The sequence below is a fragment of the Nocardioides sp. GY 10113 genome (genome assembly GCF_004919105.1).
Lineage (GTDB): Bacteria > Actinomycetota > Actinomycetes > Propionibacteriales > Nocardioidaceae > Nocardioides.
The window spans coordinates 225845-281764 of the sequence record NZ_STGK01000002.1; the positions used below are offsets into that span (position 1 = coordinate 225845).

General features: G+C 72.2%; 55 protein-coding genes (2 of these 55 only partly in view). 17 read left to right on the top strand and 38 right to left on the bottom strand.

The genetic code is table 11. The features are described 5' to 3' along the window. The 3 genes from E8D34_RS03370 to ptsP form a co-directional block, all read right to left on the bottom strand. Nucleotides 1–955 carry the 5' portion of a polyribonucleotide nucleotidyltransferase gene (locus E8D34_RS03370; RefSeq protein WP_206056535.1) on the bottom strand. Its footprint begins 1265 nt before the window's first position, so 955 of the gene's 2220 nt are visible here — the first part of the coding sequence; its start codon is at nt 953–955; its stop codon lies beyond the left edge, outside the window. Between the two features lie 228 nt (nt 956–1183). Further along, nucleotides 1184–1459 carry a 30S ribosomal protein S15 gene (rpsO, locus tag E8D34_RS03375; RefSeq protein ID WP_136593170.1) on the bottom strand — a complete coding sequence of 92 codons (276 nt, stop codon included), beginning with the start codon at nt 1457–1459 and terminating at the stop codon, nt 1184–1186. 191 nt (nt 1460–1650) lie between these two features. After that, nucleotides 1651–3345 carry a phosphoenolpyruvate--protein phosphotransferase gene (gene ptsP / locus E8D34_RS03380; protein WP_136593171.1) on the bottom strand — a complete coding sequence of 565 codons (1695 nt, stop codon included), beginning with the start codon at nt 3343–3345 and terminating at the stop codon, nt 1651–1653. Between the two features lie 86 nt (nt 3346–3431). Here ptsP and E8D34_RS03385 point away from each other — a divergent pair, with 86 nt between their 5' ends. From E8D34_RS03385 to E8D34_RS03400, 4 genes are read left to right on the top strand one after another with little or no spacing between them, the layout of a single operon-like run. Then, nucleotides 3432–4199: a DeoR/GlpR family DNA-binding transcription regulator gene (locus E8D34_RS03385; RefSeq protein ID WP_136593172.1), complete on the top strand. Its 768-nt coding sequence runs from the start codon at nt 3432–3434 to the stop codon at nt 4197–4199. Then, nucleotides 4196–5149, top strand: a complete 954-nt coding sequence (locus E8D34_RS03390; RefSeq protein WP_136593173.1) for a 1-phosphofructokinase family hexose kinase — start codon at nt 4196–4198, stop codon at nt 5147–5149. Before E8D34_RS03385 ends, E8D34_RS03390 begins: the two co-directional genes overlap by 4 nt. Then, nucleotides 5146–7236 (top strand): fructose-specific PTS transporter subunit EIIC, encoded by a 2091-nt coding sequence (locus E8D34_RS03395; protein ID WP_136593174.1) that lies wholly within the window; start codon nt 5146–5148, stop codon nt 7234–7236. Before E8D34_RS03390 ends, E8D34_RS03395 begins: the two co-directional genes overlap by 4 nt. A gap of 56 nt (nt 7237–7292) precedes the next feature. Continuing rightward, a complete protein-coding gene (locus tag E8D34_RS03400; RefSeq protein WP_136593175.1) occupies nt 7293–7535 on the top strand; it encodes an HPr family phosphocarrier protein in 243 nt (80 codons plus the stop codon). A gap of 94 nt (nt 7536–7629) precedes the next feature. On the opposite strand, the gene E8D34_RS03405 is transcribed toward E8D34_RS03400, so the two are convergent. The 9 genes from E8D34_RS03405 to rimP form a co-directional block, all read right to left on the bottom strand. After that, nucleotides 7630–7872: a DUF6458 family protein gene (locus E8D34_RS03405; RefSeq protein ID WP_136593176.1), complete on the bottom strand. Its 243-nt coding sequence runs from the start codon at nt 7870–7872 to the stop codon at nt 7630–7632. 93 nt (nt 7873–7965) lie between these two features. Next, on the bottom strand, nt 7966–8940 hold the full coding sequence (locus E8D34_RS03410; RefSeq protein WP_136593177.1) for a hypothetical protein: 975 nt from the start codon (nt 8938–8940) through the stop codon (nt 7966–7968). Between the two features lie 12 nt (nt 8941–8952). Further along, entirely contained in the window at nt 8953–9900 is a 948-nt protein-coding gene (locus E8D34_RS03415) for a bifunctional riboflavin kinase/FAD synthetase (protein ID WP_136593178.1), read from the bottom strand. 72 nt (nt 9901–9972) lie between these two features. Next, entirely contained in the window at nt 9973–10836 is an 864-nt protein-coding gene (truB, locus tag E8D34_RS03420) for a tRNA pseudouridine(55) synthase TruB (RefSeq protein ID WP_136593179.1), read from the bottom strand. Beyond that, a complete protein-coding gene (rbfA, locus tag E8D34_RS03425; protein ID WP_136593180.1) occupies nt 10833–11294 on the bottom strand; it encodes a 30S ribosome-binding factor RbfA in 462 nt (153 codons plus the stop codon). Before rbfA ends, truB begins: the two co-directional genes overlap by 4 nt. A gap of 184 nt (nt 11295–11478) precedes the next feature. Next, complete coding sequence (gene infB, locus E8D34_RS03430; protein ID WP_136593181.1) at nt 11479–14331, bottom strand: translation initiation factor IF-2; 2853 nt, start codon at nt 14329–14331, stop codon at nt 11479–11481. Between the two features lie 96 nt (nt 14332–14427). Next, nucleotides 14428–14775, bottom strand: a complete 348-nt coding sequence (locus E8D34_RS03435) for a YlxR family protein (RefSeq protein WP_136593383.1) — start codon at nt 14773–14775, stop codon at nt 14428–14430. 140 nt (nt 14776–14915) lie between these two features. Beyond that, entirely contained in the window at nt 14916–15896 is a 981-nt protein-coding gene (gene nusA / locus E8D34_RS03440; protein ID WP_136593182.1) for a transcription termination factor NusA, read from the bottom strand. After that, entirely contained in the window at nt 15896–16390 is a 495-nt protein-coding gene (rimP, locus tag E8D34_RS03445) for a ribosome maturation factor RimP (protein ID WP_136593183.1), read from the bottom strand. Before rimP ends, nusA begins: the two co-directional genes overlap by 1 nt. A gap of 151 nt (nt 16391–16541) precedes the next feature. On the opposite strand from rimP, the gene E8D34_RS03450 reads away from it, so the two are divergent. Next, the gene (locus tag E8D34_RS03450) at nt 16542–17099 is read left to right on the top strand and encodes a hypothetical protein (protein WP_136593184.1); all 558 of its coding nucleotides are present in this window, start codon (nt 16542–16544) and stop codon (nt 17097–17099) included. 52 nt (nt 17100–17151) lie between these two features. Next, entirely contained in the window at nt 17152–17574 is a 423-nt protein-coding gene (locus tag E8D34_RS03455) for a ferritin-like domain-containing protein (RefSeq protein WP_136593185.1), read from the top strand. A 280-nt stretch (nt 17575–17854) separates the two neighbouring features. On the opposite strand, the gene E8D34_RS03460 is transcribed toward E8D34_RS03455, so the two are convergent. From E8D34_RS03460 to E8D34_RS03505, 10 genes are all read right to left on the bottom strand, one after another. Next, the gene (locus E8D34_RS03460; protein ID WP_136593186.1) at nt 17855–18571 is read right to left on the bottom strand and encodes an HAD family hydrolase; all 717 of its coding nucleotides are present in this window, start codon (nt 18569–18571) and stop codon (nt 17855–17857) included. Beyond that, the gene (locus E8D34_RS03465) at nt 18568–20073 is read right to left on the bottom strand and encodes an acetyl-CoA hydrolase/transferase family protein (protein ID WP_136593187.1); all 1506 of its coding nucleotides are present in this window, start codon (nt 20071–20073) and stop codon (nt 18568–18570) included. Before E8D34_RS03465 ends, E8D34_RS03460 begins: the two co-directional genes overlap by 4 nt. 51 nt (nt 20074–20124) lie before the next feature. Then, on the bottom strand, nt 20125–21912 hold the full coding sequence (locus E8D34_RS03470; protein ID WP_240771069.1) for a proline--tRNA ligase: 1788 nt from the start codon (nt 21910–21912) through the stop codon (nt 20125–20127). A gap of 43 nt (nt 21913–21955) precedes the next feature. Next, nucleotides 21956–22801, bottom strand: a complete 846-nt coding sequence (locus E8D34_RS03475; protein WP_136593188.1) for a GNAT family N-acetyltransferase — start codon at nt 22799–22801, stop codon at nt 21956–21958. An 88-nt stretch (nt 22802–22889) separates the two neighbouring features. Further along, nucleotides 22890–24047: a flavodoxin-dependent (E)-4-hydroxy-3-methylbut-2-enyl-diphosphate synthase gene (ispG, locus tag E8D34_RS03480; RefSeq protein WP_136593189.1), complete on the bottom strand. Its 1158-nt coding sequence runs from the start codon at nt 24045–24047 to the stop codon at nt 22890–22892. 45 nt (nt 24048–24092) lie between these two features. Continuing rightward, nucleotides 24093–25463, bottom strand: coding sequence for a site-2 protease family protein (locus E8D34_RS03485; protein ID WP_136593190.1), 1371 nt, complete (start codon nt 25461–25463; stop codon nt 24093–24095). Between the two features lie 8 nt (nt 25464–25471). After that, on the bottom strand, nt 25472–26572 hold the full coding sequence (gene dxr / locus E8D34_RS03490) for a 1-deoxy-D-xylulose-5-phosphate reductoisomerase (RefSeq protein WP_136593191.1): 1101 nt from the start codon (nt 26570–26572) through the stop codon (nt 25472–25474). A 12-nt stretch (nt 26573–26584) separates the two neighbouring features. Next, the gene (locus tag E8D34_RS03495) at nt 26585–26998 is read right to left on the bottom strand and encodes an MmcQ/YjbR family DNA-binding protein (protein ID WP_136593192.1); all 414 of its coding nucleotides are present in this window, start codon (nt 26996–26998) and stop codon (nt 26585–26587) included. Between the two features lie 226 nt (nt 26999–27224). Continuing rightward, the gene (gene meaB / locus E8D34_RS03500) at nt 27225–28172 is read right to left on the bottom strand and encodes a methylmalonyl Co-A mutase-associated GTPase MeaB (RefSeq protein ID WP_136593193.1); all 948 of its coding nucleotides are present in this window, start codon (nt 28170–28172) and stop codon (nt 27225–27227) included. After that, complete coding sequence (locus E8D34_RS03505) at nt 28156–29355, bottom strand: acetyl-CoA C-acetyltransferase (RefSeq protein ID WP_136593194.1); 1200 nt, start codon at nt 29353–29355, stop codon at nt 28156–28158. The genes meaB and E8D34_RS03505 overlap by 17 nt, the downstream gene beginning before the upstream one ends. Before the next feature lie 166 nt (nt 29356–29521). On the opposite strand from E8D34_RS03505, the gene mce reads away from it, so the two are divergent. Beyond that, complete coding sequence (gene mce, locus E8D34_RS03510) at nt 29522–29971, top strand: methylmalonyl-CoA epimerase (protein WP_136593195.1); 450 nt, start codon at nt 29522–29524, stop codon at nt 29969–29971. A 58-nt stretch (nt 29972–30029) separates the two neighbouring features. On the opposite strand, the gene E8D34_RS03515 is transcribed toward mce, so the two are convergent. The 3 genes from E8D34_RS03515 to E8D34_RS03525 are packed head-to-tail and all read right to left on the bottom strand — an operon-like array spanning nt 30030 to nt 32340. After that, a complete protein-coding gene (locus E8D34_RS03515; RefSeq protein ID WP_206056536.1) occupies nt 30030–30878 on the bottom strand; it encodes a biotin-dependent carboxyltransferase family protein in 849 nt (282 codons plus the stop codon). Then, on the bottom strand, nt 30875–31624 hold the full coding sequence (locus E8D34_RS03520; RefSeq protein WP_136593196.1) for an allophanate hydrolase subunit 1: 750 nt from the start codon (nt 31622–31624) through the stop codon (nt 30875–30877). Before E8D34_RS03520 ends, E8D34_RS03515 begins: the two co-directional genes overlap by 4 nt. Next, nucleotides 31621–32340 carry a 5-oxoprolinase subunit PxpA gene (locus tag E8D34_RS03525; RefSeq protein WP_136593386.1) on the bottom strand — a complete coding sequence of 240 codons (720 nt, stop codon included), beginning with the start codon at nt 32338–32340 and terminating at the stop codon, nt 31621–31623. Before E8D34_RS03525 ends, E8D34_RS03520 begins: the two co-directional genes overlap by 4 nt. A 186-nt stretch (nt 32341–32526) precedes the next feature. On the opposite strand from E8D34_RS03525, the gene ccrA reads away from it, so the two are divergent. The 3 genes from ccrA (at nt 32527) to E8D34_RS03540 (ending at nt 36422) form a co-directional block, all read left to right on the top strand. After that, entirely contained in the window at nt 32527–33867 is a 1341-nt protein-coding gene (gene ccrA / locus E8D34_RS03530; protein ID WP_136593197.1) for a crotonyl-CoA carboxylase/reductase, read from the top strand. A gap of 153 nt (nt 33868–34020) precedes the next feature. Beyond that, the gene (locus E8D34_RS03535) at nt 34021–35268 is read left to right on the top strand and encodes a hypothetical protein (protein WP_136593198.1); all 1248 of its coding nucleotides are present in this window, start codon (nt 34021–34023) and stop codon (nt 35266–35268) included. Nucleotides 35269–35330: 62 nt separating this feature from the next. Further along, nucleotides 35331–36422 carry an AI-2E family transporter gene (locus tag E8D34_RS03540; protein WP_240771070.1) on the top strand — a complete coding sequence of 364 codons (1092 nt, stop codon included), beginning with the start codon at nt 35331–35333 and terminating at the stop codon, nt 36420–36422. A gap of 109 nt (nt 36423–36531) precedes the next feature. On the opposite strand, the gene E8D34_RS03545 is transcribed toward E8D34_RS03540, so the two are convergent. Next, entirely contained in the window at nt 36532–37524 is a 993-nt protein-coding gene (locus E8D34_RS03545; protein WP_206056537.1) for a DMT family transporter, read from the bottom strand. A 47-nt stretch (nt 37525–37571) separates the two neighbouring features. Here E8D34_RS03545 and E8D34_RS03550 point away from each other — a divergent pair, with 47 nt between their 5' ends. Continuing rightward, the gene (locus E8D34_RS03550; RefSeq protein ID WP_136593200.1) at nt 37572–38108 is read left to right on the top strand and encodes a CGNR zinc finger domain-containing protein; all 537 of its coding nucleotides are present in this window, start codon (nt 37572–37574) and stop codon (nt 38106–38108) included. Nucleotides 38109–38163: 55 nt separating this feature from the next. Here E8D34_RS03550 and E8D34_RS03555 read toward each other — a convergent pair whose 3' ends face one another. Continuing rightward, nucleotides 38164–38949 (bottom strand): alpha/beta fold hydrolase, encoded by a 786-nt coding sequence (locus E8D34_RS03555; RefSeq protein WP_240771071.1) that lies wholly within the window; start codon nt 38947–38949, stop codon nt 38164–38166. Between the two features lie 184 nt (nt 38950–39133). On the opposite strand from E8D34_RS03555, the gene E8D34_RS03560 reads away from it, so the two are divergent. Beyond that, nucleotides 39134–39661 carry a DUF4189 domain-containing protein gene (locus E8D34_RS03560; protein WP_136593202.1) on the top strand — a complete coding sequence of 176 codons (528 nt, stop codon included), beginning with the start codon at nt 39134–39136 and terminating at the stop codon, nt 39659–39661. Between the two features lie 105 nt (nt 39662–39766). Here the strand turns inward: E8D34_RS03560 and E8D34_RS03565 are convergent, their stop codons facing one another. Continuing rightward, complete coding sequence (locus E8D34_RS03565; RefSeq protein ID WP_136593203.1) at nt 39767–40930, bottom strand: 3-hydroxyacyl-CoA dehydrogenase family protein; 1164 nt, start codon at nt 40928–40930, stop codon at nt 39767–39769. Between the two features lie 122 nt (nt 40931–41052). On the opposite strand from E8D34_RS03565, the gene nucS reads away from it, so the two are divergent. Both nucS and E8D34_RS21020 read left to right on the top strand, forming a co-directional pair. Continuing rightward, nucleotides 41053–41742, top strand: a complete 690-nt coding sequence (nucS, locus tag E8D34_RS03570; RefSeq protein WP_136593204.1) for an endonuclease NucS — start codon at nt 41053–41055, stop codon at nt 41740–41742. Between the two features lie 23 nt (nt 41743–41765). After that, on the top strand, nt 41766–42344 hold the full coding sequence (locus E8D34_RS21020; RefSeq protein WP_206056538.1) for a DUF952 domain-containing protein: 579 nt from the start codon (nt 41766–41768) through the stop codon (nt 42342–42344). Between the two features lie 40 nt (nt 42345–42384). On the opposite strand, the gene E8D34_RS03580 is transcribed toward E8D34_RS21020, so the two are convergent. Both E8D34_RS03580 and E8D34_RS03585 read right to left on the bottom strand, forming a co-directional pair. Continuing rightward, nucleotides 42385–42909: a ferritin gene (locus tag E8D34_RS03580; protein WP_136593205.1), complete on the bottom strand. Its 525-nt coding sequence runs from the start codon at nt 42907–42909 to the stop codon at nt 42385–42387. A gap of 86 nt (nt 42910–42995) precedes the next feature. Then, on the bottom strand, nt 42996–43193 hold the full coding sequence (locus E8D34_RS03585) for a hypothetical protein (RefSeq protein WP_136593206.1): 198 nt from the start codon (nt 43191–43193) through the stop codon (nt 42996–42998). Nucleotides 43194–43293: 100 nt separating this feature from the next. On the opposite strand from E8D34_RS03585, the gene E8D34_RS03590 reads away from it, so the two are divergent. Beyond that, the gene (locus E8D34_RS03590) at nt 43294–43653 is read left to right on the top strand and encodes an ArsC/Spx/MgsR family protein (RefSeq protein WP_240771072.1); all 360 of its coding nucleotides are present in this window, start codon (nt 43294–43296) and stop codon (nt 43651–43653) included. A 23-nt stretch (nt 43654–43676) separates the two neighbouring features. Here E8D34_RS03590 and E8D34_RS03595 read toward each other — a convergent pair whose 3' ends face one another. Then, nucleotides 43677–45710 carry a protein meaA gene (locus E8D34_RS03595; protein ID WP_136593207.1) on the bottom strand — a complete coding sequence of 678 codons (2034 nt, stop codon included), beginning with the start codon at nt 45708–45710 and terminating at the stop codon, nt 43677–43679. A gap of 79 nt (nt 45711–45789) precedes the next feature. Continuing rightward, nucleotides 45790–46107, bottom strand: coding sequence for an STAS domain-containing protein (locus tag E8D34_RS03600; protein WP_240771073.1), 318 nt, complete (start codon nt 46105–46107; stop codon nt 45790–45792). A gap of 222 nt (nt 46108–46329) precedes the next feature. Here E8D34_RS03600 and E8D34_RS03605 point away from each other — a divergent pair, with 222 nt between their 5' ends. Both E8D34_RS03605 and E8D34_RS21485 read left to right on the top strand, forming a co-directional pair. After that, a complete protein-coding gene (locus E8D34_RS03605) occupies nt 46330–46923 on the top strand; it encodes a cob(I)yrinic acid a,c-diamide adenosyltransferase (protein ID WP_136593209.1) in 594 nt (197 codons plus the stop codon). Between the two features lie 109 nt (nt 46924–47032). Next, a complete protein-coding gene (locus tag E8D34_RS21485; RefSeq protein ID WP_136593210.1) occupies nt 47033–50233 on the top strand; it encodes a DEAD/DEAH box helicase in 3201 nt (1066 codons plus the stop codon). Between the two features lie 26 nt (nt 50234–50259). Here E8D34_RS21485 and E8D34_RS03615 read toward each other — a convergent pair whose 3' ends face one another. The 6 genes from E8D34_RS03615 to E8D34_RS03640 form a co-directional block, all read right to left on the bottom strand. Further along, nucleotides 50260–50703 carry a DUF2550 domain-containing protein gene (locus E8D34_RS03615; RefSeq protein ID WP_136593211.1) on the bottom strand — a complete coding sequence of 148 codons (444 nt, stop codon included), beginning with the start codon at nt 50701–50703 and terminating at the stop codon, nt 50260–50262. A gap of 3 nt (nt 50704–50706) precedes the next feature. Beyond that, nucleotides 50707–51117, bottom strand: a complete 411-nt coding sequence (locus E8D34_RS03620) for a F0F1 ATP synthase subunit epsilon (protein ID WP_136593212.1) — start codon at nt 51115–51117, stop codon at nt 50707–50709. A gap of 1 nt (nt 51118) precedes the next feature. Next, a complete protein-coding gene (gene atpD / locus E8D34_RS03625) occupies nt 51119–52573 on the bottom strand; it encodes a F0F1 ATP synthase subunit beta (RefSeq protein WP_136593213.1) in 1455 nt (484 codons plus the stop codon). 40 nt (nt 52574–52613) lie between these two features. Then, nucleotides 52614–53528, bottom strand: a complete 915-nt coding sequence (locus tag E8D34_RS03630) for a F0F1 ATP synthase subunit gamma (RefSeq protein WP_136593214.1) — start codon at nt 53526–53528, stop codon at nt 52614–52616. Nucleotides 53529–53530: 2 nt separating this feature from the next. Further along, complete coding sequence (atpA, locus tag E8D34_RS03635; RefSeq protein ID WP_136593215.1) at nt 53531–55168, bottom strand: F0F1 ATP synthase subunit alpha; 1638 nt, start codon at nt 55166–55168, stop codon at nt 53531–53533. Nucleotides 55169–55231: 63 nt separating this feature from the next. Next, nucleotides 55232–55920: the 3' portion of a F0F1 ATP synthase subunit delta gene (locus E8D34_RS03640; RefSeq protein WP_136593216.1), read on the bottom strand. It continues 115 nt past the right edge of the window; 689 of the gene's 804 nt are visible here — the last part of the coding sequence; its start codon lies off the right edge, out of view; it ends in the stop codon at nt 55232–55234.

Genomic DNA, 55920 nt, shown 5'->3' on the forward strand with positions numbered 1-55920 from the left:
CGATCTCCTTCTCGCGACCCTCGAACTGACCGGCCAGCTTCTCGAGCAGCTCGGCCTTGAGCTCGTCGGTCTTCGCCTCGCGCTCCTGCTTGTCGGCGATGGTCATCGCGGCGACCAGGTCCGCCTTGGCGGCGGCCTCGACGGCCTCGAAGACGTCGTCCTCGTAGTCGAGGAAGATCGGGAACTCCTGGACCGGCTTGGCGGCCACGTTGGCGAGCTCGACCTGGGCCTCGACCAGCTGCTTGATGAACGGCTTGGCCGCGTCCAGACCGCTGGCGACGACCGCCTCGGTCGGGGCCTGGGCGCCGGAGGTGACCAGGTTCCAGGACTGCTCGGTGGCCTCGGCCTCGACCATCATGATCGCGACGTCGCCGGTCTCGGTGACACGACCCGCGACCACCATGTCGAAGACGGCGTCCTCGAGCTGGCTGTGGGTCGGGAACGCGACCCACTGGCCACCGATCAGGGCGACGCGGGTGGCGCCGACCGGACCGCTGAACGGCAGGCCCGAGAGCTGGGTGGACAGCGACGCGGCGTTGATCGCGAGCACGTCGTAGGGGGTGTCGGGGTTGAGGGCCATCACGGTGATGACGACCTGGACCTCGTTGCGCAGACCCTTCTTGAAGGTCGGGCGCAGCGGGCGGTCGATCAGCCGGCAGGTGAGGATCGCGTCCTCGCCCGGGCGACCCTCGCTACGGAAGAAGGAGCCGGGGATCTTGCCCGCGGCGTACATCCGCTCCTCGACGTCGATCGTCAGGGGGAAGAAGTCGAAGTGGTCCTTCGGGTGCTTCCCGGCGGTGGTCGCCGAGAGCAGCATGGTGTCACCGTCGAGGTAGGCGCTCACCGAGCCGGCGGCCTGGCGGGCCAGCAGGCCCGTCTCGAACTTGACGGTGCGGGTGCCGAACTTGCCGTTGTCGATAACGGTCTCAACGGCGGAGATGACGGGTTCAGTCACAGATGACTCTTTCGTTCGCGGTGCGATCCGCGACGCCCGCGTCAGTTGGCCGATCTTCGATCGAGGCCCTCGCTGCAGTGCAGCGGGAGCCACTACCGAGGATCGAACCCGTGAGAGACGCGGATCGCTCCAGTGGTTGTGTATCCAGTTGTCGGCGCACCGTGGAGGTGCACCAAGGTCGAATGTAGCGAAGGGACCCACCGGAGTGGTGGATCCCTTCGCTCATGTTCATCGACGCAGGCCGAGGCGCTCCACGATGGAGCGGTAGCGCTCGATCTCGGTCTTCTTCAGGTAGTTCAGGAGCCGGCGGCGCTGACCGACGAGGAGCAGCAGGCCACGACGGCTGTGGTGGTCGTGCTTGTGCTGCTTGAGGTGCTCGGTCAGGTGGCTGATCCGGTGGCTCAGCAGCGCGATCTGCACCTCCGGCGAACCGGTGTCACCCTCGGTGGTGGCGTACTCGGCGATGATCTTCTTCTTGGTCTCAGCATCGGTACCGATGGCCATGTGAACTCCTCAGTTCGCTCGTTGCGCGGCGCGCCGGGGCCTGTTCACCCGGGCACTCTCGATCCGCGGCCGTTGGACGGCGTGTCGTCCGCTCGGACAACCCAGCAAGACTACCAACGCGCGCTCCCCGGCCCCCAATCGGCGAACGGGGCGCACCCGGGCTCCGTGGCGCCCGACGCCGCAGCGCGTCGTCAGTGCCCCAGCACCGCGCGCACCGCGTCCCGGCCCGCCATCGGGTCGGCGGCGGTCAGCGCCGCGTCCGCGGCGGCGCGGCAGGCGTCCAGGGTGACCTCGGCGAGCTGGGCGCCGACCGGTCGCACGGCCCGCGCGGCCATCGACAGCGACGTGACTCCCATCCCGATCAGGGCGGTGGCCAGCAGCGGGTCCGCCGCCGCCTCACCGCACACGCCGACCGGCTTGCCGGCAGCGACACCGGCGCGCGCGGTGATCGAGATCAGCTGGAGGACCGCGGGCTGCCAGGGGTCGGTCAGGTAGGCCAGGTCGGTGGCCATCCGGTCCGCCGCCATCGCGTACTGGGTCAGGTCGTTGGTGCCGATGGAGAGGAAGTCGACGACCTCGAGCATCCGATCGGCCAGGAGCGCGGCGCTGGGCACCTCGACCATGACCCCCGCCCGCAGCCCGCGCTCGCGGACCAGCGCCGCGAAGCCGGCGGCCTCGTCGACCGTGGCCACCATCGGCGCCATCACCCAGGTCTCCACGCCGGTCCGCTCCGCGGCCAGCGCGATCGCGTCGAGCTGGCGGTCCATCAGGCCCGGGTTGTCGATCGAGAGCCGCAGCCCACGCACACCGAGCGCGGGGTTCTCCTCGTCCTCGTGGGCGGCGAACGCGATCGGCTTGTCCGAGCCCGCGTCGAGCGTGCGCACCACGACGTACCGTCCGCCCGCATAGGGAGCCAGCACCGAAGCGTAGATGTCGGCCTGCTCCTCCACCGACGGCTCCTCGGCGCGGTCCAGGAAGCAGAGCTCGGTGCGGAACAGCCCGACCCCCTCCACCGGCTCCTCGGCCGCGCCCTCGGCGGAGGCGCCGTCGGCCACGTTGGCCAGCAGCTTCACCGGTACGCCGTCGGCGGTGGCCGCCGGCCCCGTCCACGCGGCGAGCGCCGCCCGGCGCCGCCGGCTCGACTCGACCCGGCGCGCGGCGTCGTCGGGGTCGACGCCCCGCTCGACCGTCCCCGCCTCGCCGTCGACGAGGACCACGACGCCCTCCTCGACGGCGACCGCGCCGCCGACGCCGACGACGCACGGGATCCCCAGCTGGCGCGCGATGATCGCGGTGTGGCTGGTGGCCCCGCCGCGCTCGGTGACCAGGGCGAGCACCCGGGACGGGTCGAGGCTGGAGGTGTCGCTCGGGGCGAGGTCGGAGGCGACGACCACCGAGGGCTCATCCGGCGCGGGGACGCCGGGCTGCGGCTCGCCGACCAGGTGCGCGATCAGGCGTCGCTCGATGTCGCGCAGGTCCGTGACGCGCTCGGCCATCAGGCCGCCCATGCTGCTGAAGATGCTGGCGAACTGGTCGACCGCGGCGCGGACCGCCTCGACCGGGCCGCGCCCCTCGCCCACGCTCTTGGCGACAGCGGAGCGCAGGCCCTTGTCGCGCGCCAGGCCCGCGCTGGCGGTGAGCACGGCAGCCGCACCCCCGGAGACCGCGCCCGCCCGGGCCACGAAGGCCTCGGCCACCGCCTCCGCGGCCTCGTCGTAGGCGGCGACCGCCGCGTCGGCGTCGGCGAACCCGCCGTCGCCGAACCGCTCGATCGCGTCGGCCGAGATCTCGTCGCGCACGTGGACGACCGGCCCGGCAACGACGCCGGGGACGACCGGCGTCCCCCTCAGCACGCCGACGGAGGTGGCGGAATCGAATGTGGTCATGGTCACATGTTATTCCACGTGATCCTTGACACTCAACATGTTCGGCACTAAAACAACATAGACACAGATCCGGCCGAGAGGACACGATGTACGCCGAGGAGCGGCAGCAGGCGATGGCCCAGCTGATCACCACGCGGGGTCGCCTCTCGGTGGCCCAGCTGGCCACCGAGTACGCGGTCACCACCGAGACCGTGCGGCGCGACCTGTCCACGCTGGACCGGATGGGCCTGGTGCGCCGCGTCCACGGTGGTGCCGTGCCGGCCAGCTCGCTCACCGTCATCGAGTCCGGGATCGGAGAGCGCGAGGGCGCCAACTCGAGCGCCAAGGACGCCATCGCCGCCGCAGCGATCAACCTCCTCCCTCCCCCGGACTCGGTGGTCGTGCTGGACGCCGGCACGACGACCGCCCGGCTGGCCGCGGCGCTCCCCCGGGATCACCGGCTGGTGGTCGTGACCCACGCGGTGCCGGTCGCGACCCGCCTCGCCGGGCTGCCCCAGATCGAGCTGCACCTCCTGCCCGGACGCGTGCGGCCGACGACGCACGCCGCCGTCGGCAGCGACACCGTCGCCGCGCTCGCCGACCTGCGTGCCGACGTCGCGTTCGTCGCCACGAACGGACTCACGGTCGACCACGGCCTGACCACGCCGGACCGGGACGAGGCGGCCGCCAAGCGCGCGATCGTCGCGTGCGCCCGTCGTACCGTGGTCCTCGCCGACGCCAGCAAGATCGGGCTGGAGACCTCGGTCCGGTTCGCCACCCTCGACGACGTCGACACCCTGGTCACCGACGGCTCCGTCGACGCCTCCGACCTCGCCGCGCTGGAACGCACGGGCCTGGACGTGGTGGTCGCGTGATCCTCACCCTCACCCCCAACCCCAGCATCGACCGCACGGTGTCGCTGGACGCCCCGCTCTGCCGCGGACAGGTGCAGCGGGTCACCGCGGTCACCGCCCAGGCGGGCGGCAAGGGGGTCAACATCTCGCGCGCCGCGGCGGTCGCCGGCATCCCCAGCGTCGCCGTGGTGCCGGCCGAGCCCGACGACCCGTTCGTGCTCGAGCTGCGCGCCGCCGGCATCCAGTGCCACCCGGTGGAACCGGCAGGCGACGTACGGGTCAACCTGACGATCACCGAGCCCGACGGCACCACCACCAAGCTCAACTCCCCCGGCGCCGAGGTCGACGCCGAGCACCTCGAGGTGATGGCCGCGGCCGTCCTCGAGCGCGCCGCCGAGGCCTCCTGGGCCGTGCTCGCCGGCTCGCTGCCGGCCGGCGCGCCGGCCGGCTTCTACGCCGACCTGGTGGCCAGGCTCCGGGGCCACGGCGCGCGGGTCGCGGTCGATACCAGCGAGGCGCCGCTCAAGGCGCTGGTCGACGCGATGCCGGCCGCGGCGCCTGACCTGATGAAGCCGAACGGCGAGGAGCTCGCCTCCGTCCTCGGCGGCGATCCCGAGGTGCTCGAGTCCGACCCGGTCGCCGCCGCGGCAGCGGCACGGGAGCTGCTGGCGCGCGGCGTCGGCGCCGTCCTGGCCACCCTCGGCGGGAACGGCGCTGTGCTGGTCACCCCCGAGGGGGCGTGGCATGCCAGCCCGCCGCCGACCACGGTCGTGAGCACCGTCGGCGCCGGCGACTGCAGCCTCTTCGGCTACCTGCTCGGAGACGTCTCCGGGCTCCCCGCACCCGACCGACTCGCCCTCGCGGTGGCCTACGGCAGCGCCGCAGCCAGCCTGCCGGGCACCACCATCCCCGCTTCCGACCAGCTGCAGACAGATCTGGTCGGCGTTACCGCCCTCGGAGGGAACACATGAGCGACCTGATCACCACCGATCTCGTCCGGCTGCAGGCCAGCTGGGGAGCGGACAAGCGCGACGCCATCGCAGGCATGGTCGGCGTCCTCGGCGACGCCGGCCGCGCCACCGACGCCGACCAGCTGCTGGCCGACGTCTACGCACGCGAGGACACCTCGGCCACCGGCCTGCCGGGCGGGATCGCGATCCCGCACTGCCGCACCACCGGGGTCGAGGAGCCGACCCTGGCGTTCGCCCGGCTCGACCCGCCGGTGGACTTCGGCGCCAAGGACGGGCCCGCCGACCTCGCCTTCCTGATCGCCGCGCCCGCCGGCGGCGACGCCACGCACCTGCAGCTGCTCACCCAGCTCGCCCGATCGCTGGTGAAGCCGGAATTCACCCAGGCGCTGCGCGGGGCCACCGACGCCGACGAGGTGGTCGCGCTGGTCAACGAGGCACTCGGGGTGACCCCCGCGACCGCCCCGGCCGCGACCGCGACCGCGGCGGCGGGCACGGCGGCGCCCGCCGCCGCGGCGGCACCGACCGAGCCGGCCCAGCCGGCTGGCTCCACCGACCACCCCTCGCTCGTCGCGGTGACGGCCTGCCCGACCGGGATCGCGCACACGTACATGGCGGCGGAGGCCCTGGAGGCCGCCGCCGAGCGGGCGGGCGTCGAGATCGCGGTGGAGACGCAGGGCTCCGCCGGAGCGACGCCGCTGGCGCACGACACCATCGCCCGCGCCGGCGCGGTGATCTTCGCCGTCGACGTCGGCGTACGCGACCGCGGGCGGTTCGCCGGCAAGCCGATGGTCACCTCGGGCGTGAAGCGGCCGATCGACGACGCGGACGCGATGATCGTCGAGGCGCTGCGCTACGCCGCCGACCCGGCCACCGCGCCCAGGGTGGAGGGCGAGGCCGCGGACGCCGAGGGCACCGGCGGCGAGGAGTCGTGGGGCGCCCGGACGCGCCGGGTCCTGATGACCGGTGTCTCCTACATGATCCCGTTCGTCGCCGCTGGCGGCCTGCTGATCGCGATCAGCTTCCTGCTCGGCGGCTACGAGATCGCCAACCACGCCGGCGCCGTCCTCGCCGACTCGACCCTCTTCAACCCGCCCGACCTCGCGGCGTACGCCGACCCCGGCCTCGACCACGTCCTGTTCGGATCCGCGGAGATGGCGTACCTCGGCGCGGCGCTCTTCGTGCTCGGCAAGGTCGCCTTCGCCTTCTTCGTGCCCGCCCTGGCCGGCTACATCGCCTATGCGATCGCCGACCGCCCCGGCATCGCGCCCGGCTTCGTGATGGGCGGCCTGGTCACCGACATCTCCGGCTTCGGGGTGCCGCAGAGCGGCTTCCTCGGCGCGATCGTCGGCGGCGTCCTGGCCGGCCTGATCGCGCACTGGATCGCCGGCTGGAAGATGCCGACCTGGGCCCGCGGCCTGATGCCCGTGCTCATCATCCCGCTGCTGACGACCGTCATCGCCGGGCTGGTCATGATCGTGCTGCTCGGGCAGCCGATCGCGTGGCTGATGGAGCAGCTCACCGACGGCCTGAACTCGATGAGCGGGGAGAGCGCGGTCGTGCTCGGGGTGATCCTCGGCCTGATGATGGCCTTCGACATGGGCGGCCCGCTCAACAAGGTCGCCTACAGCTTCGCCGCCGCCGGCGTCGGTGGCGCAGCCCTGGCCAGCGACGCCCCCGAGCTGAAGATCATGGCCGCGGTGATGCTGGCCGGCATGGTGCCGCCGATCGCGCTGGCACTGGCCACCGTCCTGCGCCCCGGACTCTTCTCGATCCCCGAGCGCGAGAACGGCAAGGCCGGCTGGGCGCTCGGCGCCTCGTTCATCACCGAGGGCGCGATCCCGTTCGCCGCCGCCGACCCGCTGCGGGTGATCCCCGGGATCATGCTCGGCAGCGCGGTCACCGGCGGGCTCTCGATGGCCATGGACGTCGGCGTGCGGGCCCCGCACGGCGGCATCTTCGTGCTCTTCGCCGTCGACAACGTCCTCGGCTACCTGATCGCGCTGGCCGTCGGCACCGTCGTCGGCGCGGTCGCCGTGATCGGCCTCAAGAGCCTCGGCCAGAGCGACGCCGACGTGGCCACCGTCTGACCCGACCGACCGCCCCGCGACCGACAACAGCAGCATCCGCCACCCGAAGGAGCACCATGCCCACCAAGTCCGTCGTCGTCGGCTCCGCCGTCGGCCTGCACGCCCGCCCCGCCGCGATCATCGCCGAGAAGGCCGGCGAGCTCGGTGTCGACGTGACCATCAACGGCGTCGACGCGAGCTCGTCGCTGATGATCATGACGCTCGGCGCCGGCAACGGCGACACCGTCGAGGTGGCCAGCGACGACTCGGCCGCCCTGGAGGCGATCGCGGCGCTGGTGGAGCAGGACCTCGACGCCTGAGCCGGTCGGGCTGAGCCGGTAGGCACGACGACGCCCACGCCCGCGAGGGCGTGGGCGTCGTCGGTACGACGTCGGCCTGCTGGCCGGCGCGGCGTCAGCCGACGGGTCGGTCGTCCCGGCGCTCGGTGACGGTGTGGCTGCCGTCCGCATGCGTGGTGACCGCCTCCGAGCGGCGGCCACGGGCGACGGTCGCCGCGGTCAGCACCAGGACCAGCACGCCGGCTCCTGTCAGGATCCAGCCGATCATCGTCAGGTCAATGGCCTCGATCGAGTCCTGCACCGCCAGCGCGAGGATCAGCCCCGCCGCGGTCAGCAGCACTCCCAGTCCGTATCCCATCGTCTTCTCCTCCTGGACCCTGCCGGGCCATCGGGTGTGTCGGTCCCCGTCGGTCGGACGGGCTACCTCCACCCTTGCCACGAGGAGCGGGGCTCAAACATCGACGGAGCGCGCACGCAGTGCCAGGTAGACCGCGCGGACCCCGACAGCACGCTCCAGCTCGCGGGTCACACCGCCGAAGAACTGGGTCCGGTACGCCTCGTCGGTGACCGTCGAGACCGTCAGGTAGAGCCCGGAGAACGCGGCCAGGAACACCGAGACCTGGACCAGCGCGCGCCCGGCGTTGAACGTCTCCGACGCCTGCCAGGCGGTGAGCACCGCGTCGGTCATCACGATGCTGCCGAAGACCATCAGGAACGCGAAGACGGCCACGGACAGCAGCAGCACCTGCACGGCGTTGACCACAAGCAGCACCAGGATCAGGTTCCACCGCTCGTACCCGGTCACCTCGGCGTACGCCGCCGGGTCGGCCTCGTCGTCGGCCAGCAGCTCCTCGCACGGCCCCTCCAGCGGCGTCCCCGCGCACGCCCGGCGTAGCAGCCCGGCATCGACCGCGTCGTCGGCCCGGTCCACCTCCTCCGGCAGCCGCACCAGCAGGAAGGCGACGGCGAGCGCGGCGAACAGCACCACGACCAGCCACAGCGAGGCGACCGTGAGGTTGGCCGCCACCTGCCACACCTCGGTGTTGATGAAGAGGAACGTGATCGCCATCAGCAGCAACGGCAGCGCCCGTGTGGTCAGCGGCAGCACAGCGCGCAGGCTGCTCACCGTCCGACCCAGGCCCCAGGTCAGGATCTGCCGGGCGTGGAGGGCGGTCAGGGCGTACCAGAGCGCCACGCCGAGCCCGACGGCGACCAGCGTGGCCGGTGCCGCACTCAGCTCACCGACGGCGCCGGCCAGGCCGACGCCGGCGGCGACGGCGAGCAGCCCGACGACCAGCGCGAGCGGCAGCGTGCGGCGCAGCCGCAGCGCGCGCCGGACGTCGGCGCGGCGCTCGGGCACGAAGTAGGGCAGGCCGTGCGCGGCGAACCAGTCGTCGGCCGCGGCCAGCCGGTCAGCGGCGACCATGACGGCTCGGCCTCAGCCGCCGACGAGGTCGCGGGCGCGCACCACGTCGTCGGCCATCGCCGCCAGGAGCTCCTCGACCGAGTCGAAGCGGACCATCCCGCGGATCCGCTCCACGAAGGCCACCTCGACCTCACGGCCGTACAGCTCCAGGTCGGTGCGGTCCAGCACGTAGGACTCGACCCGGCGGGCGCGCTCCCCCGCGAAGGTCGGGTTGGTGCCGACGCTGATCGCGGCCGGGTGGGTCGCACCGGCGTCGGGGCCGTCGAGGACGGTCAGCCGGCCGGCGTACACCCCGTCCGCCGGCGCCGCCGCGCCGGCCGCGACCGGCACGTTGGCCGTGGGGTAGCCCAGCTCGCGGCCGCGCTGGTCGCCGCGGACGACCACCCCGCGGGTGGCGAACGGGCGGCCGAGCGCCTCGGCCGCACCCGCCACGTCGCCGGCCGCGACGCACATGCGCACGTAGGTCGAGGACCACACCTGGGGCCCGCCGTCGAGGCTGACCTCCTCCAGCACGAAGTCGTTCTCGACACCGGCGGCGCGGAGCAGGTTGCAGTCGCCGGCCGCGCGGTTGCCGAACCGGAAGTTGGCACCGACCACGACCGCCCGCGCGTGCAGCGCACCGACCAGGATCCGGTCGATGAACTCCTGCGGGGTCCAGGCCGCGATCTCTCGCGAGAACGGGATCACCAGCGCGTCGTCGACCCCGGCGCGCTCCAGCATCGACAGCCGCTGGTCGACGGTGCTCAGCATCGCCGGCGCGTGCTCGGGACGCAGCACCGCGATCGGGTGCGGGTCGAAGGTCACCGCCACGACGCGGTCGACCCCCACGGCGTCGGCCACCTCGCGGGCCCGGCGGACCACGTGCTGGTGGCCGAGGTGCATCCCGTCGAAGTTGCCGATGGTGACGGTGGTCCGTCCCAGATCGACGGGGACCTCACTCAGCTCACGCCACTCACGCACGGCGCTCACTCTCCCACATCGGGACGCCGGAGCCCCGGCACCCGGCGCCGCGCGGACAGGCACCGGCGGGACTCACCCGACGAAGACCGCGACCGGGCGGGCCTGTGCGCCCTTCGGCTCGTAGAGCGCCAGGAACTCGCCGTCGTCGAAGACCGCCGTCAGGCCGTCCAGCGCGAGGTCCAGGCGGCGGCCGTAGCGGACCTCCTGGGCCTGCTCGGCGGTGAGGTCGACGGAGGAGAAGCTGGCCCGCGCCGCGTCGTCCAGGGAGATCATCGCGAACTCCTCGTCGAGCTGCTCCAGGGTGCGCGCCCGGTCGAGCCCGAAGCCGCCGACGGCGGTACGCCGCAGCGCGGTGAGGTGGCCGCCGACCCCGAGCGCGGCTCCGGCGTCGCGAGCGATGGCGCGGATGTAGGTGCCGCTCGAGCAGCGGACCGTGACGTCGACCTCGGGCGCCGCGCCCAGGGCGATCCGGCCGATCTCGATGGAGTCGACCCGCACCCGCCGGGCGGGGATCTCGACGTCCTCGCCGGCCCGCACCCGCTGGTAGGCGCGCTGGCCGTCGATCTTGATCGCGGACACGGCGGTCGGCACCTGGTCGATCTCGCCGACCTGAGCGGCCAGCGCCGCGCGGATCGCCTCCTCGGTGACCTGGGAGGCGTCGGTGGTGGCCAGCAAGTCGCCCTCGGCGTCGTCGGTGTGCGTGGCGACGCCGAGCCGGATCGTGGCCTCGTAGACCTTGTCGGTCAGCATCAGGTGCCCGAGCAGCCGGGTGGCCCGGTTGACCCCGAGCACCAGGACGCCGGTCGCCATCGGATCCAGCGTGCCGGCGTGGCCCACCTTGCGGGTGCCGGCCAGCCGCCGCACCCGGGAGACGACGCCGTGGCTGGTGATGCCGCCCGGCTTGTCGACGACGACCAGGCCGGAGGCGGTGCTCACGCCTCGGCGCCCTCGTCGTCGTCCTCGGGGTGCCCCTCGTCCTCGCGGGGCTTCTTGTAGGGGTCCGCCTCGCCGGCGGGCGCCTTGCCCTCGCGGACCGCGGCGACCTCGGCATCGGCCGCCCTCGCCTTGGCCAGCACCTCGTCGAGGTGCCGGGCGGTCTCGGGGACGCCGTCCCAGGCGAAGGTCAGCGACGGTACGTGCCGCATCCCGAGCTGCTTGCCGACCTCGGAGCGCAGCAGGCCCTTGGCCGACTCCAGCGCCGTCGCGGTCGACTCCTGGTCGGCGTCCTCGCCGAGGACGGTGTAGTAGATCGTCGCCTGCTGGTTGTCGCCGGTGACCCGTACCTCGGTGATGGTCACGAAGCCGAGCCGCGGATCCTTGATCCGGCGCTCGAGCATCTCGGCCACGATGACCTGGATCCGGTCGGCGATCTTGCGCGAGCGGGGGTTGCTCATGGGTTCTGTCCTATCAGTACGCCGCGCGGGCGGTGTCGCGCATCGGCGCGCGACGTGGTGGAGCGGGGGTGGAGCGGGGGTGGAGCGGGGGTGGCGCAGGGCGCCGGGGTGGTGCGGGTAAAGACCAGTCGGCAGGAGCCCACAGGGTGACCTGCGGACTCCTGCCGACCGAAGAGGTGGACCGTCAGGCCCGCGGGATCTCCTTCATCTCGAAGGCCTCGACGATGTCGCCCTCCTTGATGTCCTGGAAGTTCCGCAGCACCAGACCGCACTCGAAGCCCTCGCGGACCTCGGAGGCGTCGTCCTTCTCGCGCTTGAGCGAGGCCAGGTCGAGGTTGTCCGCGATGACGGCGCCGTCGCGGAGGACTCGGACCTTGGCGTTGCGACGGATGAGACCGCTGGTGACCATGCAGCCGGCGATGTTGCCGATCTTGCTGGAGCGGAAGATCGCCCGGATCTCGGCCTGGCCGAGCTGGACCTCTTCGTACTCCGGCTTGAGCATGCCCTTGAGCGCGGCCTCGATCTCCTCGATGGCCTGGTAGATGACCGAGTAGTACCGGATCTCCACGCCTTCCTTGTCGGCCATCTGGCCCGCCTTGCCCTGCGGGCGGACGTTGAAGCCGATGATGATCGCGTCGGAGGCGGCGGCCAGGTCGACGTTGGTCTCGGTGATCGCACCGACGCCGCGGTCGATGACCCGGAGGCTGACCTCCTCGCCCACGTCGATCTGCGCCAGCGCGTCCTCGAGCGCCTCGACCGAACCGGAGACGTCGCCCTTGAGGATGAGGTTGAGCTCCTGGCTCTCGCCCTTCTCCATGGAGGCCATGAAGTCCTCGAGGGTGCGGCGCACCCGGCGCTTCGCCTGCATGGCGGCCCGCTCGCGGGCCTCGCGCTTCTCGGCGATCTGGCGGGCCATCCGGTCGTCCTCGACGACGATGAAGTTCTGGCCCGCACCCGGCACCGCCGAGAGACCCAGGACCATCGCCGGACGCGCCGGGTCGGCCTCGGCGAGCTCGTTGCCGTGCTCGTCGAGCATCGCCCGGACGCGACCGTGAGCCGGACCGGCCACGATCGAGTCGCCGACCCGCAGGGTGCCGCGCTGGACCAGGATCGTGGCGACCGGACCGCGACCGCGGTCCAGGTGCGCCTCGACCACGAGGCCCTGGGCGTCCTGCACCGGGTTGGCACGGAGGTCCAGCGACGCGTCGGCGGTCAGCACGACGGCCTCGAGCAGCTTGTCGAGGTTGAGCTCGGACTTGGCCGAGACGTCGACGAACATCGAGTCGCCGCCGTACTCCTCGGGCACCAGGCCGTACTCGGTCAGCTGGCCACGGACCTTGGTCGGGTCCGCCTCCGGCTTGTCGATCTTGTTGACCGCGACCACGATCGGCACGCCGGCGGCGCGGGCGTGGTTGAGCGCCTCGACCGTCTGCGGCATCACGCCGTCGTCGGCCGCCACCACGAGGATCGCGATGTCGGTCGCCTGGGCACCACGGGCACGCATGGCGGTGAACGCCTCGTGACCCGGGGTGTCGATGAAGGTGATCCGACGCTCGGAGCCGTCGACCTCGGTCGCGACCTGGTAGGCACCGATGTGCTGGGTGATGCCACCGGCCTCGCCGGCGACGACGTTGGCGTTGCGCAGCGCGTCGAGCAGCTTGGTCTTACCGTGGTCGACGTGACCCATCACGGTCACGACCGGCGGGCGGACCACGAGGTCGGACTCGTCGCCCTCGTCGGTGCCGAACTCGATGTCGAAGGACTCGAGCAGCTCGCGGTCCTCGTCCTCCGGGGAGACGACCTCGACCTTGTAGTTGAGCTCCTCACCGAGCAGCTCGAGGGTCTCGTCGCCCACGGACTGGGTCGCGGTCACCATCTCGCCGAGGTGGAACAGCATCTGCACCAGCGAGGCGGCGTCGACGCCGATCTTCTCGGCGAAGTCGGTCAGCGTGGAGCCACGGGCGAGACGGACGGTCTCGCCGTTGCCCTTGCGGACCCGCATGCCGCCGATCGTCGGGGCCTCCATGGCCTCGAACTCCTGGCGACGCGCCCGCTTCGACTTGCGACCGCGGCGCGCGGGACCACCCGGGCGACCGAAGGCACCCTGGGTCTGACCACGCTGGCCCGGACGGCCACCGCCGCCGGGGCGGCCGGCGAAGCCACCGGGACGACCCGGGGCACCGGCACCGGCACCAGCGCCGCCGCCGGCACCGCCGCGACCCGGGGCACCGCCCCGACCCGGGGCGCCACCGCGGCCCGGACCACCGGGGCGACCGCCGCCGGCGGGACGACCGCCGGGGCCGGTGCCGAAGGCGGCCGGGGACTTCGGCATCATCGCCGGGTTGGGGCGCGGCATGCCGGGGCGACCGCCACCGGAGCCACCCGGGCGCGGCGGACGGTTGTCGCCACCGGTCTCGCCGCCGGGGGCCGGAGCCGGACGACGGCCCATGCCCTGCGAGGACGCGAACGGGTTGTTGCCCGGGCGCGGCGTGCCGCCGGGCTTGCCGACCGGACGCGGCGCCGGGGCCTTGGGGGCACCGGGCTTGGGAGCACCGGGCTTGGGGGCACCGGGCTTCGGCGCGCTGCCACCGGGGCCCGGACGGGACTGCGGCTTGGGCGCGCGGGCTGCCGGCTTCTCCGACGCCGCGGGGGCCTCGGGAGCCGGGGCGGGTGCCTCGGGGGTCTTCGGACGGGCCGGGCCGGGCTTGGGGGCGCCGGGGCCGGGCTTGGGGGCCGCCTTCGCGGGAGCGTCCGCGCTCGGCGCCTCGGCGGCGGGAGCCGCAGGCGCGGCGGGCGCAGCCGGGGTGGCCGGCTTGGGGGCGGGCTTGGCCGCGGGCGCGGCCGGAGCCGGCGCGGCAGCGCCACCGCCGGACTTCAGCTTCTCGCCGTACTCCTTGCGGAAGCGCATCTCGGCAGGAAGCTCAACGGTGGAGCTCGCCGACTTGACGAACTCCCCCATCTCCTTGAACTTCTCGAGAACAAACTTGCTCTCGACGCCGAACTCCTTGGCGAGTTCGTGGACTCGGGTCTTGGCCACGTTTCTCCTTCTGGCCCAAGACCCGATCGGGGAATCTCAGACCGTTGGTGGATGGTGCAGAACGAACTGGCTCATCGCGAGGTACTCATCGAGTGCTCATGAGCTGTTGCTCCAGTCTCTGTCGGTCGAATTCATTGCCACTGAGTCGAGGTAGTCGCTCACCGGTGCGCTGGAGATCCCGGCCCCGCCCTGCGTCATCCGCAGGGCGCGGGCGAAAGCCTTCCGCCGCACCGCGAGCTCGTAGCACGCGGTCGTGGGGTGCAGGTGCGCCCCGCGGCCGAGTGCGGTGCCGTCGAGATCGGGCCTGACGACCATCGGGCCGTCGGTGTCCGAGCCGGCGGTCACCCGCAACAACTCGCTTCGGGTGGCACGCTTGCGGCATCCGACGCAGGTTCGGACGGGCCCCTCGAGGGGGGTTCCGTCATCACCAGCGCGAGATTCCATTCGGCGAGCCACCAAGAGACAAGTCTAGCGCCTCGCGGCGAGGACACCGAACCGGCACCGCGGGTCCGCCGCCCCTCCGCCCGGACGCGACACGCCCGGGCGTCCCGGTGCGTGCGACGCGCCCGCGGCCCGCGCCCGGATCAGGCCTCGGCGGCCTGCTCCTCGTCGGAGTGGATGTCGATCCGCCAGCCGGTCAGCCGGGCCGCCAGGCGGGCGTTCTGACCCTCCTTGCCGATCGCCAGCGAGAGCTGGAAGTCCGGCACGACCACCCGCGCGGACTTCGCGGCGGCGTCCACCACGGAGACCGAGCGGACCTGTGCCGGCGAGAGCGCATTGGCCACGAAGGTGGCGGCATCCTCGGAGAAGTCGACGATGTCGATCTTCTCCCCGTGCAGCTCGGCCATCACGTTGCGCACCCGCTGCCCCATCGGGCCGATGCAGGCACCCTTGGCGTTCAGGCCGGGGACGGTGGAGCGGACCGCGATCTTGGTGCGGTGCCCGGCCTCGCGGGCGATCGCCGAGATCTCCACGGAGCCATCGGCGATCTCGGGCACCTCGAGCGCGAACAGCTTCTTGACCAGGTTGGGGTGGGTCCGCGACAGGGTGATCTGCGGGCCGCGCATCCCCTTGCGGACGGAGACCACCAGGGTCTTGATCCGGGTTCCGTGGCGGTACTCCTCGCCGGGGACCCGCTCGCTGACCGGAAGCAGCGCCTCGAGCTTGCCGAGGTCGACCATCACGTCGTCGCGGTTGCGCCCCTGCTGGATGACCCCGGAGATCACGTCGCCCTCCTTGCCGGAGAACTCGCCGAACTTGATCTCGTCCTCGGCGTCGCGCAGGCGCTGCAGCATGATCTGCTTGGCCGTCGTCGCGGCGATCCGCCCGAAGCCGTCCGGGGTGTCGTCGTACTCGCCGACGCGGTTGCCCTCGTCGTCCAGCTCCGCGGCCATCACCCGGACGTGGCCGGTCTTGCGGTCGAGGTCCACGCGGGCGGCCTCGTGCGCGCCCGGCGTCTTGTGGTAGGCCGTGAGCAGCGCCTGCTCGATGGCCTCCACCAGGACGTCGAACTTGATCTCCTTCTCGCGCTCCAGCATCCGCAGGATGCTCAGGTCGATGTCCATCAGTGGTCGTCCTTCCGGTTGAACTCGATCTGCACGAGCGCCTTGGTGATCTCGGTCTGGCTCAGCGCGACCCGCTCGCCCTCGACGTCGAGCGTGACGCCGCCCTCGTCGCTGTCCAGCACCCGGCCGGTCATCACACGCCCGTCGCCCAGCGTCGCCTTGACCAGCCGGCCGGCGTTGCGCCGCCAGTGCCGGGGCAGGGTCAGCGGACGGTCGACGCCGCGGGAGGTCACCTCGAGCGTGTAGGGCTGCTCCCCCATCACGTCGGTCTCCTCGATCGCCGCGTCGATCAGCTTGGTCGCCGTGGCCACGTCGTCGAGGGTCACCCCGCCGTCCTTGTCGACGGCGACCCGCAGCACCCGGCGCTTGCCGGCAGGCGTGATCTCCACGGCCTCCACGTCGATGCCGAGCTCAGCCAGGCGGCCGCCCTCACCACCGATCAGGGACTCGATCCTCGCCGCGTCGCGATCCGCAGACGATCTGCTCGAACTCATCGGAGTCTCCGTGTCCTGTTGTGGCTTGCTGGTTGTGGGGCTCGGCGGCCGAGGCGCGCGCGGGCATCGCTCGCGTCCCGCCGGGACCTGAGCCGAAAGGCCCACGATACCTGTTCCGGGCCATTTCCCCCGTTCCGGATAAGGTCGCCCGGTGCCTCCTCCCTCCGCCCGACGTGACGTGCTCCACGACGAGCCCCACGACGCGCTCCACGCGGGGGCCCGCGGCACGAATCCCCCGACCCTGGGACGTCGCCGGCTCCTGGGCTCCGGCCTGGCCGGGCTGGGCGCCCTCCTGTTCGCAGCGACGGGCTGCGACGCCGCCGAGACCCCGTTGCCGAACGGAGCCACCACGCCGACCGCTCCGGCCGTCGACGCCGACAGCGAGCTGGTGGCGACGATCGGCCAGGCGATCGCGGACGCCGGCGCGGTCGCCGGAGCCGTGGCGCGTTCCGCGCCGGCCGTACGTCGCGACGCCCGCGCCCTCGCGGCGCTGCACGCCGCGCACCTCGACGAGCTCGGCTGGTCGGGCGACGCCGCCCCCGTCGACCCAACTGCCCGCCCCCGTCCGGAGCGCGTCGCGCTGGTCGAGACCGAGACCGCGCTCCAGGACGACCTGGTGGCGGCCTCCATGGCCGCGAGCAGCGGCGCCCTCGCCCAGGCCCTCGCCTCGATGGCGACCGCGGTCGCCCAGCGGTTGGCGGTGCTGTGAACCGCCCCACCCACCTGCTCGCCTCCCTCCACCCCGAACGGGGATCCCGGTGATGACCGGCCAGGCGGCACTGGACGCACTGCAGCGCACGCTGGCCGCGGAGCACGCCGCCGTCTTCGTGTACGGCGCCCTGGGCGCGCGCACCTCGGAGTCGCGCTCGCCGGTCGCCTACGCCCGGCTCACCGACGCCTACCTGGTGCACCAGCAGCGGCGCGACGACGTGCTCGAGCTGGTCCGGGACGCCGGGGCCGCCCCGGTCGCGGCCGAGCCCGGCTATCGGCTGGGAGAGCTCGCCGATGCCACGGAGCTCGATGCCCGGGCGCTCGACCTGGAGCGCTCCTGCGCGGCGACCTATGCCTACCTGGTGGCGAACAGCACCGGATCGGTGCGGCGGTTCGCGATCGAGGCCCTGCTGGATGCGGGCGTCCGCGGGCTCGCGTTCGGCGGGCGCCCCGAGACGCTGCCCGGTCTCTGACCCGCGTCAGGCACCGGTAGACCCAGATGGCCCGCGACTGCGGGGCGTCGAGGAACTCCCGAGATGTTCCCCGAGGCTCGAGTCACGGGCCATCAGTGGACCGGGGACAGCGGTCTCTTGCCCGAACAACGAGGTGGGGCCCAGCGTCCGGACAGGCACGATCTTGCAGCACCGGCCGGCGCCCGTCCCCTGCCCGAGATCCTCATAAAAGTGCACTGCAAGAACCTGCAATCGGGCGCGGAGGGCAGAGCCGCCCGGCGTCACGGAAATGTGACCTCGATCACTGCCAACGTTGGACAATACCCGGTATCTCGTCCAAATGGTGCGCAACGGCGTCCGGAGCGCCCTCCGTGTGCCCGCGCTGGTCCTCGGGGATCGTGCTGTGCGGCACGTGGATCGCCCTCATCCCCACCTGCTGCGCTCCCCAGACGTCGTCGTAGAGCCGGTCGCCGACGTACACGCAGCGGGTCGGGTCGACCCCTCCGACGGCCGCGCAGGCTGCCTCGAACGCTCGCGGCGACGGCTTCGTCCACGCGATCTCGCTGGTGTAGACGTCTCCGTCCAGCAGGTGCGCCACGCCGTCGCGCTCGAAGAAGCCGACGTGCCACTCCCGCGGCCAGATCGTGTTGGAGAGCACGCCGACCTTCAGCCCCTCCGCGCGCAGCCACTCGAAGAGCGGGCGCACCGCCGGGTCGGTCTCGGTGTGCGGCTCCCAGAACTCGTAGTACGCCGCCAGCAGGTCCCGGTCGTGCTCCAGGCCGGCCTCGTCGAAGAGGTCCCCGATCGTCGCGCTGCGCTGGTGATCCCGACTGCGCGCCCAGATCGCGGCGCCCGCCCGGTGCAGCCGGGCGGCGTTGGCGTGGTGGTCGTCCTCGGCGCCCGGCGAGCGCACGACGGCCTGGGCGAGCGCCAGCGACTCCGCGTGGAAGTCCACGTCGTGCCACCGGGTCAGGGTGCCACCCCAGTCGAAGATGACGGCGTCCAGCCTCCCGGTCACATGTGCCCTTCTCGCAGGTACCGCGCGTGCCAACCGAGCGCCTCGTCCAGCAGGTGCGGCGTGTGCCGGGCGTGCGGACGGGCCGCCCGCGCCCGGGCCACGTAGTCGCGCAGCGCCTCCTTGTAGTCGGGGTGCGCGCAGCGGTCGATGATCCGCTCGGCCCGCGCGCTCGGCGAGAGGCCGCGGAGGTCCGCGATGCCCTGCTCGGTGACCAGCACGTGCACGTCGTGCTCGGTGTGGTCGACGTGGCTGACCATCGGGACGATCGAGGAGATCGCTCCCCCCTTGGCACACGAGGGCGACACGAAGAAGTTCAGGTAGGCGTTGCGGGCGAAGTCTCCGCTGCCGCCGATCCCGTTCATGATCGAGGAGCCCATCACGTGGGTGGAGTTCACGTTGCCGTAGATGTCGGCCTCGATCATCCCGTTGATCGCGATCACGCCGAGGCGCCGGATCAGCTCCGGGTGGTTGGAGATCTCCTCGCTGCGCAGCAGGATCTTGCCCTTGTAGGAGCCGAGGTTCTCCAGGAACCGCTGCTGGCCGTCCGGGGAGAGCCCGAACGAGGTGGCCGACACCGAGCGCAGGCGGCCGGCGTCGAGCAGGTCGAGCAGGCCGTCCTGGATGACCTCGGTGTAGGAGGTCAGGTGCTCGAACTCGGCGTGCAGCAGGCCCTCCATCACGGCGTTGGCGACGTTGCCCACGCCGGACTGCAGCGGCAGCAGACGGGCCGGCATCCGACCTGCGCTCACCTCGTTGCGCAGGAAGTCGACCAGCTCGGCCGCCATCGACCGGGACAGGTCGTCCGGCGGCGAGAGCGGGGTGTTGCGGTCGGGCGCGTCGGTCTCCACCACCGCGATCACCTTGGCCGGGTCCACGCGCAGGTAGGGATCGCCGATCCGCTGCAGCGGGTGCGTCAGCTGGATCGGGCTCCGGTGCGGCGGCAGCGCCGTGCCGTAGTACACGTCGTGGAAGCCCTCGAGGTCGCGCGGCAACCACCGGTTGACCTCGAGGATCACCCGGTCGGCGACCTCCAGCCAGGTCTTGTTGTTGCCGACCGACGTGCCGGGCACCAGGAGCCCGTTGGGCAGGATCGCCGCGACCTCGACGATCGCCACGTCCAGCTTGCCGTAGAAGCCGAACCACGCCTGCTGGGCGGTGTGGGAGAGGTGGGCGTCGAGGTAGTCGACCGTGCCGTCGTTGATCAGCCGGCGCAGGTCGGGGTCGGAGTTGTAGGGCAGCCGCCGGTCCACGCCGTCGACGCGGGCCAGCTGACCGTCCACCTCCGGCCCGGTCGAGGCGCCCGACCAGAGCCCCACCCGGAACGGCTCGCCGCGCTCGTGGGCCGCGCTGATCCGATCCGCGAGCGCGACCGGCACCGCCTTCGGGAAGCCGGCGCCGGTGAACCCGCTGATCCCCAGCGCGTCCCCGGGACGGATCAGCGAGGCGGCCTCCTCCGCGGACATGACCTGCTCACGGAGTATCGGACAGTCGATGCGCGCCATAGCTGCTCCCTCTCTCCCCGCGGCCATCGCCGCGCCGTGCCGCCTCCGGGCTCAGCCCCGGACCAGGTCCTGGAGGTGCTGAGCCGCCTCGTCGAGCGCGACCTCGGTGCGGTCGCCCGTAGCCCGATCCTTCACCTCGATGACGCCGTCGGCTACCCCGCGTCCGAAGGTGACGATGGTCGGCACACCGATCAGCTCGGCGTCCTTGAACTTCACGCCGGGGCTCACCTTCGGCCGGTCGTCGAAGAGCACCTCGATGCCGGCGGCCGACATCTGCGCGACGAAGGCCTCGGCGGCCTCGAAGACCGCCGGGTCCTTGCCGGTCGCCACGACGTGCAGGTCGTACGGCGCCACGTGCCGCGGCCAGCACAGGCCGATCTCGTCCAGGGTGTCCTCCGCGATCGCGGCGACCGCGCGGGTCACGCCGATCCCGTAGGAGCCCATCGTGACCGTGACCAGCTTGCCGTTCTCGTCGAGCACCTTGAGGTCCAGCGCCTCGGCGTACTTGCGTCCGAGCTGGAAGACGTGGCCCATCTCGATGCCGCGGGCCGACTCCAGGGTGCCGTCGTCGCCGCGCTCGGCGCAGCGGGGGCAGGCGTCGCCGTCGCGCACCTGGGCGGCCTCGATGGTGCCGTCGGGGGTGAAGTCGCGGCCGGCGACCAGGTCGAGCACGTGGCTGCCGGGGGCGTTCGCGCCGGTCACCCAGGCGGTGCCGGTGACCACGCGGGGGTCGACCAGGAAGCGGATCCCGGTCTTGCCCTCCTCGCCGAGGACCTCCGGGCCGATGTAGCCCTTGACCAGCGCGGGGTGCTTCGCGAGGTCGTCGTCGTCCATGGGCTCCACGGCGATCGGCTCGAGCTGGCCCTCCAGGCGCTTCACGTCGACCTCGCGGTCGCCGGGCAGGCCGATCGCCAGCGGCTCACGGGTGCCGTCGGGGTGCACCAGCACCACCATCACGGTCTTGAGCGTGTCGCCGGCGACCCAGGGGCGGTCCTCGCGCGGGTACGCCGCGTTGAGGTGGTCCACCAGCGAGGCGATCGTCGGGGTGTCCGGGGTCGCCTCGGCGTGCGCGGCGGGCACGGCGTCGTAGGCGAGGGCGGGCGGCGGGGTGACCTCGACCGCCTCCACGTTGGCCGCGTAGTCGCAGTGCGTGCAGCGCACGTAGGTGTCCTCACCCACGTCGGCCTTGGCCAGGAACTCCTCCGACGCCGAGCCGCCCATCGCGCCCGAGGTCGCCTTCACCACCACGTAGTCGAAGCCGAGCCGGTCGAAGATCTTGACGTACGCCGCGCGGTGCGCCTGGTAGCTCGCCTCCAGCCCGGCGTCGTCGACGTCGAAGGAGTAGGAGTCCTTCATCACGAACTCGCGCCCGCGCAGCAGGCCGGCCCGCGGCCGCGCCTCGTCGCGGTACTTGTTCTGGATCTGGTAGATCGACAGCGGCAGGTCCTTGTAGGAGCCGTAGAGGTCCTTGACCAGGAGCGTGAACATCTCCTCGTGCGTCGGACCGAGCAGGTAGTCGGCGTCCTTGCGGTCCTTGAGCCGGAAGATGCCGTCGCCGTACTCCGTCCAGCGGCCCGTGGCCTCGTAGGGCTCGCGCGGCAGCAGCGCCGGGAACGTGACCTCCTGGGCGCCGATCCCGTCCATCTCCTCGCGGATGATGCCCTCGATCTTGCGCAGCACCTTCAACCCCAGCGGCAGCCAGGTGTAGATGCCCGGCGCCGCGCGGCGGATGTAGCCGGCACGGACGAGCAGCTTGTGGCTGGGCACCTCCGCGTCCGCCGGGTCCTCCCTCAGGGTGCGGACGAACAAGGTCGACATCCGGGCCACGCGTGCGCTCATGACGGCAAGGTTAGGGCGTCGCGGTCGCCGCCTGAATTCACGGTCAGAACATCACGGTGGCGAACTGGTCGGTCTCCACGAAGCCGACGCGCTCGTAGGCCGCCCGGGCGCTCACGTTCCAGTCGTTGACGTAGAGCGAGACCACCGGCGCGATCCGGGCCCGCACGTAGCGCACGACCGCGGCCATCCCGGCGCTGGCCAGGCCCTCGCCACGGCGGTGAGGCGGCACCCAGACGCCCTGGATCTGCGCGGCCGAGGTGGTCGAGCAGGCCACCTCCGCCTTGAACACCAGCTCCCCGTCGTCGTACCGCGCGAAGGACATCCCCCGCGAGACCAGCTGCGCCACCCGCGCCCGGTAGAGGTCCGCGGCGCCGCCCGCCTCCGGCGAGACGCCCACCTCCTCGGTGTACATCGCCACGCAGGCGGGGTAGAGCTGGTCCAGGTCGGTGCGGACCGAGAGGCGCACCGCCGGGTCGGGCTCCACCTCGGGGTCGCGCGCGATCTCCATGTGGCGCTGGTCCCAGCGGATCTCCCGCGGATGCTCCCAGTGCGGAGCCAGCCGCTCCCACAGCGGCCGGACGGCCTCCTGCGGCCCCACGATCGTGGAGACGGTACGTCGGCGGGTCAGCGCGCGGTCGGCGAACGCCACCGCGGCCTCGGGATCGGCGCCGACCGGCACCAGGTTCGCCGCCACATGGCAGGCGGCGACCAGCTCACCGCCGTCGAAGCGACCCCAGACCTCACCGCCCAGCCAGCGCGGCTCGAGGTTGGTCGTCCGCGCCCGGTGCAGGGCGAAGACGTTGACCACCGGGTCTCGCTCGGCGAGCTCGACGAAGGCACCCAGGTCCGCGCTGGTCAGCGTGCGGACGCCGTGTCGGGTGATGAGCACAAGGCGAGCCTACGGTCTCCGGGCCCGATCGCGCCGCAACGCCGTCCGATGGACTCCTCCCGGGGCCTCGGCGACCCCGGATCCAGGGTCAGGAGACGGTGACCTCGGCGCCCGCGCCCTCGACCGGCTCCATCGACTCGGCGATCTTCATCGCCTCCTCGATCAGCGTCTCCACGATCGCCGACTCCGGCACGGTCTTGATCACCTCGCCCTTGACGAAGATCTGGCCCTTGCCGTTGCCCGAGGCGACGCCGAGGTCGGCCTCACGCGCCTCGCCGGGGCCGTTGACGACGCAGCCCATGACGGCCACCCGCAGCGGCACCTCCAGGCCGTCCAGGCCCGCGGTGACCTTCTCCGCCAGGCTGTAGACGTCGACCTGGGCGCGGCCGCAGCTCGGGCAGGAGACGATCTCGAGACGGCGGGGACGCAGGTTGAGCGACTCCAGGATCTGCAGGCCGACCTTGACCTCCTCCACCGGAGGGGCGGAGAGCGAGACCCGGATGGTGTCGCCGATGCCCTTGCTGAGCAGGGCGCCGAACGCCACCGAGGACTTGATGGTGCCCTGGAAGGCGGGGCCGGCCTCGGTCACGCCGAGGTGCAGCGGCCAGTCGCCGGCCTCGGCGAGCAGCTCGTAGGCGCGCACCATGACCACCGGGTCGTTGTGCTTCACCGAGATCTTGAAGTCGTGGAAGCCGTGTTCCTCGAAGAGGCTGGCCTCCCAGACCGCGGACTCGACCAGCGCCTCCGGCGTGGCCTTGCCGTACTTCTCCATCAGCCGCTTGTCGAGCGACCCGGCGTTGACGCCGATCCGGATGGAGGTGCCGTGGTCCTTGGCGGCCTGGGCGATCTCCTTGACCTGGTCGTCGAACTTCTTGATGTTGCCGGGGTTCACCCGGACCGCGGCGCAACCGGCCTCGATCGCGGCGAAGACGTACTTCGGCTGGAAGTGGATGTCGGCGATCACCGGGATCTGGCTGTGCTGCGCGATCTCCGAGAGGGCCGCGGCGTCGTCGGCGCTCGGGCACGCGACCCGGACGATGTCGCAGCCGGCCGCGGTCAGCTCGGCGATCTGCTGCAGCGTGGCGTTGACGTCGGAGGTGAGCGTCGTGGTCATCGACTGCACCGAGATCGGGTGGTCGCTGCCGACCCCCACCTTGCCGACCTGGATCTGCCGCGTCTTCCGACGCGGTGCCAGCACCGGTGCAGGCGCGGCGGGCATCCCGAGGCTGATGGGGGTGGAGGTCATGAGCCCCAGGGTAGTCGGGCCCGGTCGGCCATCACGACTTCAGGGTCACGACTCCAGGTGCACCGGGACGACCAGGTCGCCGACGATCAGCACCAGGCCGAGCACCAGGATCATCGAGGCCACGACGTACGCGACCGGCAGCAGCTTCGCGGCGTCGACGTAGCCCGGGTCGGGGCGGCGGCGCAGCCGGGCGAACCCGCGTCGGGTGCCCTCCCAGGCGGCGCTGGCGATGTGGCCGCCGTCCAGCGGCAGCAGCGGCACGAAGTTGAACATGCCGATGAAGAAGTTGAAGCCGCCGATCAGCAGCAGCAGCGACACGATCTTCGACTCCAGGTCGATCTGGGTGTGCGCCGCGGTCTCGCCGGCCAGGCGGCCGCCGCCGACGATGCTCACCGGGCCGGTCGGGTCGCGCTCCTCGAGTCCGACGATGGCCTGCGCGACGTCCCACACCTTGGCCGGCAGGGTGGCCAGCGACTTCACGACCTCGACGGTCATGGTGCCCATCTGGTCGATGGTGTAGATCGGGCCGCCGGTGGTCGGGCTGGCCACCGGACGCACGCCGAGGAACCCGACGGGCTCCGGCTCGGTGTCGCCGACCTCCAGGAAGCGCGGGGTGACCGTGGTCGCGGTCTGCAGGGTGACCTGCTCGCCGTCGCGATCGACCACCACGGTGGCCTGCTTGTCGCCGTTCGCCCGGATCAGGGTCTGGAGCTGCTTCCAGTCGGTGACCGCGACGCCGTTGAAGGAGACGAACTCGTCACCCACCTCGATCCCGGCCTCGCGGGCCGGCGTCGGGGAGTCGCGCAGCTCCGCGGCGGTGCAGGGGCGACCGTCCTCGTCCGGAGGCACGAGGCAGGCCTGGACCTCGGCCACCGTGGTCTCCACCGTCGGGTCGCTGGGGTTGCCGAAGGTGGCGAAGACACCGGCGAAGATCAGGAACGCGATGGCGATGTTGACCGACGGCCCGCCGGCCATCACCACGATCTTCTTCCACGCCGGCATCTTGTAGAAGAGCCGGTCGGCGTCCTCGGGCTGGATCAGCTCCCACTCCGCCGCTCGGGCGTCGGAGATGAGCTGGGTGAACATCCCGGTGTTGGACTTGCGGACCTTCACCTGCGTGGACACGTTGCCCGCTGCGTCGCGGACCTCCTCGACCTCGTCGGCCAGCTCCTCGGCGCCGGGCGGCAGCATCCCGATGATCTTCACGTAGCCGCCGAGCGGGATCGCCTTGACGCCGTACTCGGTCTCACCGACCTGCTTGGACCACACCGTCGGGCCGAATCCGATGAAGTACTGGGTGACCTTGCCGCCGAACCTCTTGGCCGGGATCAGGTGCCCGAGCTCGTGCAGCCCGATCGACGCCAGAATGGCGAACACGAAGATCAGGACGCCGAGGAGGTAGAGCAGGGCGGTCATCTGTTCCTTCAGGTCGTGCGAGCGGTCGGCTCGATGTGGCGTGCGGCCTCCTCGCGCGCCCACGCGTCGGCCGCGAGGACGTCGTCGATGGTGAGGCCGTCCTCCGAGGGTACGTCGTGCGCGGCGACGACGCTCGCCACCACGTCGACGATGCCGGTGAACGGCAGGGCGCCGCGCCGGAACGCGTCCACGGCGACCTCGTTCGCGGCGTTGTAGACCGCCGGCGCCGTGGCGCCGCGCGCGCCCGCCTCGCGGGCCAGGGCGACCGCCGGGAACGCCTCGTCGTCGAGGGGGAAGAACTCCCAGGTCTCGGCACGGGTCCAGTCCACGGCTGGCGCCGCGTCGGGCACCCGGTCCGGCCAGGCCAGGCCGAGCGCGATCGGGATGAGCATGGTCGGCGGGCTGGCCTGGACCAGCGTGGAGCCGTCGACGAACTCCACCATCGAGTGCACCACGCTGGTCGGGTGCACGACGACCTCGATCCGGTCGTACGGGATGCCGAAGAGCAGGTGCGCCTCGATCACCTCCAGGCCCTTGTTGACCAGGGTCGCGGAGTTGATGGTGATCACCGGTCCCATGTCCCAGGTCGGGTGCGCCATCGCCTGCTCGGGCGTGACCGCCTCGAGGTCGGCGCGGGTGCGACCGCGGAACGGGCCGCCGCTCGCGGTCAGCACCAGGCGGCGTACCTCCTCAGGGGCGCCGCCGCGCAGGCACTGCGCCAGCGCGGAGTGCTCGGAGTCGACCGGCACGATCTGGCCCGGCTTCGCGCGCTCCAGCACGAGCGGACCGCCCATCACCAGCGACTCCTTGTTCGCCAGCGCGAGCGTCCGGCCGGCGTCGAGCGCGGCCAGCGTGGGGCGCAGTCCGACCGCGCCGGTGATGCCGTTGAGGACCACGTCGCAGGGGCGGGCCGCGGCCTCGACGCTGGCCTCCTCCCCCAGACCGTGGAAGGCGGGCCGGAACTCGGCCACCTGCTGCTCGAAGAGCCCGGGGTTGCTGCCGCCGGCGGTCAGACCGACCACGCGGAACCGGTCTGGGTTGGCACGCACCAGGTCCAGCGCCTGGGTGCCGATCGAGCCGGTGGAGCCCAGGATGACGACGTCTCTCACGGCGCCATCCTCTCAGCCGCCCGCGGGCCGACCGCCACCGGCGATGAAGTCGGCGGCGAGCCGCTTCGGGGCCCGGTCCAGCCACGCCTCCACGATCATCTCCTCGAGCTCGTCCAGCTCGATCGCGGCCAACCGCACCAGCACCGCCGGGTAGCCGTCCAGGTGCGGGATCGTGAAGTAGACGTCGGGCCGCCCCTCGACCAGCGCCTGCTTCTCGCCGACGTCCGGCACCCGGATCCCGGCGATCTCCCCCTCGGGGACCTCCCGGCCGAGGGCGTCCAGGTCGGCGCGGTCCTTCGTGCCCAGCGGGCGCTCCCAGACGAAGCCCTTCTCCCTGACCCGGAACATCTGGTTGCCCCACGAGGTCTTCTCGTCGGTCTCCGGCAGGGCCAGCGCCAGCCGCCGTACGTCCTCGAGGGTCGCCATGCGAGCGAGCCTACGGCGGGCCGGCGCGGGTCGGGCGGGTCGGCGCGGGTCGTGTGCCTGAGACAGCGCGATACCGCTGCGTGGGGCACACGACTCGAACCAGAGCCGGCTCGGCGTGGGTCGTGTGCCTGAGACCCCCGTATTCCGACGCCTCAGGCACACGAGGCATTCCGGGCTCTCAGGCACACGACCCGCGCCGCCGACACAGGGAACGTCCGCGGCGGCCTCAGAGCAGGGTGTCGGCCGCGCCGTACGGGTCCAGACGCCCCGCGGCCACGTCGGCGGCCAGCGCATCGAGGCGATGGCCCTCACCGAGGTCGCCCCAACGCGCACGCATCGCGGTCAGCGCGATCGCCTCGACCTCGTCGCGCGCCCGGCGGGTACGACGCCGCGCGAGCGTGCCGTCCTCGGCAGACCGAGCGTGGTGCTCGTCGAGCGCGTCGACCACCGCGGCCACGCCGTCGCCCTGGGTGGCCACCAGGCTCAGCACCGGCGGGCGCCAGGCACCGGGCAGCCGCTCGGCGTGGGAGAGCATCGAGCGCAGGTCGCGCCGTACCTTGTCGGCGCCGTCGCGGTCGGCCTTGTTGACCACGTAGACGTCGCCGATCTCCAGCAGGCCGGCCTTCGCGGCCTGGATGCCGTCGCCCATGCCGGGGGCCAGCAGCACTGCGGTGGAGTCGGCCAGGCGGGCGATCTCCACCTCGCTCTGGCCGACGCCCACGGTCTCGACCAGGATCACGTCGAACCCGGCGGCATCGAGCACCCGCAGTGCCTGCGGGGTGGCGACGGTGAGTCCGCCGAGGTGGCCTCGCGCGGCCGTCGACCGGATGAACACGCCCGGGTCGGTGGCGTGCTCGGACATCCGGATCCGGTCCCCCAGCAGCGCCCCGCCGGAGAACGGAGAGGACGGGTCGACGGCGAGCACGCCGACACGGCGGCCGCGCCGACGGTACTCGCCGATCAGCGCGCTGGTCGTGGTCGACTTGCCCACGCCCGGCGCGCCGGTCAGGCCGACCACCTGGGCGCCGCCGACATGCGGCGCCAGCGCGGCCATCGCCTCCCGCAGCAGCGGGGAGGCGTCCTCGACCAGCGAGATGAGACGACCGATCGCCCGAGCCTGCCCCTGGCAGGCCCGGGCGACCAGGTCGTCTATCGCGTCAGTTCGACGGGACACGCACGATCAGGGCGTCGCCCTGGCCACCGCCGCCGCAGAGCGCGGCAGCACCGGTGCCGCCACCGCGGCGCTTGAGCTCGAGCGCGAGGTGCAGCACGACCCGGGCGCCGGACATGCCGACCGGGTGGCCGAGCGCGATCGCGCCGCCGTTGACGTTGATCTTCTCCTCGGGGATGCCCAGCGCGCGGGCGGACTCGATGCCGACCGCGGCGAACGCCTCGTTGAACTCGACCAGGTCGAGGTCGGCGGGCGTGATGCCCTCCTTGGCGCAGGCCTTCGCGGTGGCGTTGGCCGGCTGCAGCTGAAGGCTGCTGTCCGGGCCGGCGACCATGCCGTGGGCGCCGATCTCGGCCAGCCACTCCAGCCCCAGCTCCTCGGCCTTCGCCTTGCTCATCACGACCACGGCGCAGGCGCCGTCGGAGATCTGGGAGGCCGAGCCGGCGGTGATGGTGCCGGACTTGGAGAACGCCGGGGGGAGCTTGCCCAGCGACTCGGCGGTGGTGTCGCCGCGCACGCCCTCGTCGATGGAGACCACGATCGGCTCGCCCCGGCGCTGCGGGATGGTGACCGGCACGACCTCCTCGTCGAAGATGCCGTTCTTCCAGGCCGCGGCCGCCTTCTGGTGCGAGGCGGCGGCGAACTCGTCCTGCTCCTCGCGGCTGAGCTGGGTGCCCTCGGCGTTGATCTGCTCGGTCAGGCCGCCCATCGCCTGCTGGGTCGCCTGGTCGTAGAGCGCGTCGTAGGCCATCGAGTCGACGAGCTTCACGTCGCCGAACTTGAAGCCCTCGCGGGACTTCGGCAGGAGGTGCGGGGCGTTGGTCATCGACTCCATACCGCCGGCGACGATGATCTCGGCCTCGCCGGCGCGGATCATCTGGTCGGCGGTGGCGATCGAGTTGAGACCCGAGAGGCACACCTTGTTGATGGTGATCGAGGGCAGGCTCAGCGGCAGGCCCGCGGCGATGCCAGCGGTCCGGGCCGGGTTCTGGCCGGCGCCGGCGAGGATGACCTGGCCCATGATCAGGTAGTCGACCTGGTCGCCGCTGACCCCAGCCTTCTCCAGCGCACCCTTGATCGCTACGCCGCCGAGCTCCGCGGCCGACAGGGACTTCAGACCGCCGAGCAGGCGGCCGATCGGGGTACGCGCGCCGGCGACGATGACGCTCGGGTTGGACTGGGACATGGTGCCTCCGTGAGTTCGTGGACATCTGCGGGGCCGCGTGGGTGGCCCACGCGGGCGGCCCGTCCTCCTCGGCAGACTACTCGCGGGTAGCCAGACCGGTGGAGGGCGTCCACGCCCTAACCGCGTGAGGCGCTCATCACACTCCCCTACCTGCAGAATAGTGCGCATGAGTCTGACCCAGGATCTGCCCGAGCAGCTGTTCACCGCCATCGACCACGTCGGCATCGCCGTGCCCGACCTGGACGCGGCGATCGCGTTCTACCGCGACACCTTCGGCATGGTCGCCGTGCACGAGGAGACCAACGAGGAGCAGGGTGTCCGCGAGGCGATGGTCGCCGTCGGCGACTCCGGCTCGTGCATCCAGCTGCTGGCGCCGCTGAACGAGTCCTCCACGATCGCGAAGTTCCTCGACAAGTCCGGCCCCGGCGTGCAGCAGATGGCCTACCGGGTCACCGACCTCGACCACGTCTCCTCGGTCCTGCGCGAGCGCGGCGTGCGACTGCTCTACCCCGAGCCCAAGCGGGGCACCGCCAACAGCCGGATCAACTTCGTGCACCCCAAGGACGCCGGTGGCGTGCTGGTGGAGCTCGTCGAGCCCTCGGCCGACCCGCACTGACCCGACCGCCGAACAGGTAGAAAGCCCCGGCGCTGACGACCCACTCGCGTCGTGGGTGTCACGCCCAGCGGAAGCGGACCTCGTCGCCGGGGCGGGCCTGGGCCAGCCGGTCGGTGTCGGCGTCGACGACCACCCCGATCACCGGGTAGCCCCCGGTGACCGGGTGGTCGGGCCCGAAGACCACCGGCCGCCCGTCGGGCGGGATCTGGATGGCGCCCCGCAGCGCACCCTCGCTGGGCAGCTCGCCGCGACCGGCCGCCTCGAACGCGGGACCGGCCAGGCGCACGCCGACGCGGTCGCTCTCTGGCGCCACCCGCCACGCGGAGCGCACCAGCGCATCGGCGTCGCGCACCCAGTCCGCCCGCGGCCCCGGCACCACCCGCAGCACCGGCACTGCGTCGTACGACGCCGGCGGGACGGCGTCGACCAGCATCGTGCCGCCCGGTGCCGGTCCCACGGCGAGCCGGTCCCCGGCCGCGAGCGGCGCGGGTCCCAGCGCGGACAGGGTGTCCCGCGACGCCGAGCCCAGCACGGGCGCGACCCGGAACCCGCCGCGCACCGCCAGGTAGCTGCGCAGCCCCGACCCGGGCGTCCCCAGTCGCAGCCGCTGGCCGGGGCGGAGCGCGAGCACCGCCCCGGTCGGCTCCCGCCGGCCGTCGCGGTCGACCTCCACCGGCGCGCCCGTCACGCTCACCCAGCAGGTGCCCGTGGCCTCGACCTCCAGCCCGCCGAGCACCACCTCCAGCGCCGCGGCCCCGGCGTCGTTGCCGAGCAGCCGGTTCGCCAGCCCGTACGACGACCGGTCGGCCGCGCCGCTGCGCCCGACGCCGACGCCGGCCAGGCCGACCCGGCCGGCGTCGGTGACCAGGCAGGGCCCACCGACCGCGCGCACCACCAGCGCACTCACCGGCCCGCCTCCGACCTGACCGAACGACCGCCCGAACGACCGCCCGAACGACCGCCCGAACGACCGCCCGAACGACCCACGTCGACGAAGCGCACCACGGCCCCGGGGACCAGCAGCGCGGGCGGCTCCCGGTCGACGTCCCACAGCGCCAGGTCAGTGCGACCGATCAGCTGCCAGCCACCGGGCGACGAGCGCGGGTACACGCCGCTGAACTCGCCGGCCAGCCCCACCGAGCCGGCCGGCACCGCGGTGCGCGGCGTCCCCCGACGCGGCACGCGGAGCCGGGCGTCCCCGCCGACGAGGTAGGCGAACCCGGGCGCGAAGCCGCCGAAGGCCACCCGCCAGGCGGTGCCGGTGTGTGCGGCGACCACCGCGTCCGGGTCGAGACCGGTCAGCCCCGCCACCTCGGCGAGGTCCGCGCCGTCGTACACCACCGGGATCTCGACCTCGGTCCGCGCCGCCGCGACCGCTGCCCCACCAGGAGGCGGCGCGTCGGGGCCGGGCGCCCGATCCGCGCCCGCGACCACCTCCGACACCAGGGCCCGCAGCCGCTCGAGGTCGACGCCGGGCCGGGCGACGAGCAGCACCGTCCGGGCACCCGGCACCACGTCCTCGACGAGCTCGTCGAGGACGCCCGGTCCCCCGCCCGCCGAGCGCAGGGCATCGATGCAGGCGAGCACGGCAGCCGTGTCGGCGACCTCGAGCAGCAGCGCCCGGTCGCCGTAGGGAAGGACGCGCGCGCTCATGCGAACGGCGCCACCGTCAGCCCGGCCTCGGCCAGCGCCGCGCGGACCGCGGCCGCCAGCGCCGGCGCGCCCGGGGAGTCGCCGTGGATGCACAGGGAGCCGACCTCGCCGGCCTCGACCAGCGCCAGCGCCTGCTCGGCGACCTCCTCGGGTCGGGTCAGCACGGCACCGGGCTCCGATCGCGGCACCAGCCGGCCGTCGGGGCCGTACGCGCGGTCGGCGAAGCCCTCGGCGACCACCGGGAGCCCGGCCGCGACGGCGCGCTCGAGGAGGACCGACCCGGGGAAGCCGAGGATCGGGACCCGCCCGAAGTCGAGGACGGCCGCCACCACCGCATCGGCCTGCTCGGGGTGGGTGGTCACCGCGTGGTAGAGCGCTCCGTGGGGCTTGAGGTAGGCCACCTTCGCCCCCGCGGCCCGGGCCAGCGCGTCCAGCGCGCCGAGCTGGTAGAGCACGTCGGCGGCCAGGTCGTCGGGAGAGACGTCGATGAAGCGGCGGCCGAAGCCGGCGAGGTCGCGGTAGCCGACCTGCGCGCCGATGCTGACGCCCAGCCCCGCGGCCACCGCCACGGTGCGACGCAGGGTCGCCGGATCACCGGCGTGGAACCCGCAGGCCACGTTGGCGCTCGTCAGATGGGGCAGCAGGCGCTCGTCGTCGCCGAGCTCCCAGCGCCCGAAGGACTCGCCGACGTCGGCATTGAGGTCGACCGTCCAGATCTCGGACAGTCCGTCCGCTCCTCGGCCGGCGCCGCTTCGTTCCGTCACCGAACTATGGTGACGTATGCCGCAGCACAGCGCGCAGTGAGACGCCCGTCACGTCCCTTCCACCGGAGGTTACTGACCGGTATCTTCCGAGGGAGGCTTGACCCCCACAGCCATCCATTCACTAGGGAGACGACGCTCGTGCAGCACATCCTCGACGCCATCCTCGCCGAAGGGACCTCCGCGGAGGACTTCGCCAACCTGGAGCTTCCCGAGTCCTACCGGGCGGTCACCGTCCACAAGGACGAGGTCGACATGTTCGACGGCGTCCCCTCCAAGGAGAAGGACCCCCGCAAGTCGCTGCACCTGGACGAGGTGGCGCTCCCCGAGCTCGGCCCGGGCGAGGTCATCGTCGGCGTGATGGCGTCCTCGATCAACTACAACACCGTGTGGACGTCGATCTTCGAGCCGGTCTCCACCTTCGGCTTCCTCGAGCGCTACGGCCGGATCTCACCGCTGACCAAGCGGCACGACCTGCCGTACCACATCGTCGGCTCCGACCTCTCCGGCGTGGTGCTGCGCACCGGCCCCGGCGTGACCAAGTGGAAGGCCGGCGACCGCGTCGTCGCGCACTGCCTCTCGGTCGAGCTGGAGTCCGCCGACGGTCACAACGACACGATGCTCGACCCCGAGCAGCGGATCTGGGGCTTCGAGACCAACTTCGGCGGCCTCGCCGAGGTGGCGATGGTCAAGGCCAACCAGCTGATGCCCAAGCCCGAGCACCTGACCTGGGAGGAGGCCGCCTCGCCCGGCCTGGTCAACTGCACGGCGTACCGGCAGCTGGTCTCCACCAACGGCGGCAACATGAAGCAGGGCGACAACGTCCTGATCTGGGGTGCCTCCGGCGGTCTGGGCGGCTTCGCGACGCAGTACGCGCTCAACGGCGGCGCCACCCCGATCTGCGTGGTCTCCAACGAGGAGAAGGCGCAGATCGTGCGCAACATGGGCGCCGAGCTGGTGATCAACCGCTCCGAGATGGACTTCAAGTTCTGGAACGAGGACGGCACCGAGCAGAACCCGAAGGAGTGGCAGCGCCTGGGCAAGGCGATCCGCGAGCTGACCGGCGGCGAGGACATCGACATCGTCTTCGAGCACCCGGGCCGCGAGACCTTCGGCGCCAGCGTCTACGTCACCCGCAAGGGCGGCACCATCACCACCTGCGCGTCGACCTCGGGCTACATGCACGAGTACGACAACCGCTACCTGTGGATGAACCTCAAGAGGATCATCTCCAGCCACTTCGCCAACTACCGCGAGTCGTGGGAGGCCAACCGCCTGATCGCGAAGGGCAAGATCCACCCGACCCTGTCGAAGACCTACCGCCTGGAGGAGACCGGCCAGGCCGCCCTCGACGTGCACCACAACAAGCACCAGGGCAAGGTCGGCGTCCTGGCACTGGCCCCGACCGAGGGCCTGGGCGTGCTGAACACCGAGCTGCGCGAGCAGCACATCGACAAGATCAACCTGTTCCGCGGGATCTGATCGACCGATCGACGCGTGGCTCCCGGCGCTCCGGCGCTGGGAGCCACGTTACTTTTTCGCGCAGTTCCGGTACGGCGTATGTGAAGTGCCGGATCGATCGGGGATCATGGTCCGGTCCCCCCGATCCCCCACAACGCACGGAGACTTCCCCCGATGAGTGACCAGGGTCTGTCCATCTTCGACGAGCCGGACGACGAGTCCGGCACGGCTTCCAAGGGGCGCACCGCGACCTCCACCGACGACTCCCAGCCGACCCAGGTGATCCCGACCGTCACTCCTGAGTCCCCGAAGCCCACCTCCGCCCCCGCATCGCCCCCCGCCGCCCGACCCACCGCCGCGAGTCCGGCGCGCCCGGCGCCGCGGGTGCCGCCCGCGGCGGCCGCCAGCACCCCCGGCCCCGCGGGGAACCCCGGCGTGCTTCCGGTCGTCCGGCGGGGCGGCTACGACCGCGCCGCCGTGGACGCCCAGATCCGCCAGCTCTCGGCCGACAAGGCGACGCTGTCGGAGAAGCTCGGCGCCGCCGAGGGCCGCGCGAAGGGCCTGGAGAAGGAGCTCGAGAAGGCCAAGGCCGACCTGGCTGAGAACGAGAGCCCCTCGTACGCCGGTCTCGGCGGCCGTGCCAGCGCGATGCTGCGCCTGGCCGAGGAGGAGGCCGCCGAGGTCGCCGCCGCCGCCGAGCGCGACGCTGCCGAGATCCGCGAGCAGGCCAACCGTGACGCCAAGGCGATCCGCGCCGAGGCGACCCGCGAGGCCGACGACATGCGTGCGGTCCAGCTCCGCGAGCTGGAGGACAACCGCACCCGCCTGCTCGCCGATGCCGAGCAGGAGCGCGCGCTCGCCAAGAGCGAGGCCGAGGACGTCCTGGCCTCCGCCCGCCGCGAGGCCGATCAGCTGCGGCTCGCCGCCCAGCAGGAGTCCGGGGAGCTGCGTGCCGCCGCGCAGCGCGAGGTCGAGCAGGCCCGCGCCGCCGCCGACCGCGAGGTTCAGGAGGCCCGTCGGATGCTGGCCGTGGAGAAGGAGCGCCTCGCCCGCGAGGCCACCGACCACCACAACAGCGCCGTCGCCGAGACCCGCCGCCTGGTCGAGGAGGCCGAGGCACGGGCGACCGCGGCCGAGGACCGCGCGGCCGACGCCGCCAAGCAGGCCGCGAGCAACCGCGCCGCCGCCCAGAGCGAGTCCGAGGCCCTGCTCAGCCGCGCCCGCCGCGAGGCCGAGCAGATCGTGGCGTCCGCCCGGACCCAGGCCGAGGCGATCACCGCCAGCGGCGACGCGGAGGCCCAGCGCGAGCTGGCCAAGACCCGCGCCGAGCTGGACCGGCTCACCAAGCGCCGCGACTCCATCACCGCCCAGCTGGCCTCGCTCGCCGAGCTGGTCGCCGGGTTCGGCGAGGACGAGAGTTGATCGGCGGCCGGCACGGGGACGAACCCTCCGCACCGACCTCCCAGGGGCCCGCCGCGGCCCCGGTGGACGACGCGGCTCCGGCTCCCGTCCCCGCGCCGGCCCCCTACGGCACGCCGGGCCAGCCCTTCGACCGGCGTTCGCCGTTCTTCATGGGCTTCACCGGCGGCGCCGGCGCCCTGCTGGCCTTCGTGCTCTTCGGAGCACTGATGAGCATCAGCTCGGTGCTGCTCCTCGTCGTCGTCTCGTTCTTCCTCGCCGCCGGCCTGAACCCGTCGGTGGAGTTCCTGGAACGTCGCGGGCTGACCCGCTCCTGGGCCTGCAGCGCGGTCACGGTGGCCGCGCTGTCCCTGGTCGCCCTGTTCATGGTCGCGATCGTCCCGGTGATCACCGACCAGGTCACGGCGTTGACCCAGAACGTGCCGGGCTGGCTCGAGCAGCTCAACGAGAACGAGCGGATCCAGGCACTCAACGACGAGTACGACATCATCGACAAGGCGGAGTCGTTCGTCACCGACGGCGACTTCATCTCCGGCCTGTTCGGCGGGGCGCTGGGCTTCGGCCTCAGGATCGTCTCGGCGCTCTTCAACGCCTTCGTGATCATCGTGCTCACGCTGTACTTCCTGGCCTCCCTGCGCACCACCACCGGCGCGATCTACCTGCTGGCGCCGGCCTCCCGCCGGGACCGGGTGGCCAAGCTCGGCGACAAGGTGATCCACAACATCGGCGGCTACGTCTCGGGCGCGTTCGTGGTCGCGATGGCCGCCGGCTTCTCCTCGCTGGTCTTCCTCTGGTTCACCGACGTCCGCGAGTACGCCGTCGCGCTGGCCTTCGTGGTGGCCGTGCTCGACGTGATCCCGATGATCGGCGCCACCCTGGGCGCGGTCATCGTGACCGCGATCGCGTTCGCCACCGACGTGCACAGCGGCATCGCCTGCATCGTCTTCTACGTCGTCTACCAACAGCTCGAGAACTACGTGATCTATCCGCGGGTGATGAGCAAGTCGGTGGACCTGCCGGGCGCGGTGATCGTGATCGCGGCACTGGTCGGCGCCGCGCTGCTCGGCGTGATCGGTGCCCTGCTCGCCATCCCGGCGGCCGCCGCCGTGGTGCTGGTGCTGCGCGAGGTCGTGGTGCGGCGCCAGGACCTGCGCTGACGCTGCTGCCGGCGCGCCGGCGCCGGACGGCGCAGGTGCGCGCACACCCGGCGTGAGCCGGCCGGGGCCCTCCCGTGGCCGGCGCTCGCCCGCGCCACCCGCCGACACCTCAGACGGTCACCGGCTCCGGCGCGACGACTGCCCGCTCCCCCGCCTTGACCAGCACCACGCCGCCCAGGATCAGCAGGCCGCCCAGCAACTGCACCGGACCGGGCAGCTCGGCCAGCAGCAGCCACGCCCAGAGCACCGCGAAGACCACCTCGCTGAGCGCGACGAACGAGGCCACCCGGGACCCCAACGCCCGCGCGGCGCCGATGCCGGTGACGTAGGAGAGCGCGGCGGTCAGCACGCCGAGCAGCAGCACCGGCACCCACCACGACACCGTCGCTCCGGCGTACGACACCGGATCGAGCGAGGCCACCATCGGCAGCGCACCGACCAGCCCGAGCAGGCCCAGGGCGAGGCCGCCGACCACCAGGCCACCCGCGGCGAGCGCGAGCGGCGGCAGGCCGTCGGCGTCGTCGGCCGAGATCAGGAAGTACGCCGCCGCGCCGACCATCGCGGCCAGGGCCCAGGCGATCCCGAGCGGGTCGAGGTCGGCGCCGGAGAAGAGGTCGAGGACGAGCAGCAGGCCGAGCGCGGCGACCGCAGCGCCGGCGACGGTCAGCCGCCCCGGGCGCTGGCCGTGCCGCGCCCACAGCCAGCCGACCACGGCGACCGGTGCGGCGTACTCGATCATCAGCGCCGGCCCGACCTGCAGGTGCTGGACGGCGGAGAAGTAGCAGAACTGCGCGCCCGCCACGGCGAGCAGGCCGTAGCCCACGATCCTGCCCGCGTTGCGGCGCAGCAGCCCCCAGCGACCGCGCAGCGCCGCCAGCCCGAAGGGCAGCACGACGAGGGCGCCGATCGCGATCCGCAGCCCGACCACGGCACCCGGGCTCCACCCGGCGCCGAGCAGCGGGCGGGCCAGCGCACCAGAGAGCGCGAACGAGGCGGCCGAGACGAGGGCCAGGCCGAGCCCGCCACTGCGCCGTCCGCTGTCCCCCCTGCCCGGACCACCGGGTGCGAAGTCTCCCCGCGCCGCGGGAGTGTCATGGGTCATTGCCGCCATGGCAGATGACGCTACGCCGGGGCATGTAACCTGTCAAAGTGGCTTTCGCTCATGACACCCAGGTCGCGCTCCAGGCCGCGGCAGCGCTCGCCAACAGCGCCGAGACACCCGAGACGCTCACCACCGTCGCCGACCTCGACCGGTTCTACGCCGAGTTCGACTACACCGGCCGTCACGACCGCGACGCCGCGGAGCTCGCCGCGGTGCAGGCGGTGCGCGCCGACCTGAGGCGCCTGCTGCTCGCGGACCGCGACGACGCCGCCGAGCTGGTCAACGCGATGCTCGCCGAGCACCGCGCGCTGCCCCAGCTGGTCCGCCACGAGCCCGAGGACTGGCACATCCACGCCGTCGCCCCCGACCGCCCCCTGGCCGAGCGGATCGTCGTGGAGACCGCGATGGCGATGATCGACGTGATCCGGGCCGACGAGATGTCCCGGCTGGGCACCTGCGCCGACGACGAGTGCGCCGGGGTCGTCGTGGACCTCTCCCGCAACCGGTCGCGCCGGTTCTGCTCGACCACGTGTGGCAACCGCAACGCCGTCGCCGCCTACCGGGCCCGCCTGGCCGACGACTGAGGAGACCGGGCGCCGACGGCCGCGGTGTCCGCGCCGAACCGGTCGCCGGGCGGCATCAGTCCCGGGCGAACCGTCGTACGGCCTCGGTGAAGATCTCCGGCTGCTCGGAGTGCACCCAGTGCCCGGCGTCCTTGATCACCAGGCGCCGGTTGTTCGGGAACCAGCGGTCCATCGCGGGCTCGTACTCCTCGGTCACGTACGACGATCGTCCGCCGGCGACCCACAGCACCGGACCCCCGAACGGGGCGACGCCGTCGAGCCGGTCCTCGGGCCAGTCCGCGATCGCCGGCAGGTCCCGCTCCAGCAACGGCAGGTTGGCCTGCCACCGCCAGCCCTCGCCGGCCGCGTCGCGCCGCAGGTTCTGCAGCAGGAAGGCACGCACCGCCGGGTCGGGTGCCACCGGGGCCAGGAGCTCCTCCGCCTCCGCACGGCTGCCGAGGGTGGACAGGTCGATCGCGTTGAGAGCGTGCGGGTAGCGGGCCAGTCCGCCGGGCGTCTCGGCGTAGCGCACCGGCGACATGTCCGAGACCACCAGGCGGCGCACCAGGTCGGGACGGGTGAGCGCGAGCAGCATGGCGACCTTGCCGCCCATCGAGTGGCCGACCACGGTGGCCGACCCGTCGGTCGGGACCACCTCTGCGACCCGCCGGGCCACCTCGAGGTAGTCGAAGCGCTCGGTCCACGCGGAGCGGCCGTGGTCCGGCAGGTCCACCATCACGATCCGGTGCTCGTCGGCCAGCGCCTTGCCGACGCTCTGCCAGTTGCGGCCCTGACCGAAGAGGCCGTGCAGGAAGACGATCGGTGAGCCCTGCGCGCCGAGGGTGAGGGTGTGCAGCGCCACGCACCCAGTCTCCCAGACGCGGCGGCCCCGGACGTGGCGGCCCCGCACGCGGCGGGCCGGCAGCTCCCGCACGCCGAGGGGTTGCCCTCCGCCCTCAGCGCGCGCACACTCCGAAGTCCCCCGCCCGAGCCGGTTCACCGACGCACCCGCCGGAGGATCGGACGCGCCTCCCCCGAGGAGTGTCATGCCCCGTCTCCGCCGCCCGCTCCGCGTGGTCGCCGCGCTCACCCTCCTCGGCACCGCGCTGGCGCTGGCCTCGCCCGCCGGGCCCGCCACCGCCGACGTGGCGACAGCCCCGGCGACAGCCCGGGAGACGGCGGCGGCGGCCGCGGCGACGACGAGCACGGAGCTCCCGCTCCGCCCGCTCACCGCCCGGGCGGGGTGCCGGCGCACCTGCTTCGGCGCGATCTCGGTCAACCCGAGGACGGGCATCGCCTACGAGGTGCACAACACCACCACCCGGGCCGCGGCGGTCAAGCGGGCCCAGCGCACCTGCCGGACGAAGTCGGCGGAAGGCCGCTGCTTCAAGGTCGTGTGGGTGAGGAACGGCTGCGCAGCGGTGGCCGCCCGGGTCCAGCGCGAGGAGGTCGTCGAGTGGGCCGGCCGGGCGGCGCGGACCGAGCGGGGCGCCGTACGGCAGGCCAAGCGGGCGGTGCGCGGCCCGGGCACCGTGCGGAAGTGGATCGCCTTCTGCACCGCGGTCCGCCGCTAGCCGCACCCGGCCAGGACGACCCCAGGAACGACGATGGGCGCCGGTGCGGTCCGGCGCCCATCGAGGTCCCACGGTGGAGCGAGCACGCGGCTACGCCCCGGCTGCTCAGTACCGGTGGAAACCGACCTTGGTCTTGCGGCCCAGCTCTCCGGCCGCGACCTTCGCCTCCAGCATGGCCGCGGGAGCGAAGCCGGGCTCCTTGAACTCGGCGTACAGCTCCTTCTGGATCGCCAGGGAGACGTCGTTGCCGACGACGTCCAGCAGCTCGAAGGGACCCATCGGGAAGCCCGCGGTCTCCTTGATCGCGGCGTCGATCGTCGCCAGCTCGACGCCGCTCTCGGCGAGCAGCACCGCGTCGTTGAGGTAGGGGAAGAGCAGGCAGTTCACGATGAAGCCGGACCGGTCCCCGCAGGAGACGGCGACCTTGCGGACCTTGGCGCACAGCGCCTTGACGGTCTCGTCGACCTCGGCCGAGGTGGCGGGCGTGGTGACCACCTCGACCAGCTTCATCACCGGCGCCGGGTTGAAGAAGTGCATGCCGATCACGTCGGCCGGGCGGTCGGTGGCCGCGCCGAGCTGGGTGATCGAGAGCGAGGACGTGGTGGTGGCCAGGATCGCGCCCTGCTTGCAGATGCCGTCCAGGTCGCGGAAGAGGTCCAGCTTGACGTCGAGGTCCTCGGCGATGGCCTCGACCACGATGTCCACGTCGGCCAGCGCCTCGCGCGCGGTGGCACCGGTGATCCGACCGAGGACGGCGACCTTGTCCTCCTCGGTCGACTTGCCCTTCTCGATCGCGCGGTCGAGGTTCTTGGTCACGTAGCGCGTGACGCCGGCCAGCTTCTCCTCGCTGCGGCCGACCACGACCACCTCGTAGCCGCTCTGCGCGAAGACCTGGGCGATGCCCGACGCCATCGTGCCGGTGCCGACGACGCCGACGGAGGCGATCTCGCGCTTGAGCTCGGGCGCCTCGGCGCCGGCACCCGCGCCGAGCTCGGCGAAGGTGCCACCCTCGGCGGCGAGCCGCTCGAGCAGCTCCGCCGGCTGGTGCAGGTGGTCACCGGTCTCGGCGTACCGCTTCGCCAGGCGGTCGCGGACGGTGCCGGCACCGAGCTCGTCGATCAGCGTGAGCGGCCCCTGGGCGTAGCCGCAGCCGAAGACCATGCCGGCCTCGATGTCGGCCACGGAGGCGTAGGACGCCTCGTACATGCGCACCGCGTGGTTCAGGTACGGGAGAACCAGCGTGTCGAAGATCTCGTGGGGGGAGGTCATGCGCGGCAGTGTGTCACTCCCCACAGCGCTTGGCTACCAGTGAGTAACCATTCGAGACGCACGTCACGCCCGACCGGACGCGGTCGTCGCCCCGGACCTGCCAACAGGTAGCCTCGGGCGCTGTGAGAATCGTCGTCGCGCGCTGCCAGGTGGACTATGCCGGAAGGCTCACCGCCCACCTCCCGATGGCCACCCGGGTCCTCATGATCAAGGCCGACGGCTCGGTGCTGGTGCACTCCGACGGCGGCTCGTACAAGCCGCTCAACTGGATGTCGCCGCCGTGCACCGTGCGCGAGGGCACGACCGAGGACGGCGCCGTCGAGTGGACGGTGACGGCGAAGGCGACCAAGAACCAGGCGCCTGACACGCTGCGGATCCTGATCGAGGAGATCCACCACGACAGCTCCCACGACCTCGGCATCGACCCCGGCCTGCAGAAGGACGGCGTCGAGAAGCACCTGCAGGAGCTGCTGGCCGACCACCCGGGCAGCCTGCTGCCCGGACTCAGCCTGGTCCGGCGCGAGTTCCCGACCGCCATCGGGCCGGTCGACCTGATGTGCCGCGACGCCGACGGCGTGAGCGTGGCGGTCGAGGTCAAGCGGCGCGGCGAGATCGACGGCGTCGAGCAGCTGACCCGCTACCTGGAGCTGCTCAACCGCGACCCCCTGCTGGCACCCGTGCGCGGCATCTTCGCCGCACAGGAGATCAAGCCCCAGGCACGGGTGCTGGCCGGCGACCGCGGGATCACCTGCGCGGTCGTCGACTACGACGCCCTGCGCGGGCTCGACGACCCCACCGACCGGCTCTTCTGAGCCGGTCCCACCCGGAGCACGCCGTGGCCACGATCTTCCACCTCGCGCTGGCCTCCGACTGGGCCGCCGCCCGGCAGACCGGCTCGTACGCCGTCTCCACCCGCGGGCGCACGCTGGCCGAGGAGGGCTTCATCCACGCCAGCCGCGGCGACCAGTGGCAGGCCGTGCGGGCGGCGTTCTACGCCGACGTCACCGAGCCGCTGCTGCTGCTCCGGATCGACACCGAGCTGCTCGGCGTACCGGTGGTGGAGGAGGCGCCCGCCCCCGGCGCGGTCGAGACCTTCCCGCACATCTACGGCGCACTCCCGACGACCGCGGTGACCGCGGTGATCCCGCTCGATGCCACGACGGTGGGCGAGCAGGAATCCCCGTCCGTGGGCGCGCCCGCACCGGCCGCCGCGGGCGCACCGGGCTTCACCGCGGTCTACTTCCGCGAGATGTTCGCCAACGCCGCACTGGTGCTGCTCGTGCTGGCCATCGGATTCGCCGGCATCCTGGCCGGCGCAGCGGTCGGCGGCGAGGCCGGCCCGGGCGTCGGCGGGCTCCTCGGCACCGCGCTCGGCCTGGCGCTGGCGACGGTGCTCTACCGCCGCCGGGGCTGACCCGGTCGCCCCGGGCCAGCCCCCGCCGACATCCGACGGATCAGGCGCCGGCCACCGGCGGCGCGGTCGGGTCCGCGCCCTCGGCCCCGGCCTCGCGCACCACCCAGTCCTCGATCGCGTTCAGGTCGTCCTTGCTGCGGGTGACCACCGCGAGCAGGTCGCTCATCGTGGCGACCTCCTCGACCTGCTCCTTGATGAACCACTGCATGAACTGCTCGGAGGCGTAGTCGTGCTCCTCGCGGGTGATCCGGATCAGGCCGTTGATCTGGTCGGTGACCGACTTCTCCTGCGCCAGCGCCAGCTCGATCGGCTCGACCACGTCCGCGAAGTCCGACCGCGGCGCCGGGAGGGCCGGGATCTGCACGGCCGCGTCGGTGTCCAGCAGGTACTGCACCATCATCATGGCGTGCTCGCGCTCCTCGAGCGCCTGGCCGTAGAAGAACGAGGCCATCTGGGGCATCGTCAGCGCGTCGTAGTAGACCGCGCAGGCCAGGTACTGGTTGTGGGCGGCGAGCTCGTTGCCGATCTGGACGTTGAGCTGGTCGGTGAAGCGCGTTGCTGCCATGGCGCCAGCCTAGTGGCGCCCGACCGCCTCCGCCTCGCAGGCAAGGCTGTGCTCAGCTGTTCGAAAAAGCCGCCGAGACCGGGGGCTCAGGCCGCCTTGGCCAGCTTCTTCTTCGTGACCTTCTTGCCGTCGAGGCGGACCAGCTCACGCTTCTTGACGGTGTACCCCTCCGGCAGGGTGCCCTCCTTGAGCATGCGGATCGGGCAACGTCCGCAGCGCGACTTCTTCACGCAGCACTTGGTCTTCGGAATCCGGGCCTTGCCCGCCTTCTTCCCCTTGCCCATGCCACGACGGTAACACGAGGATAGGCGAGCCTTACCTCTGTCGCCCCGGTCGACGGAACGCCCGCGCTCCCCCGCGCCCCGGGCGCCCTAGGGTGGCGCGGTGATCGAGATCTGGCTCAACCCCGCCTGCTCCAAGTGCCGCACCGCCGTGAGCGAGCTCGACGCGGCCGGCAGCGACTACGTCGTACGCCGCTACCTGGACGAGCCGCCGACGGTCGCCGACCTCGCCGACGTGCTCGCCCGACTCGGGCTGGAGCCCTGGGAGATCGCCCGTACCGCCGACGCCCGCACGCTCGGGGTGACGCTCCCGCCGAAGGCGAGCGGGCACCGCGACGAGTGGCTGCGCCTGATGGCCGACCAGCCGCGCCTGATCCAGCGCCCGATCCTGACGGCCTCCGACGGCACCACGGTCGTCGGCCGCGACGCCGAGTCGCTGGCCCGCGTCATCGCGGCCGGCTGACCGCCCTACGGCCGCGCTCGGCGTCAGTCCAGGCCGTTGGCCGCGCGGATCACGTCCACGATGCCGCCCATGATCTCGGTGAGCCCGAAGTCCTTGGGGGTGTAGACCGCGGCCACGCCGAGCTCGACCAGGCGCTTGCCGTCGGAGTCGGGGATGATCCCGCCGACGATGACCGGCACGTCACTCATGCCCTGGGCGCGGAGCCCGTCGAGCACCGCGGGCACCAGCTCCATGTGCGAGCCGGAGAGGATCGAGAGGCCGACGCAGTGCACGTCCTCGGCCACGGCGGCGGCGACGATCTGCTCCGGTGTGAGCCGGATGCCCTGGTAGATCACCTCGAAGCCGGCGTCGCGGGCACGCACCGCGACCTGCTCCGCGCCGTTGGAGTGGCCGTCGAGCCCCGGCTTGCCGACCAGCAGCCGCAGCCGACCGCCCAGCTCCTCGCCGGTGGTCCTGACCCGCTCGCGGACCGTGGTCAGCTCCGCGCCCGCCTCGGCGACGCCGACCGCACCGCTGACGCCGGTCGGCGCTCGGAACTCCCCGAACACGCCGCGCAGCGTGGCCGCCCACTCGCCCGTGGTGGCGCCCGCGCGGGCCGCGACCAGCGTCGCGGTCATCAGGTTGGCGCCGGACTTGGCATCCGCGGCCAGCCGCTCCAGCGCGGCGTCCACCGCGGACTGGTCGCGCTGGGCCTTCCAGGCCTCCACGGAGGCCAGGGCCGCCTTCTCCGCCTCCGGGTCGGCGACCATGATCGCCGAGTCCAGGTCGGCGGTCAGCGGGCTCTGCTCGGTGGTCTCGAACCTGTTCACGCCGACGATGACCTCCTCGCCGGCCTCGATCCGGGCGCGCCGAGCGGCGTGGGAGGAGACCAGCTCCTGCTTCATGTAGCCGGAGTCGACCGCGGCGATCGCGCCGCCCATGGCCTGCACGCGGTCGATCTCGGCCTTCGCGCCGGCGACCAGCTCGGCGACCTTGGCCTCGATGACGTGCGAGCCGTCGAAGATGTCGTCGTACTCGAGCAGGTCGGACTCGAACGCGAGGACCTGCTGCAGCCGCAGGGACCACTGCTGGTCCCAGGGTCGCGGAAGCCCGAGCGCCTCGTTCCAGGCGGGCAGCTGGACCGCGCGGGCGCGAGCGCTCTTGGAGAGCGTCACGCCGAGCATCTCCAGCACGATCCGCTGGACGTTGTTCTCGGGCTGGGCCTCGGTGAGGCCGAGGCTGTTCACCTGCACGCCGTACCGGAACCGACGCATCTTCGGGTCCTGCACGCCGTAGCGCTCACGGGTGATCTCGTCCCAGAGCTCGACGAAGGCGCGCATCTTGCACGTCTCCTCGACGAACCGGACGCCGGCGTTGACGAAGAAGGAGATCCGGCCGACGACCTTCTCGAAGTCCTCCTCGCTGACCTGGCCAGCGTTCTTCACCGTGTCCAGGACGGCGATCGCGGTGCACAGCGCGTAGGCGAGCTCCTGGGTCGGCGTGGCGCCCGCCTCCTGCAGGTGGTAGCTGCAGATGTTGATCGGGTTCCACTTGGGGATGTTGTTGACCGTGTAGGCGATCATGTCCGCGGTCAGCCGCAGCGAGTGCTCCGGGCCGAAGACGTAGGTACCCCGCGACAGGTACTCCTTGATGATGTCGTTCTGGGTGGTGCCGGCCAGCTGCGCGGCGACCTCCTCCGGCGTCGCGTCGGGGTTCTGCTCCTCGGCGACCACCTGGTACATCGCCAGCAGCCACATCGCGGTCGCGTTGATCGTCATCGACGTGTTCATGTCGGTGAGCGGGATGTCGGCGAAGAGCTTGCGCATCTCGCCCAGGTGCGGCACCGGAACGCCGACCTTGCCGACCTCGCCGCGGGAGAGAGCGCTGTCCGGGTCGTAGCCGGTCTGCGTCGGCAGGTCGAAGGCGACCGAGAGGCCCGTCTGCCCCTTGGCGAGGTTGCTCCGGTAGAGCGCGTTGGACGCCTCTGCGGTCGAGTGACCGGCGTAGGTCCGCATCACCCAGGGGCGATCCTTGGGGTGGTTGACCTGGCCGTCGGCGGACGCGGGAGTGGTGCTCATGTGCGCAGCCTAGGACGATTCGATACTCGCTGGTAACACCGTCCGGTGTGGGATGTCCAACGCCGACGGACGGCCCGGATCAGACCGCGATGTCCCCGCGCTCCAGCTCGACCACCCGGATCAGGTGCGTCAGGTGCAGCATCCGCAGCACCTGCGGGGAGGTGCCGCGCAGGACGATCCGGTCGCCGCGGCCGACCGCGCGGCGGCTCGCGGCGCCGAGCACCCGCAGCGCCGTGAGGTCGACCGAGGCGACGTCGTGCAGGTCGATCACGATCCTGCCGTCGTGGCGCCGCAGGTGGTCGTAGATGGCCGCGCGCACCGAGTCGGTGGATCGCACGTCGAGGTCACCCCGCAGAATCAGGGTCGCGCCGTCGGAGGTGATGTCGACCGTGCTCACAGACAGTTCCTTCCCGTGCCCACGCCATCCCGAGGGTGTGGGCTTCCTCACCAACACTGACGCCGTGAGGGCCCGCATGGTTGCACGGCGCACAAGAAAATCCGGCGTGTCGCCCGGATGCCGTGTCCACCTCTCGGGGGCGAGATTCAGCGGGTGAGGCGCCGGGCGAACGCATGGCGGACCCCGACCGGGCCGACATCCGCGGCCACCTAGGCTGGCACCATGGTGAACCTGACCCGGATCTACACGCGCACCGGCGACGCGGGCGAGACCCGCCTCGGCGACATGAGCGTGACCAGCAAGACCGATCCGCGGCTCGCCGCCTACGCCGACGTCGACGAGGCGAACGCGCAGATCGGCGTCGCACTCGCCACCGGCGAGCTCGACCCCGAGGTCAGCGCCGTGCTTCTGCACGTCCAGAACGACCTCTTCGACGTCGGGGCCGACCTGTGCACCCCGGTCGTGGCCGAGCCCGAGTTCCCGCCGCTGCGCATCGAGCAGGAGTACGTCGACCGGCTCGAGGCGTGGTGCGACAGGTTCAACGAGGACCTCCCGAACCTCCGCTCGTTCATCCTCAACGGCGGCACGCCGGCCGCAGCCCAGCTGCACGTCGCACGGACCGTCGTACGCCGCGCCGAGCGGGCCGCGTGGGCCGCGCACGAGGTGCACGCCGCGACCATGAACCCGCTCGCGATCACCTACCTGAACCGCCTCTCGGACCTGGTCTTCATCCTCGCCCGGTACGCCAACCGCGCCCGGGGTGACGTGCTCTGGGTGCCCGGCGGGGAGCGCACCGCCGACCAGGGCGCGAGCTGACCGCCGCTCGCCCGTGCCGCCCCTGCGGTGCGGGCGACCCAGCGGGGGGGCGGCGGCGGGTCCGCCGCGGCTCGGCGATGACGGAGCCTCGTGCCACGATGGCGCTGCGATGAACATCCTGGCCGGCCTCACCGACGAGTTCCTCACCGAGCACTTCGCTCCCGAGACGCTCGACCGCGCCCAGGGATACGTCGACCAGGTCGCCGACGTGGAGCTCAGCTCGCTGAGCCAGGGCTCGGTGACCGCCACCGCGCTGGTCCCGGGCACCCGCCCCGAGCCGTACCAGGTGCAGATGCACGCGGAGGTCGGCGCGGCCGGCGGCCGCGGCTGGCTCTTCACGGTCTGCACGTGCCCGGTGCGCTCGCTGTGCAAGCACGGCGCCGCGCTCGCGCTCCGGCTGCGCCGCGGCTTCGTCGGCCAGTCCCAGGACGCGCCCTGGCAGCGCACGCTGGCCCGGCTGGCCGAGGAGCTGGAGCGGCAGGCCCCCGGGGCGGGCGGCGAGATCCCGCTGGCGCTGGAGTTCTCCCTCGACCGGCGCCGCGGCCTGGGCTCGGGCGGCCGGGCGGTCCGCCTGCGCCCGATGCGGCCCGGCAGCCGGCAGCCGTGGGTGCGGACCGGCGCGGACTGGCCCGACATCCCGCACGCCGTCGCCGCACGCCAGCACCCGGCCGACCAGGGCGCCGCGGTGGCCGCGCTGCAGACCCTGCTCCAGGCCCACCGGCCCGGCGGCGGCGCGGGTCTCCCGCCGGCGCTGGAGGACTTCGGCCCCACCGCGCACCGGCTGCTCCGGGAGGCGGTCGCCGCCGGTGTCACGCTGCTGCCCGGCGCCGGGCTCACCGGTGTCGCCCTGGCCGCCGACCCGGTCACGCTGGTCGCCGACGTGACCGCCGCCGAGAAGGGCAGCGCGGTGGAGCTGACGCTCGCCGTCGACGACGGCGAGCGCCGGTGGCGCGGCGACGCGGTGCTCCCCCTGGGGCACCCGGCCACGCTGGTGGGGCTCCTCGCCGACGGCACCCTGACCCTGGCCGAGGCGGCCGCCCCCATCCCGCCGGCCGCCCGGCACCTGGTCGAGGGCGACCCGATCACCGTCCCTGCCGGTGACCTCGACGACCTCCAGGACCGGCTGCGCGGGCTGGTCCGGCTGCTCGCCGTCCGCTCCCCCGACGGCGCGGTCCCCGTCCCCGAGCCGCTGCGCCCGGTGCTCGTGCTCACCGTCTCGTGGCACAGCTCGACCCACGCCTCCCTCACCTGGCAGTGGCAGTACGCCGACGGCCCGGCGGCGCTGCGCTGCGACCTGCGCAGCACCGACACCCTGGGCGGTGTCCGGGACCCGGCGGCGGAGGCCGCCGTGCTGGCCGGGGTGCCCGACAGGCTGCGCGAGCGGACCGAGATCCTGGACGGCGACGCGCTCGCCTTCGGCCTGCACGATCTGCCCTTCCTCTGGGACCTGGACGACGTCGTGGTGGTCGAGCAGGAGCGTCCCGACTTCCGCGAGGCCACCGGCGACCCGACCATCTCCTTCGACGTGGTCGCACCCGAGCCCCGGGAGGACGCCGACGGGGCGTCCGCGGCGGAGACCGACTGGCTCGACCTCGCCGTGGTGGTCCGGGTCGAGGGCGAGGCCGTCCCGCTGCCCGACGTGATCGCGGCGCTGACGCTCGGTCGCGAGCACCTGGTGCTGCCCAGCGGGCTCTTCATCACCACCGACCGGCCCGAGTTCGCCCGCCTCCGCGACGTGGTCGCGGCCGCCGCGGAGCTGCGCGAGCCCGACGGCGACCGGATCGCGGTCGGGCGCCACGACCTGGGTCTGTGGGCCGAGCTGGCCGACACCGGCGTGGTCGCCAGCGAGGCCGCCGAATGGGTGCGCCGCGCCCGCGCCCTGCGCGACCTGGTCGAGATCCCCCGCCCCGAGCCGTCCGGTCTGAGCACCACGCTGCGCTCCTACCAGCGCGAGGGCTTCTGGTGGCTCGCCTTCCTGTGGGAGCACGGGTTGGGCGGGATCCTGGCCGACGACATGGGTCTGGGCAAGACGCTGCAGGTGCTCTCGCTGATCGCGCACGCCCGCGAGCGGGCGCCCAAGGACCCGCCGTTCCTGGTCGTGGCGCCGACCAGCGTGGTGACGGCCTGGGCCGGCGAGGCCGCCCGGCACGCCCCGCACCTGCGCGTGGCGGTCGCGGGCCGTCGTACCGACGACGTCGCGGGGCTCGCCGCCGATGCCGACGTCGTGGTGACCACCTACACGCTGCTGCGCCTGGCCGAGGAGGAGTACGCCGCGGTCGGCTGGAGCGCGCTCGTGCTGGACGAGGCCCAGCAGGTGAAGAACCACCAGTCGAAGACGTACGCCGCGGCGCGCGCCATCGACGCGCCCTTCCGGCTCGCGGTGACCGGCACCCCGTTCGAGAACCGGCTGATGGAGCTGTGGGCGCTGCTCTCGATCACGGTCCCGGGCCTCTACCCGTGGCCGCGGGAGTTCCAGAACCACGTGGTGCGGCCGATCGAGCGTGCCGGCGACGACGGGGCGCTGGACCGCTTCCGGCGGCGGATCAAGCCCTTCCTGCTGCGCCGTACCAAGGAGCTGGTCGCCCAGGACCTGCCCCCCAAGCAGGAGCAGGTGCTCGAGGTCGACCTCTCCGACCGGCACCGCAGGGTCTACGACGCGCACCTGGCCAAGGAGCGCCAGCGGCTGCTGGGCCTGCTGGACGACTTCGACCGCAACCGCGTGGCGATCTTCTCGGCGCTCACCAACCTGCGGATGCTGGCGCTGGACCCCGCACTGGTCGACGACGAGCAGGAGGGCGTCGGCTCCGCGAAGACCGAGGTGCTGCTCGAGCACCTGGCCGAGATCACCGCCGAGGGCCACCGCGCGCTGGTGTTCAGCCAGTTCACCTCGTACCTGCGCCGCGTGCAGGAGGGACTGGCCGACGTCGGCATCCGCACGGCCTACCTCGACGGCTCGACCCGGGACCGCGGTGCGGTGATCGACCGCTTCCGCAACGGCGACGCGGATGTCTTCCTGATCTCCCTCAAGGCCGGCGGCGTCGGCCTGACCCTGACCGAGGCCGACTACGTGTTCGTCCTCGACCCGTGGTGGAACCCGGCGGCCGAGGCGCAGGCCGTCGACCGCGCCCACCGGATCGGCCAGACCAACCGGGTCCACGTCTACCGGATGGTCGCCACCGACACGGTCGAGGAGAAGGTGATGGAGCTCAAGGCGCGCAAGGCCGAGCTCTTCGCCCAGGTGATCGACGGCGAGGGCGCGATGACCACGGCGCTCAGCGCCGAGGACATCCGCTCCCTGTTCACCGACTGAACCCCCCACGGGTGTCGGCCGGCGGGCTACTTCTTGTTCCAGTCGGTGCCCGGCGGGCGCGCCTCGAGCCAGGCCTGGAAGCCCGTCAGCGACGAGGCGCTCATCGCCAGCTCGACCGGCCCCCGCGGCGAGCTGCACTCGATCACAAGGTGGTCGGGGAAGAGCGCGTTGCTCTCCGTGTCCGCGGCGGTCCGCTGATCGACGTAGGAGAGCTCAGAGCGCGCCCAGGAGGCACGCGGGCGCGGCGAGAGGCTGAAGATCCGGAACCACTCCAGCCGCTCGCCGGAGTAACGGCCGAGCCCCAGCACCCAGCCCCGCCCGGGGCGGCCCATCCGGAGCCGATGGCTCAGCTCGAACGTGCCGCCGTTGCGGGCAAGGAGACGGCGCCGGACGATCAGCCCGGCGCCGTATCCAAGAGCCAGGAGCAGCACGACACCCGCGGTGTCGACGAGCCACTCCCACCAGTGCATTGCCTAGGAGACTCGCTCCGCAGCGCGCAGACGAACCTCGGCGTGACGGATCTCCTGCTCGGCCTCGTCCCGCGACTGCAGCAGGTGCTCGCGCGCCTGCTCCAGGTCGGCCTTGACGGCGTCGACGTGGATCTCCTCGCCCAGCTCGACCACTTCCGACAGCACGGAGACGCGGTCGTTGGCGACCGAGATGAAGCCACCGGACACGGCAGCGACGACGACGTCGTCGGTGCCGGCGACCTGGATCTCCACGACCGCCTGGGACATGAGGGAGAGCAGCGGCGCGTGCCCACGCAGCACGCCGATGTCACCCTCCGTCGTGCGCGCGATGACCATCGCGGCCTCGCCGGACCACACGGTCCGGTCCGCCGCGACGAGCTCGACGTGCAGCGTGCCCTCAGTCGTGACCGCCATGTCAGAGGCTCTTCTGGATCTCGGCCCAGTTGCGCTCGACGTCGTCGAGGCCACCGCACATGAAGAACGCCTGCTCGGCCACGTGGTCGTACTCGCCGTCGCAGATCTTGTTGAACGCCTCGATGGTGTCGGCGATCGGCACCGTCGAGCCCTCGATGCCGGTGAACTGCTTGGCAACGTAGGTGTTCTGGGACAGGAAGCGCTGGATGCGGCGCGCCCGGGACACGATGATCTTGTCCTCTTCGGACAGCTCGTCGACACCGAGGATCGCGATGATGTCCTGCAGCTCCTTGTTGCGCTGCAGGATCTGCTTCACGCGGATCGCGGTGTCGTAGTGAGCCTGACCGATGTACTGCGGGTCGAGGATCCGCGAGGTCGAGGTCAGCGGGTCCACCGCCGGGTAGATGCCCTGCGACGCGATGTCACGGGACAGCTCGGTGGTGGCGTCGAGGTGCGCGAAGGTCGCGGCCGGCGCCGGGTCGGTGTAGTCGTCCGCGGGGACGTAGATCGCCTGCATCGAGGTGATCGAGTGACCGCGGGTCGAGGTGATCCGCTCCTGCAGGGTGCCCATCTCGTCAGCCAGGTTGGGCTGGTAGCCCACGGCGGACGGCATGCGGCCGAGCAGCGTGGAGACCTCCGAGCCGGCCTGGGTGAACCGGAAGATGTTGTCGATGAAGAGCAGCACGTCCTGCTTCTGGACGTCGCGGAAGTACTCCGCCATCGTCAGCGCGGAGAGCGCGACGCGCAGCCGGGTGCCCGGCGGCTCGTCCATCTGGCCGAAGACGAGGGCGACCTTGTCGAAGACGCCGGCCTCCTGCATCTCCACGATCAGGTCGTTGCCCTCACGGGTGCGCTCGCCGACGCCGGCGAACACCGACACACCGGCGTGGTTCTTGGCCACACGCGCGATCATCTCCTGGATGAGCACGGTCTTGCCGACGCCCGCACCACCGAACAGGCCGATCTTGCCACCGGTGACGTAGGGGGCCAGCAGGTCGATGACCTTGATGCCGGTCTCGAACATCTGGGTCTTCGACTCGAGCTGGTCGAAGGCCGGGGCCTTGCGGTGGATGCCCCACCGCTCGTTGACCTCGAACTGCTCGCCCTCCTCGAGGTTGAGCACGTCGCCGGTCGCGTTGAACACCTTGCCGAGGGTCACGTCGCCGACCGGAACGGTGATCGGCTCACCGGTGTCGGTGACGCTCTGACCACGGACCAGACCGTCGGTGGGCTTCAGCGAGATGGCGCGGACCATGCCGTCGCCGATGTGCTGGGCCACCTCGAGCGGCAGCACGGTGGTCTCACCGGCGAGGGTGATCTCGGCCTCGAGCTTGTTGTAGATCTCGGGCATGGCGTCGACGGGGAACTCGATGTCCACGACGGGGCCGATCACCCGGGCGATACGACCGACCGAGGCCGCGCCGGCGGCGGTGGTCTCTTCAGCGGTTGCAGTCATTTCTCTTACTCCGTTGAGCTGGAAAGGTTTCGGTTGGTCGTCAGTCGGCCGCAGCCTGAGCGTCGGCGAGCGCGTTCACGCCACCGACGATCTCACTGATCTCCTGGGTGATGCCGGCCTGGCGGGCCTGGTTGGCGATCCGGGTGAACTTCTTGATGAGCTCCTCCGCGTTGTCCGTCGCGGACTTCATCGCCTTCTGGCGGGCGGCGAGCTCGGAGGCCGCCGCCTGCAGCAGGCTGAAGAAGATCCGGCTCTGGACGTACTGCGGCAGCAGCCCGTCGAGCACCGAGGCCGGCGACGGCTCGAACTCGTAGAGCGGCAGCAGGTCTCCCTCGGCGGGAGCCTCCTCGCCCTCCACGACCTCCAGCGGAAGCAGGCGGATCGCGGTCGGCTCCTGGGTCAGCATCGACCGGAACCGGGTGTAGACGACGTGGACCTCGTCGACGTCGCCCTCCTCGCCCTGGTCCTTGAGGAAGGCCGCGATCAGGGCGGCGCCGATCTCGGCCGCCTTGTCGTACGTCGGCTGGTCCGAGAACCCCGTCCAGGACTGGACGAACGGACGCTGACGGAACTTGAAGTACGCCTCCGCCTTGCGCCCGGCGAGGAAGAAGTCGATCTCCTTCCCCTCCTCGCGCAGCCGCTCGGAGAGGCGCTCCGCCTCCTTGATCACGCTCGAGGAGTAGGCCCCGGCGAGACCGCGGTCGCTGGTGATCACCAGCACCGCGGCACGCTTCGGGTTCCCCTCCTCCCGCGTCAGCGGGTGGTCGACGTTCGAGAACGTCGCCACCGCCGACACGGCGCGGGTGAGCTCGCGGGCGTACGGCGTCGCCGCCGCGGCCCGCTGCTGCGCCTTGATGATCCGGGACGCAGCGATGAGCTCCATGGCGCGCGTGATCTTCTTCATCGACTCCGTCGACTTGATCCGCGCGCGGTACTCACGCAGCGATACGGCCATTGTCAGCCCCGCTTCTGCTTGACGATCTGCTCCTGCTCGAGCTCCTCGTCACCCAGCGCCTCGGCCGCGGCCTCGTGGCCGACCTTGATCGAGCCGCCCTCGGAGGTCTCGAACTGGTCCAGGAACGAGTCGTAGGCGGCGGCCAGGCCGTCCTCGACCTCGAACTTGAGCGACTCGCGGATGGCGGCGAGCAGGCCCTCGTGCGAGCGACGCAGGTACTCGAGGAACTCACCCTCGAAGCGCAGCACGTCACCGGTGGGGACCTTGTCCAGGCGACCCGAGGTGCCGAGCCACAGGGAGACGGTCATCTCCTCGACCGGGTACGGGGAGTACGCCGGCTGCTTGAGCAGCGCCATCAGCTTCTGACCGCGGTCCAGCTGCTGACGCGACGCGGCGTCGAGGTCGGAGGCGAACATCGCGAACGCCTCCATCGCGCGGAACTGCGCGAGGTCGACCTTGAGCGAGCCGGTGACGGCCTTCATCGCCTTGGTCATCGCGGCGCCACCCACACGGGAGACGGAGATACCCACGTCGATCGCCGGGCGCTGGTTGGCCGCGAACAGGTCCGACTGCAGGAAGATCTGACCGTCGGTGATCGAGATGACGTTGGTCGGGATGAACGCCGAGACGTCGTTGGCCTTGGTCTCGATGATCGGCAGACCGGTCATCGAGCCGGCGCCGAGCTCGTCGGAGAGCTTCGCGCAACGCTCCAGCAGGCGGGAGTGCAGGTAGAAGACGTCACCCGGGTACGCCTCGCGGCCCGGCGGGCGGCGCAGCAGCAGCGACACGGCACGGTAGGCCTCGGCCTGCTTGGTCAGGTCGTCGAAGACGATCAGGACGTGCTTGCCGTCGTACATCCACTGCTGGCCGATGGCCGAGCCGGTGTACGGCGCCAGGTACTTGAAGCCGGCGCTGTCGGAGGCGGGGGCGGCGACGATGGTGGTGTACTCCAGCGCGCCGGCCTCCTCGAGGGCACCACGCACGGAGGCGATGGTCGAGCCCTTCTGGCCGATGGCGACGTAGATGCAGCGCACCTGCTTCGACGGGTCGCCCGACTCCCAGTTCTGCTTCTGGTTGATGATCGTGTCGATCGCGACCGTGGTCTTGCCGGTGGCGCGGTCGCCGATGATCAGCTGACGCTGGCCACGGCCGATCGGGGTCATCGCGTCGATCGCCTTGATGCCGGTGGCGAGCGGCTCGTGGACCGACTTGCGCTGCATCACGCCCGGAGCCTGGAGCTCCAGGGCGCGGCGGCCGGTGGTCTCGATCTCGCCGAGGCCGTCGATCGGGGCGCCGAGCGGGTCGACGACGCGACCCAGGTAGCCGTCGCCGACCGGGACCGAGAGGATCTCGCCGGTCCGGCGGACCGACTGGCCCTCCTCGATCTTGTCGAAGTCACCGAGGATGACGACGCCGATCTCGCGGTCCTCGAGGTTCAGCGCGATGCCGAGGGTGCCGTCCTCGAACTCCAGGAGCTCGTTGGCCATCGCCGAGGGCAGACCGCCGACGCGGGCGATGCCGTCACCGGCGGAGGCCACGGTGCCGACCTCTTCCTTGCTGGCGGCGGCGGGCTGGTAGTCCGCGACGTACTTGGCGAGCGCGTCGCGAATCTCGTCGGGACGGATGGAGAGTTCCGTCATCTCAGTGCCTTCTCTCTTGTTCTGAGGGTCTTGAAGTCAGTTGGGGGTCGGCGCGTGCGCCGGTCAGCCCGCGATCTTGCGGCGGGCGTCCTCGAGACGGCTGCTGATCGTGCCGTCGATCACGTCGTCACCGATCTCGACCCGGATTCCGCCGACGAGGGCGGGGTCGACCACGACGTTGAGGTGCACCGGGCGGTCGTACTGGCGGGACAGGGCCCCGACCAGACGCTGCTCGGCGTCCGCGGAGAGCTCGCGCGCGACGTAGACCGTCGCCACCCGCTCCCCCAGCACGTCGGCGGCCGTCTTCTCGTAGTCCTCGAGAGCGGCGGTGACCGTGCGGTAGCTGCCGCCCAGCGCCTGCTTGGTCAGCGCGACCGTCGCGGGCAGCGCCTTGCCACCGACCAGGTCGTCGACGAGCGACTCCTTGTCGGCGGTCGGACGCGTCGGGTCGGACAGGGCGTTGCGCAGCTCGGCGTGGGCGTTGACCGCCTGACGCACGGTGAACAGCTCGGCGACCAGGCGGTCACCCTCACCGCCCACCGAGCGCACTGCGGCGACCACGCTGAGGTGCTCCAGCGCGTCGGCCAGGTCGCGGGTACGCGTCCAGCGGCGCGCGACCGCGGTGGCCAGGAGGTCGAGCGCAGTCGCGTCGACCTTGCCACCGAAGACCTCCCGGACGAGGCCCGTGCGGGCCTGCTCCGGGGTGGTCTGGTCGGTGACGAACCGGCGCAGGGCGCCCTCCGCCCGCAGGC

Excerpts from the sequence above, each read along its gene's own strand:
- E8D34_RS03410 (WP_136593177.1), bottom strand. The coding sequence starts at position 8,940 with ATGGTCGCCGCTGACCGGCTGGCCGCGGCCGACGACTGGTTCGCCGCG.
- E8D34_RS03495 (WP_136593192.1), bottom strand. The coding sequence starts at position 26,998 with ATGGCGACCCTCGAGGACGTACGGCGGCTGGCGCTGGCCCTGCCGGAG.
- E8D34_RS03520 (WP_136593196.1), bottom strand. The coding sequence starts at position 31,624 with ATGAGCGCGCGCGTCCTTCCCTACGGCGACCGGGCGCTGCTGCTCGAG.
- E8D34_RS03455 (WP_136593185.1), top strand. The coding sequence starts at position 17,152 with ATGACCGGCCAGGCGGCACTGGACGCACTGCAGCGCACGCTGGCCGCG.
- E8D34_RS03535 (WP_136593198.1), top strand. The coding sequence starts at position 34,021 with ATGAGTGACCAGGGTCTGTCCATCTTCGACGAGCCGGACGACGAGTCC.
- E8D34_RS03585 (WP_136593206.1), bottom strand. The coding sequence starts at position 43,193 with ATGGGCAAGGGGAAGAAGGCGGGCAAGGCCCGGATTCCGAAGACCAAG.
- E8D34_RS03470 (WP_240771069.1), bottom strand. The coding sequence starts at position 21,912 with ATGAGCGCACGCGTGGCCCGGATGTCGACCTTGTTCGTCCGCACCCTG.
- atpD (WP_136593213.1), bottom strand. The coding sequence starts at position 52,573 with ATGACTGCAACCGCTGAAGAGACCACCGCCGCCGGCGCGGCCTCGGTC.
- E8D34_RS03545 (WP_206056537.1), bottom strand. The coding sequence starts at position 37,524 with ATGACCCATGACACTCCCGCGGCGCGGGGAGACTTCGCACCCGGTGGT.
- rbfA (WP_136593180.1), bottom strand. The coding sequence starts at position 11,294 with ATGAGCAACCCCCGCTCGCGCAAGATCGCCGACCGGATCCAGGTCATC.
- atpA (WP_136593215.1), bottom strand. The coding sequence starts at position 55,168 with ATGACGGAACTCTCCATCCGTCCCGACGAGATTCGCGACGCGCTCGCC.
- E8D34_RS03405 (WP_136593176.1), bottom strand. The coding sequence starts at position 7,872 with ATGGGATACGGACTGGGAGTGCTGCTGACCGCGGCGGGGCTGATCCTC.
- E8D34_RS03615 (WP_136593211.1), bottom strand. The coding sequence starts at position 50,703 with ATGCACTGGTGGGAGTGGCTCGTCGACACCGCGGGTGTCGTGCTGCTC.
- E8D34_RS03400 (WP_136593175.1), top strand. The coding sequence starts at position 7,293 with ATGCCCACCAAGTCCGTCGTCGTCGGCTCCGCCGTCGGCCTGCACGCC.
- E8D34_RS03565 (WP_136593203.1), bottom strand. The coding sequence starts at position 40,930 with ATGACCTCCCCCCACGAGATCTTCGACACGCTGGTTCTCCCGTACCTG.
- E8D34_RS03560 (WP_136593202.1), top strand. The coding sequence starts at position 39,134 with ATGCCCCGTCTCCGCCGCCCGCTCCGCGTGGTCGCCGCGCTCACCCTC.
- ispG (WP_136593189.1), bottom strand. The coding sequence starts at position 24,047 with ATGACCTCCACCCCCATCAGCCTCGGGATGCCCGCCGCGCCTGCACCG.
- E8D34_RS03485 (WP_136593190.1), bottom strand. The coding sequence starts at position 25,463 with ATGACCGCCCTGCTCTACCTCCTCGGCGTCCTGATCTTCGTGTTCGCC.
- E8D34_RS03595 (WP_136593207.1), bottom strand. The coding sequence starts at position 45,710 with ATGAGCACCACTCCCGCGTCCGCCGACGGCCAGGTCAACCACCCCAAG.
- E8D34_RS03580 (WP_136593205.1), bottom strand. The coding sequence starts at position 42,909 with ATGGCAGCAACGCGCTTCACCGACCAGCTCAACGTCCAGATCGGCAAC.
- E8D34_RS03435 (WP_136593383.1), bottom strand. The coding sequence starts at position 14,775 with ATGGAATCTCGCGCTGGTGATGACGGAACCCCCCTCGAGGGGCCCGTC.
- E8D34_RS03620 (WP_136593212.1), bottom strand. The coding sequence starts at position 51,117 with ATGGCGGTCACGACTGAGGGCACGCTGCACGTCGAGCTCGTCGCGGCG.
- E8D34_RS03505 (WP_136593194.1), bottom strand. The coding sequence starts at position 29,355 with ATGTCCCAGTCCAACCCGAGCGTCATCGTCGCCGGCGCGCGTACCCCG.
- E8D34_RS03395 (WP_136593174.1), top strand. The coding sequence starts at position 5,146 with ATGAGCGACCTGATCACCACCGATCTCGTCCGGCTGCAGGCCAGCTGG.
- E8D34_RS21485 (WP_136593210.1), top strand. The coding sequence starts at position 47,033 with ATGAACATCCTGGCCGGCCTCACCGACGAGTTCCTCACCGAGCACTTC.
- E8D34_RS03465 (WP_136593187.1), bottom strand. The coding sequence starts at position 20,073 with ATGGCGCGCATCGACTGTCCGATACTCCGTGAGCAGGTCATGTCCGCG.
- E8D34_RS03605 (WP_136593209.1), top strand. The coding sequence starts at position 46,330 with ATGGTGAACCTGACCCGGATCTACACGCGCACCGGCGACGCGGGCGAG.
- E8D34_RS03630 (WP_136593214.1), bottom strand. The coding sequence starts at position 53,528 with ATGGCCGTATCGCTGCGTGAGTACCGCGCGCGGATCAAGTCGACGGAG.
- rimP (WP_136593183.1), bottom strand. The coding sequence starts at position 16,390 with ATGAGTTCGAGCAGATCGTCTGCGGATCGCGACGCGGCGAGGATCGAG.
- nusA (WP_136593182.1), bottom strand. The coding sequence starts at position 15,896 with ATGGACATCGACCTGAGCATCCTGCGGATGCTGGAGCGCGAGAAGGAG.
- E8D34_RS03385 (WP_136593172.1), top strand. The coding sequence starts at position 3,432 with ATGTACGCCGAGGAGCGGCAGCAGGCGATGGCCCAGCTGATCACCACG.
- rpsO (WP_136593170.1), bottom strand. The coding sequence starts at position 1,459 with ATGGCCATCGGTACCGATGCTGAGACCAAGAAGAAGATCATCGCCGAG.
- ptsP (WP_136593171.1), bottom strand. The coding sequence starts at position 3,345 with ATGACCACATTCGATTCCGCCACCTCCGTCGGCGTGCTGAGGGGGACG.
- mce (WP_136593195.1), top strand. The coding sequence starts at position 29,522 with ATGAGTCTGACCCAGGATCTGCCCGAGCAGCTGTTCACCGCCATCGAC.